This window comes from Pseudomonas sp. GW821-FHT02H09, from assembly GCF_059421425.1.
The window spans coordinates 1-57,671 of sequence record NZ_JBWKVA010000019.1 but is presented as its reverse complement, the minus strand read 5'-3'; the positions used below and the strand labels follow the sequence as shown (position 1 = coordinate 57,671).

Genomic DNA, 57,671 nt, shown 5'->3' with positions numbered 1-57,671 from the left:
TGGCAGTGTGGAAGCCCAGCACATGACCTTCGTCATGTTCACGGTGCATGATTTCCCGGCCCCGTTCGCTGCCACCCGCCCCTGTCGCACGAGTCTGCACAAAAAAGACCGCCTTGATACCCGATTGCACCGGATTATGGGCAAGATCGTCGAGAACGGAGACCGTCGGATTGTAAAACCCGGACGCGCTTGGACCGTCGTCGAAGGTCAGCAGAAAACGGATCGGGGGTTGCGATTGCAAACGCTGCGCTGTCTGCGGCGTCATTTCGATCGGCTGGCTGATACAACCGAAGAGGCCTGCTGCGATAGCGAACGCTGATAAAACGGTGACGATCCGCTTCATGTTTTTTGCCTTAATCCAGATCGTTCGAACTTCCCACGCCGCTCTCTGAAGTCAGCGATCAGGGGCTGAGCGCTTCGACAGGCGAGCGACCTTTGAGTTCAGTCGTTCATGAGGCTAACAGAATGTGCGGCAAAGTAGATCGCGGGCGCTTCAACCGGCGCCTGGAACACTGGCTCGACTGAACCAGGCAGACAATACACCTTTGAGCAACTGGCCAGTCGCTCAAAGGTGTTGCACGGAGGATGGCGCTTACTTCAGGTTGCCACTGAGGAACTGCCGCAGGCGGTCGCTCTGGGGGTTGCCGAGTACGTCCTCGGGTGCACCCTGCTCTTCGACCCGTCCCTGATGCAGAAACAGCACCTGGTTTGACACCTTGCGAGCGAAGCTCATTTCGTGGGTGACCATGATCATGGTCCGACCTTCTTCGGCCAGGCCCTGGATCACCTTGAGCACTTCGCCCACCAGTTCCGGGTCGAGGGCCGAGGTTGGCTCGTCGAACAGCATGACTTCCGGCTCCATGGCCAGGGCCCGAGCGATGGCCACGCGCTGTTGCTGACCGCCGGAGAGGAACGCCGGATATTGTTCAGCAACGCGGGACGGCAGACCGACCTTGTCGAGATAGCGTCGGGCCCGATCCTCTGCCTCCTTCTTGCCGACACCCAGCACCCGACGCGGGGCCGTGGTGATGTTTTCCAGCACGGTCATGTGGCTCCACAGGTTGAAGTGCTGAAACACCATCGCCAGACGGGTGCGAATTCGTTGCAGTTCAGCGTCGTCGGCCACGCGCATGCCGTGTCGATCGTTGACCATGCGAATCGACTGGCCGTCCAGACTCATGGCGCCGCCATTGGGTGTTTCGAGAAAGTTGATGCAGCGCAGAAAGGTGCTCTTGCCCGAACCGCTGGCGCCGATCAGGCTGATCACATCACCGGTTTTGGCTTTCAGCGAGACACCCTTGAGTACTTCATGGCTGCCGTAACTTTTATGTAGGTCTTCAATGGTCAGTTTGTACATGTGCGCAAGCATCCTCAAAGGGGAAGTAGAAGTCCTAGTGAGCCGGGCCCAGAAAGGCCAGCCATCGGCGTTCGGCGAGGCGGAACAAACCGACCAGCGCAAAGGTGACGCTCAGGTAGATCAGCGCGGTAATGCCGAACGATTGAAAGGTCAAAAAGGTCGCCGAGTTGGCGTCCCGCGCAATTTTCAAAATATCCGGGACGGTCGCGGTAAAGGCCACGGTAGTCGAGTGCAGCATCAGGATCACTTCGTTACTGTAGTAGGGCAACGAGCGGCGCAGGGCCGAGGGCATGATCACGTAGGCGTAGAGTTTCCAGCCGCTCAGGCCATAGGCCTTCGCGGCTTCGACTTCACCGTGGGCCATGCTGCGAATCGCCCCGGCAAAAATCTCCGTGGTGTAGGCACAGGTGTTCAGGGCAAAGGCCAGGATGGTGCAGTTCATCGCATCGCGAAAGAACGCATCGAGCACCGGTTGCGCGCGGACGGCAGCCAGGCTGTAGATCCCGGTGTAGCAGATCAGCAGCTGGATATAGAGCGGCGTACCACGGAACAGGTAGGTGTAGAACTGCACCGGCCAGCGCACGTAGAACTTGTTGGAGACCCGGGCGATGGACAGCGGAACCGACGCCAGGAAACCGATGAAGATCGAGGCGCTGAGCAGCCACAGCGTCATCGCCAGGCCGGTGATGTGGTAGCCGTCGCTATAAAGGAAGGGCTTCCAGTAATCCTGCAAGAGCTCAATCATCGTACAGCCTCCCGGGAACCTGACGCGTAATGCCGTTCGAGGCGGCGCAGGACGACGTTCGAAGCGCTGGTGATCACCAGGTAAATCAGCGCTGCCAACACCAGAAAAAAGAACAGTTGATAGGTGCTTTTGCCGGCATCCTGAGCGGCCTTGACCAGGTCGGCGAGGCCGATGATCGACACCAGCGCGGTGGCCTTGAGGATCACCATCCAGTTATTGCCGATACCCGGCAGGGCGAAGCGCATCATCTGTGGGAACACCACGAAGCGAAAACGCTGGATACGGCTCAAACCATAGGCGGTTGCGGCCTCCATCTGCCCGCGCGGCACGGCGAGGATCGCGCCGCGAAAGGTCTCGGTGAAATACGCACCGTAGATGAAGCCCAGGGTAATGATCCCCGCGCCAAACGGATCGATCTCGATGTATTCCCAGCCCAACGCTACGGTGAAACTGGTCAGCCAGGTTTGCAGGCTGTAGAAAATCAGCAGCATCAGCACCAGGTCCGGCACCCCGCGGATCAGTGTGGTATAGAGCTGGGCCGGAACCCGCAGCAGCTTGATGCTGGACAACTTGGCACTGGCGCCGATCAGGCCGAGCAGCACGCTCAACAACAGCGACAGTATCGATAGCTTGACGGTCATCCAGGAGCCTTCCAGCAACAAAGGGCCGAACCCCTTCAGGCTGAACGCGGAAAGCCCGAGGGTCTGTAACAGTGCTTCGAACATAATTCAGGGACCTATAGCGATAAAAAAACGCCCATCCACAGGACGGGCGCCGGCTCGTTACTTGCCGCTGTAGAGATTCAGATCACCGAAGTGCTTCTTCTGGAGCGCGTCATAGGTGCCGTTGTCGTGCACCGCTTTGATACCTTTATCCAGAAGGGCCTTGAGCTCTGTGTTGCCTTTGGCGATGCCCACCGCCGTTTTGGCAGGCAGCAGTTCGCTGTCGACTGGCGCGCTGACCTCGAAATCGGCACCTTGTGGCGACTTCAGGAAGCCCAGCCGGGCTTGCAGCATGTCCTGGATCGAGGCGTCGAGACGGCCGGAGACCAGGTCGGCGTAGACCTGATCCTGGTTGGCATAGGCTTGGGTTTCCACCCCGGCCTTGTCCAGTACGGCTTTTGCATAGGCCTCCTGAATGGAGCCTTGCTCGTAGCCAACCTTTTTACCCTTGAGCGAGGCAATCTCAGTGCTCAGGCCGGAACCTTTTTTGAATACCAGCGAAGTCGGACCGGCGAACAGCTCATTGGAGAAGTCGATGACTTTTTCGCGGGCCGGGGTCACGGTCATCGACGAGATCACACCGTCGAATTTGTTGGCTTTCAGGCCCGGGATCGTGCCGTCGAAATCACTTTCGACCCATTTGCACTTGACCTTCAGTTCGGCGCAGATCGCGTTACCCAAGTCGATATCGAACCCTGTCAGGCTACCGTCAGCCGCTTTGGACTCGAACGGCGCATAGGAAGGGTCAACACCAAAACGCAGCTCTTTATACTCCTTGGCCAGCGCGGAGCCGGCAGCCATGCATAAAGTCAGTGCAGAAAGGGTTAGCAATGCTTTTTTCATATTCAATTCCTAAAACCAATATGAGCGCTTGTGGCGCATGAGTACTGTTACTGGAACGCGTGCGACGCTATGAACGTAGAAATTTCCGAACCAACATTCCGGACAAGTGTTTTAAAAACCGCCTGTGCGTCAAGACGCCCTATTAACTCTTACGCACACACACATACTTGTATGTACAAGCTTATGCAATCAAGCGGCCAACTCGCTGAGTGGACGCTAAAAAAGATCTGAAAAGCAGCCAGGAACCGTCTGGAACGGGCCTTACGAGACGACAAATAAATTATCGAAGATTTTTCAGAAGCGCTCGCAACTGTTACCGCAGCCACGTTTTTGCGCCGTTCAGGTACGTCCGGTAACAATTTGAGATGGGATCGTGCGTGCGAAAACACCCCTTGGTCGAGTCTCTCCCTGTCGCTCTCGTCTGCTGGCACAAAGCGTTTGACGCCACGGATTGAGACTGGAGGAGCGTCGTTACTTTCGTGCAGGGCCGCTTATCACGAAGTGTATGAATCTCTGCTTTGAGCCCGGGCGGCGTGAAAGACCGCCGGGTGCCCTATTGAAGTCCAGACGGGCGCAGCTCATCGAAGGTTCGGCACAGAGTTTTCGTTCAGATGGAGCGCATAGACGGTGAAATACTAATACGGACCCGCCGATTAACTTCTCGCCAAAAGACCGCAACACCTCCATAAAAAAACACTTTAGTCAACTATTCACCCCCATCATGCGGTTAAATCTCGTCGATACGACTCCCGCAGAAAGTTTTTCATGATGAGCGCGTTAATTATTTTACACGCTTGAATCTACTCAAGCCTATAAAGCCCCTTGCTTCGATCTCAGGCCTGAGTCTGGAACTTAATAAGAATCACTGTCTGATAACGGACAATAGAGAACGTCAAATCGTTCATTTTATCTGCTACTAAAAAACACCCACTGCAAAAATAACGACCGCGAGAGAAGTTGCGCTTCAATGACGACCAACAGTCTCCCGGAACCTTCGGAAATTATCACCAAAAAAGTCTTGAGGCCACAATACATCGCAGTTACGTGGGGACTGACGTCGAGCCGCCCAGGCCTGACGGTGAGCGTCCTTGCAGCTTTACGTCGCCTGACGCGCAGCCTTGGGACGCCCGTACCGTATCTGAAAAGGCATATTTTGAATGCCGTCACTCTTTCTGCCAACACGCAGGTCAACCTCTTTAAAATATAGCCGAGAAACAATTCCTCGAAGACGTCCGAAACTGACTGCTCTTTCGCTTCTGAAAGTTACTTACCCTGATAAAGGCACCCGCCTTCCAATAGCGCATTACACTTTCTCCAAACTACATTATATAACCTCCCTGATATTCGCAGCTCTGCGAATCACGCAACACCCTGATAGCGTTCAGGCGAATAAAAAACACAACCCGACCATTTATAACAATCGTTGACAGCACGACGCCATCACCACAAACTAGTCCGACTCTGTCGATACAAAGACAACGCAACAAACCCGTCTAGTTAACGGAACCCTGAGTTTCCGAGTTACTTCATTCCTGGTACAACGCATGAAATATGTAGACGACATTGCAAAACTGTTTACAAGTTTTGGCGCCAGTGCAGGAAGCTACCAGGAAATACAACCAAACTATCAACACTTCAAAGATGACCCGGTTACACCGACGGTGTCGGCGACTGAAGAAGAGTTGACCGTGACATTGCCCCCCCTCAAACCAACGGCCACGGTGTTTACGCCTGACGAGCCAGAGCCCGCCCAGCTGATTGGCGCGCCGGTCGAGCCTTTGAAGAACGTCGTCATCTCGCCAACGTGCGCCCCTTCACTGACTGCATCATCTGCAGGTTCTGCAACGGGTGACCGTCAGCTATTGAGCGAGCTGTTGCGCGAACTCCACCAGGTTCGTAGAGACGGTCTGCCAGAAGCGGCTCGCACGCGGACCAAGGCAAAGGTCATCGCTGTCGTTTCAGCGAACGGCGGAGTGGGTAAAAGCACCGTCGCAGCAGGCCTTGCGAAAACACTCCGGCGCCCTGGCGGGCGAACCATTGCGATCGATCTGGACCCTCAGAACGCCCTGTCCAGCCACTTGGGCATCACCAGACAGGTTCTCGGGCTGATCCAGCTCAGACAGCAGGCCGCAGACTGGAGCGCTCATTGCCTGCAGGGCTATGGCGACAGTGAGTCCCTGCCCTTCGGCACGGGCGAGGTGAACGATCGCCGATCGCTCAAGCAGCTGATGCTTGAAGATCCTGACTGGTTGAATCAGCGCCTTGCGGCGATGAACCTCGGCGAAAACGATACCGTGATCCTGGATACCCTTTCGGGCGCGACCGTCTATTCGCAACAGGCACTCGATGCCGCCGATCTGGTACTGGTGGTGACGGTGGCCGATGCGGCTTCCTATCTGGCACTGGACACGATGACGCATTGGCTGGAAACCAGCCGGCGACGTGGGCAACGGCACAGGTATGTGCTCAACCAACAGGATGACTCTCGCGCCTTCAGCAGGGACATGGGCGTGCTGTTTCAGCGGCGGCTGGATACTGAACTGATCGGGACGATTCATCACGATCACCAGCTCAACGAATCGCTGGCCTATGGTCGAGACCCACTGCAGTACTCACCCGGCAGCATCGCCTGCAAAGACATTTTTGCGCTATCGCGCTCGGTCCATGCGCTGCTTCTCCAGGATTCCTCCGGCGAGCGGATTGCACCATGACCGTCCAGCTGAATCAGGCACCCGCGAGGACGTGGCGGCTAGAGGAACTACTGGATAGTTTGCAGGCTCGTGTCAGCCGATGGCCCCTTCGCTGTCGCCAGGGCCTGAAGATCTCGATCGGGTTGATAGCTGCGGTGTTGGCACTGGGCATCCTCACTGCGCCTCTGGATCTGTATTCCCAGGGAGCGTTTGCCGCCGTCTGTTTTGCCGCCAGCCTGATCATCCGCAGGCAAGCCGGCCGTCTGGCGATCCTGACCCTGATAACACTCTCGCTGATCGCTTCATTGCGCTACATGTACTGGCGCCTGTCCGACACCCTGAGCTTTGAGAACTGGCAGGATGCCGTATTTGGCTACGGGCTGGTGCTGGCCGAGCTTTATGCCCTGCTCGTGCTGATATTCGGCTACGTACAAACGGCTTGGCCGCTGCACCGCAAACCGCAGATTTTGCAGCAGGCACCCGCTCAATGGCCAACGGTAGATGTCTTCATTCCCACCTATAACGAAGCGTTGAGCATCGTGAAACTGGTGGTGCTCGCCGCCCAGGCCATCGACTGGCCCGAGGGAAAACTGCGTGTGCATGTGCTCGACGACGGACGTCGGGAGGAGTTCAGGCTTTTCTGCCAGGACATTGGTGTCAACTACATTACCCGCGACAACAATCGGCATGCCAAGGCCGGCAACCTCAACGAGGCGCTCAAAGTCACTGACGCAGAGTTCATCGCCATCTTCGATGCCGACCACGTCCCTACCCGCTCCTTCCTGCAGATCACCATGGGCTGGTTTCTCAAGGACACGAATCTGGCGTTGCTGCAAACACCGCACTTTTTCTATTCACCCGATCCCTTCGAAAAGAACCTCGATACCTTTCGCTCAGTACCCAATGAAGGTGAGCTGTTCTACGGCCTGGTGCAGGATGGCAACGACCTCTGGAACGCAACGTTCTTCTGTGGCTCCTGCGCGGTCATGCGGCGCACACACTTGCTGGAAGTCGGCGGTATCGCGACCGAAACCGTGACGGAGGATGCGCATACCGCGCTCAAGCTCAACCGCCGTGGTTTCAATACCGCATACCTGGCCATTCCACAGGCAGCGGGACTGGCCACGGAAAGCCTTTCCCGGCACATCAGCCAACGCATACGATGGGCGCGCGGCATGGCGCAGATTTTTCGCACCGACAATCCGCTGTTCGGCAAAGGGCTGAACCTGGGGCAGCGTATCTGCTACCTCAACGCCATGATGCACTTTTTCTACAGCCTGCCTCGCCTGGTGTTCCTGACCGCACCATTGGCCTACCTGGTTTTCGGTGCAGAGATTTTCCACGCCTCGGCGTTGATGGTCACGGTCTATGTACTGCCGCATATTGTCCATTCCAGCCTGACCAACTCCAGCATCCAGGGCCGCTTCCGCCATTCATTCTGGAACGAAGTGTATGAGTCGGTTTTGGCCTGGTACATCATGCGGCCGGTACTGTTGGCCCTGATCAGCCCTTCGCTGGGCAAGTTCAATGTGACCGACAAGGGCGGCATCATCGAAAAGGAGTATTTCGACTGGAAGCTCGCGCGGCCTTATATCGTCCTGCTGACCTTGAACATGATCGGTCTGGTATGCGGTGTGGTGAAACTGATCGGGGGTGATTCGGCCCAGGTCACCACCCTGGCGATCAACCTGACCTGGACCCTGTACAACATCATCATTGTCAGCACCGCCGTAGCAGTGGCCAGTGAGGCCTCTCAAGCGCGCGCAGAGCCGAGGGTGCCAGCCGATCTACCCGTGCGCATCTATCGCGAAGACGGCACGTCGTTCGATTGCAAAACCCAGAATTTCTCGCAGAACGGCGTAGGTCTGACACTGCCACCCGAGGTTCAGCTCACTGCCGATGAAAAGCTGCGGTTCTGTATTTTGCGCAGCCCTCCCTCAAGCATCTTTCCTGCAACGGCGGTATTCAGCAACGACAGCGTGGCGGGCATGCAATTCGGTGCCTTGACCCTGCGCCAGCAAAGCGAACTGGTGCGTCTGACGTTTTCACGGGCCGACACGTGGGCCAACACCTGGGGTAACGGCCGTCTCGACGCCCCCTTGGCGGCATTGCGCGAGGTCAGCAGCATTGGCTTGCGCGCGATCCTCAACCTGTTCGTCGCAACCGTAAAAGACGGCCATGCCCTGCTGCGTAAACGTTCGAACGCTCCATCACCTATCGACTCCACCGCGGATTAGCAACGATCTTGAAGCATTCCTTTCGCCGGACCTTTCTCCCTCGCCGCTCTCTCATGCTGATCGCCTGCTCGCTACTGGGCTGGAGCGACCTGGCCTTGAGTGCTACCGCACAAACCAGCGCCACAGTCCCGGCGGTGATGCCGGTCGCACCGTTGAGCGATGCTGCGGGCAACCGCTATACCCGCACCCTCAAGGAGCTGGGCAAAAGCTACTCGATGAACCTCAAGGGAGCCGAGGCGACGGACAGTGTGAACTTCAATGTGCGCGCCGATGAAGTCGTGACATCGGCGCAAGTCACGCTGCAGTACAGCTATTCACCGGCGTTGCTGGCCGACCTTTCGCAAATCAACGTGCTGGTCAACGACCAGGTGGCCGCCAGCCTGCCCTTACCCAAGGAAGAGGCCGGTCAGTTGCAGACCCGGACCGTTCAGATCCCGCCACAGATGATCACCGAATTCAACCGGCTCAGCCTGCAGTTCATTGGACACTACACAATGCAATGTGAAGACCCTTTGCACTCAAGCCTTTGGGCCAGAATCGGCAACGAGAGCCAGTTGAGCCTGCAGGTGTCTTCGATTCAACAGCCCAACGATCTGTCCGCTCTGCCGCAGCCTTTGTTCGATCGTCGGGATGCCTTGCCCTTGAGGCTGCCCTTCGTGTTTGTCTCGCGCCCTGACGGTCCGGAGCTGGAAGCCGCGGGCATCCTGTCTTCCTGGTTTGGCGCCCTGGCCAGCTACCGCGGCGCGACCTTTCCCGCCAGCCTCACGAACCTGCCAGCCAAAGGCAACGCCGTGGTTTTTGTCAGCGGTAGCGAAGCCGCACGCCTGGATGGCTTGAAAATCAAGGAAGCCACAGGGCCGACATTGACGATGATGAGCAACCCGAACGATGCTCAGGGCAAGCTGTTGATCGTTTCCGGGCGCGATGGCGCCGACCTCAAAATCGCCGCGACAGCCCTGGCCCTCGGCAGTTCAGCCTTTTCGGGGCAGAGCGTAGTGATCGAGCGGATCGACTCACTCAAGCCACGCCAGCCGTATGACGCGCCAAACTGGCTGCCCTCCGATCGCCCGGTTCGTCTGGGTGAACTGGCGAAGCCCGCTGAGCTCAATGTGTCGGGTTATAACCCGGGACAAATGGCGGTTACGCTGCGCTTGCCGCCGGACCTGTTCAACTGGCGCGAACCAGGCGCGAAACTTGACCTGAAATACCGCTATACGCCCCAACCGATCGCCACCAATTCCTCGTTGCTGATCAGCTTCAACGACAGTCTGATCAAGTCAATCGAATTGCCTTCGATCGAGAAACTTGGCAGCAGCAACAGCCTGCTGGCGATGCTCAAAACCGACGACAGCCTGGCCCGTACGTCGCGAATGCTGTTGCCGCTCAACTCAGTGGCACTGCAATCACGCCTGCAATTTCGTTTTATGTATGAGTACACCAAACAGGGCGAATGCCGCGACATCATTATCGACAACATGCGCGGTGTGATCGATCCGGACTCGACCCTGGACCTGAGCGACTACGACCATTTTATGGCCATGCCCAACCTTGGAGTGTTCAAGGACAGTGGCTTCCCGTTCACCCGCATGGCCGACCTTTCTGAAACCTCGGTGATCCTGTCCGATAACCCGGGCCCCGCCGATCTGAGCGCCTACCTGACCCTGCTGGGCCGTTTCGGCGACTCCACCGGCTATCCGGCGACCGGCGTGAGAGTGGTTCACGCCGACCAGCTCGCCGATCAACGCGACCGGGATTTGCTGGTACTTGCCTCGGGCAACAATCAGCCATTGCTGGACCAGTGGCAAAGCTTTCTGCCGGCCAGGGACGAAGGGGCTACGCAATACTTTGAACTGTCCGACCTGCCCCTGCGAGTGCGTAACTGGATCAGCCCGGATGCGAAAACCAATCTGCGCGAAGCACGCAACAGCCTCAGGTTTTCCGCTGAGGATGGCAGTGCTTATCTGACCGGATTTGAATCGCCGCTCAAGAGCGGGCGCAGTGTGGTGTTCATCGCCAGTGCAAGGCCCAACGGCCTGGCCGATGTGACCGCAGCCCTGCAAAGCACCGAAGAAAACGCCCACGAGCTGCAAGGCAGCCTGGTGGTGGTCAGGGGCAAACACGTCGAATCGCTGGTCGCCGAACAGGATTACTACGTCGGAAAACTGGGAGCATGGCGCTACCTGCAATGGTACCTCTCGCAAAACGTACTGGCGTTGGTGCTGATCACCCTCACGGGGGGCTTGCTGCTTGCCTCGATCGTTTACCTGACCCTGCGCCAAAGGGCCAAACGTCGCCTTGGTCATTGAGCCGCGCATGCCGCCATCGACCATGAGCCCCCGGAATGCTTGCCTGCGCAGCACGGTGCGCAGGTTGAGCGCCGCGCTTGCGCTCGCTCTGCTGGCTCCGACGATGGCGGCGGGAAAATCCTGCGAGCAACCGGCCTGGCCGCTGTGGCAAACCTATGCAACGCGCTTCGTCCAGGCCGACGGCCGGGTTCTGGAGTCCAGCCTGGAGAAGAATCACAGCACCTCTGAAGGTCAGTCCTACGGCATGCTCTTCGCACTGATCGGCAACGATCAGCAAAGTTTCGACAAACTATGGCGCTGGACCACCGCCAACCTCGCCGGTGCAACCATCGCCACGCGACTGCCGGGCTGGTTATGGGGGCAAGGCACGGACGGTCAATGGCTCCTGCAGGACGCCAACTCGGCCGCCGACGCTGATCTGTGGTTCGCCTACGCCCTGCTTGAAGCAGCACGTCTGTGGCACCGGCCGGACTATCGCGAAGACGCCCTGCAGCTGATGGCGACGATCGAGGCGCAATTGGTCGTCAGGTTGCCCGGGTTGGGCCCGATGGTATTGCCTGGGCCGGTGGGCTTCGTCCAGCCGGACCAGCTCTGGCGTCTGAATCCCAGCTACCTGCCCCTGCCCTTGTTGCGGCGGCTGGCCAAGGAAGCACCTTCCGGTCCCTGGCTAGCCATAGCCGACAACACCGCCAAGATGATTCGTCAATCAAGCCCGCGCGGTTTCGTTGCGGACTGGGTCGGCTATCAAGGGGACTCAGCGCAATCGGGCGTATTCGTGAGCGACCCGTTCAAGGGCGAAACGGGCAGCTATGATGCTATTCGCGTGTACCTCTGGCTGGGCATGAGCGACGCGACCGAACCACTGGCAGGGCCCCTGCTCAATCGGCTGGACGGTATGGCCCGCAGTACAGTCGCGACAGGGGTCCCACCGGAAACAGTCCAGGTTCTCCAGGGCAACGTTCAGGGTCAGGGCCCTTTCGGATTCTCCGCGGCACTGATTCCGTACTTTCAGGCCAAGGGCCAACCCCGGCTGGCCAATCAGCAACGGCGCCGTGTGGAACAGACCTTGCGAGAAGCGCTGGCCAAACCTGATGTCACTGACGGCCCCCCGCTTTACTACAACTTCATGCTCAGCCTGTTCGCGCTCGGCTGGGCAGACAAACACTATCGATTCCGGGAAGACGGAACGCTGAAACTCTCCTGGGAGACCGCATGTACGCGCACCACCGCACGCTAGCCATCGTCGCCATGAGCGCGTGGACGGCCGCTGTTGCCCACGCTCAAAGTCCGACGCCACAGACATTGCTCGTCGAGCAAGGGCATTACTGGCAGTTGCATGACAACCCTCAACGCGCGGCGGAAGTCTGGTTGAAAGTCCTGCTTCTGGACCCTGTCCAGGTGGACGCACTGTATGGCCTGGGCCTGATCGGTGTGCAACTGAACACGCCACAGCAGGCGCAGCAATACCTCGCCCGCCTGGAGGCGATCCAGCCGTCACCTCGCCTGGCACTGCAATTGGCACAGGATATCGCCCTGGCACAACCGCAGAACCAGCAACGTCTGGAAGAGGCTCGCCGCCTCGCCGATGCCGGCGAACGCGACAAAGCGACCGCCGTGTTTCGCCAACTGTTCGATGGCCGCCCACCTCAAGGCAAGATCGGCCGCGAGTACTACAACAACCTTGCCTTCAATCAGGCCGACTGGTCTGAAGCGCGAAGCGGATTTCAGCGCCTGCAACGCGAAATGCCCAACGACTCGATCGTCGCGCTGTTTTACGCCAAGCATCTGGTACGCCATGAAGACAGCCGTGCCGAGGGCATCCGCGCCCTGGCCGGGTTGACCCAGCGTACTGACATCGCCGGTGATGCAGACGAAAGCTGGCGCCTGGCGCTGACCTGGATCGGCCCGCCCAATGCCACGCAACTGCCTTTGTTCGAGGCCTACCTCAAGACTCATCCGGATGACCAGGAAATCCGCTCGCAGATGAACAAGGGCAAGCAACGGCTGAGCGCGACAGACAACAAGGGCTGGCAACCGCCCGCTGAAGTGGCGCGCGGCCTCAAGGCACTCAAAGAAGGTGACCAGGCCACGGCCGAACAGGCTTTTCAGGCGCGCTTGAACACCCGGCCCGATGATGCTGACGCGTTGGGTGGCCTTGGGGTTATCCGCCAGCAGCAACACCGACTGGACGAAGCGGAAAAACTCTTGAGTCAGGCCGCACGACAACGTGACGGCAGCCAGTGGCAGGCAGCTCTGCAAGAAGTCCGCTACTGGTTTGCATTGCAGCGGGCTCGGGACGCCCAGGCCAAAGGCCAGACAGCCCAGGCACAGGCCTTGGTCAGCCAGGCCCTGCGCCTGACCCCGAACGGGGCGGACGCCCGCCTTGCCCTGGCCGATATCCAGGCCCGGGAGGGTCAGCTCGATGATGCACAACGCAACTATCGTCTGGTACTGAGCCAGCGCCGTGACGATCCTCAGGCGCTGGAAGGGTTGGTCAATGTTCTGCTCAAGAGCGGCAAGAGCGATGAAGCCCTGCAACTGATCCAGACCTTGCCAGCAGTCCAACAGGCGAAGCTCGGCCAGTCGGGGCGCCTGCAAGCCTTGCGCTCGACGCAACTGGCCGCTCTCGCCGAACAACGCAACGACCTGCCGGCCGCGCGCAACGCCTTGCAGGATGCGCTGCGGTACGAGCCGGACAACATCTGGACACGCTTCGCCCTGGCACGCTTGAACCTGGCGATGGGAGAGCCGCAAAAGGCTCGGGAGCTGATCAACTCCATGCTCCAGGCCCACCCCGACAATGCCGATGCGCTTTACGTCAGCGCCTTACTGTCGGTCCAGATGGATGAATGGAAAGCCGCTCAGACGACCCTGGGACGCTTACGTCCCGACCAGCGCACCCCGGATATGGAAGCGCTGGCCGCTGATGTCAGCCTCAACCTGCAACTAAGCCAGGCAATCGAGATGGGCAAGCGCGGGCAGCGCCAGGAGGCCCTGACATTGCTCGACCGCATTCAGCCGATGGCCAGCAACAGCCCGGAGCGCACGACGAGCCTGGCTTCAGCCTATGTCGAGGTCGGTGACCCGAGCAGCGCACTGACCCTCATGCGCAGCCAGATGCAAACAGCCACGGCCCCCACGGCAGACTTTATCCTGCAATACGCTACGGTCCTGTTGAGAGCTGGAGAAGACTCACAGGTCAACACGATTCTGCGCGACCTGCAGAACCGGCCCCTGAACGCGTCGACTCGCAAGCGTTTCGACGACCTGCTTTATCTCTATCGCATCCGTCAGGCTGACCAGTTGCGTGAACGAGGCGATCTGGCCAGCGCCTATGACACGCTGGCGCCCGCGCTGGCGCAACGCCCCGGTGACAGCGCTGCGGTCTCTGCCCTGGCGCGGATGTACTCGGCCAACGGCGACACGGCAAAAGCCTTCGAGCTCTACAAGCCGCTGTTGCAGCGCCAGCCAAACGACCCGCAACTGCTGCTGGGGGCTGCCAACGCGGCCCTGCTCGCACATGACACTGCATTTGCCGAACAGGCGCTGCAACAGCTGCTCAAGACCGAATCCGGTAACCCTCAAACGCTGACTGAGGCCGCCCGCCTCTACCAGAACATGGGCAAGACCGGCATGGCCGCTGATCTGCTGCGCAAAGCGGTGGCCATCGAACAGAGCGAGAAACGCCGGGATCGAGGCACCCAACTGGCAGCTTCGACGGTTGCGTCCAACCCTTTTGCAGGGGGGCCGGGCCAACTCAGGGAGGTCAGCCGCACGACCTCACGGGCAGTGATTCCGCCGCCGGCTCAGGAGATGCCAGTCCTCATTGCGTCCCGCGACAACACCGGCATCGGGGCCGCCCCAGGCGCGCAGCAGGCGAGCAATCCATTCGAGTCACGGCTGCCACGCGAAGCCCTGGCGAGCGAGGACATCAGCCCCGCGCAACGGGCGCTCAATCAGATCCTCCAGGAGCGCAGCGCCTATGTCACTCAAGGCCTGAGCATTCGCAGCAACAACAGTGAGTCGGGACTGAGCAAACTGACGGATGTTGAAACACCGCTCGAAATCAATATTCCGCTGGATGAAAGCCGCCTCGCCCTGCGCGTGACGCCGGTATCGCTGAACGCGGGCAGCGCCAGCAGCGAGTCGCTGCAGCGTTTCGGCAACGGTGCGCAGAGTGACGGCGCCGGCTCGCAAAAAGCCCAGGGTGTCGGCCTCGCCGTCGCCATTCAAAGGCCCGCTGAAGGGCTCAAAGCCGATATTGGCACCACCCCTCTGGGCTTCAAATACAGCACCGCTACAGGTGGAATCAGCGTCGACCGCCCCCTGAGCGACACCTCCAATGTCCGTTACGGCGTGAGCGTTTCCCGGCGTCCGGTGACCGACAGCGTCACCTCGTTTGCCGGTACCACCGACAAACGCAGTGGCCAGTCCTGGGGCGGCGTGAGTGCCAACGGTGGGCGTGGCCAGTTGAGCTATGACGACAACGAAGTCGGCGCCTATGGCTACGCCTCCTGGCACCAGCTAATGGGCAACCATGTCGAATCCAACAGCCGCAGTGAACTGGGCAGCGGTGTCTACTGGTACCTGCAAAATGCAACGGACAGCAAGCTGACTGCCGGCCTGAGCATGACTGGCATGAGCTACGCCAACAACCAGGACTATTTCACCTTTGGCCACGGCGGTTATTTCAGCCCGCAGACTTTTTTCGCCCTGGGCGTGCCGGTGACCTGGGCGCAACGCAGCGGACGCTTGACATATCAAGTCAAGACGTCAGTCGGCGTGCAGCATTTCGAGCAGGACAGTGCCGACTATTTCCCTACCGACAAAGCCCTGCAGGCGGCCTCGGGCTTGCGCTACGCAGCGCAAAACAAAACCGGGATCGGTTACAGCCTCGCCGCGGCGGCGCAATACAAGGTCGCTTCGAACTTCCTGCTGGGCGCCAATCTGGGTCTGGACAACGCCCACGACTATCAACAAATCAGCGGCGCCTTGTCTGTGCGCTACCAGTTCGAGGACATCAGCGGCCCCATGAACCTGCCGGTCAGCCCGTACACCTCACCTTATTCCAACTGATCATTCTGGAGCTTTCGATGCCCACTTCTGCACTTGCCGGCCTGACTCTACTTGTTCTGGGGGAGAGTCACATGAGCCTCGCGGACCATTTGCTCGAGCCGCTGCACGACAACCTGACCCGTCAAGGGGCCCAGGTTCATTCCATCGGTGCCTGCGGTGCCAGCGCCGGCGACTGGCTGATCAGCAAAAAGGTCGACTGCGGTGCCGAGCGCAAAGGCAACGACAAGATAGTGATCAAGGGGCGCGAGGCAACCACCACACCGATCCAGGACTTGATTGCCGCCGACAAGCCCGACCTGGTGGTACTGGTCATCGGCGACACCATGGCGTCCTATGACAAACCGGTATTTCCCAAGGCCTGGGCGTGGCAAAGCGTCACCAGCCTGGCCAAGGCCATCAGCGCCACCGGAACGCGTTGCGCCTGGGTTGGCCCGGCCTGGGGCAAGGCCGGTGGCATGTACCAGAAAAACGATGCCCGCACTCAGCTGATGTCCCAGTTTCTGGCCGCGAACGTGGCGCCTTGCACCTACATCGACTCGCTGACGCTCTCCAAACCCGGGCAGTGGATTACCACCGATGGGCAGCACTTCACCGTCGCCGGTTATCAATCATGGGGCGCTGCGATCGGCGGTGCTTTGGCCAAACTGCCTGCCGCCAGTGTCAGCAACAAGGGAGCAGTAAAATGACCCGCCCGACATTTGGCTGGGCCCTGTTCGCGCCCCTGTTGCTGAGCCTGCATGCCCAGGCCGCAGACATTGCCTTATACCCGACGGGCCCGGCCCAGGACTCGGCCTTCCTGCGCTTTATCAATGCCGCCGACCGACCGTTGCAACTGCTGGCCGAGAACGCTGAGGCACGTCTCAGGCTCGAGGGCCCGCACGCCGTATCCGACTACATGCCGGTGCCTGCCGACCATCCAATCAAGGGCACCCTCGAACGCGACGGCAAAAACCAGCCGCTGGACATCCGGATCGCGGCGGGTGAATTCGCCACCGTGATCGCCTTGCCAGACAGCACTCAAGGTATCAGCCAGGTGGTCATCCGTGAGCAGCCCGACGATTTCAATAGCCTGAGAGCCTCACTGGCGTTTATCAACGCGGATCCAGGTTGCACCCAAGCCGGTTTGCGCCTCGCAGGTTCGAAAGCCGAACTGTTCAAGGAGGTGGCTAATGGCAGCGTGCAACGCCGCGCCATCAACCCTGTCAGCCTGTCGGTTCAATTGGTCTGTGCCCAGGCCGACGTCGGTGCTCCGCTGAGCCTGGGCCAGCTCAAGGCCGGCGAGCGCTACAGCATTGTGCTGCTGCCGGGCGCAAATGGCCCGTACCTGCTGTCCGCGACTGACGCGCTGGCTCACTAACCGGATCGCGCCACCACCATGGTCTTTGCCTCCCTCGAGTTTCTGACGCTGTTCCTGCCGCTGTTCCTGTGCGCCTATGCGCTGAGTCCGCCAGCCTGGCGCAACGTCACGCTACTGCTTGGCAGTTGGCTGTTCTATGGCTGGTTGAGCCCGGTTTTCCTCGCACTGCATGTAATGCTGACGATCACGGCGTGGGCCGGTGGGTTGCTGATCGACGCGACCCGGGAGGATGGCAAGGGCCGCGTGCGGATACTCGTGACACTGATCGTGCTCAACACCGCGGTGCTCTGCTGGTACAAATACGCCAACATCGTCGCCGGTACATTGAACGAGACCCTCACCTGGTACGGCGCCATGCCTGTGGACTGGCAACGGGTCATCATGCCGGCCGGGCTGTCGTTTATCGTATTGCAGGCGATTTCCTACCTGGTGGATGTGCATCGCCACACCGTGCCGGTCGAACGCAGCTTCCTCAACTACGCCACCTATATCTCGATGTTCGGCCATTCGGTCGCCGGCCCCATCATTCGCTACGACTGGGTTCAACGCGAGCTGCAACGCCGTTACTTCAACGTGCAGAATTTCTCGCTGGGTGCACGCCGGTTCATGGTCGGGATGTGCATGAAGGTGCTGGTGGCCGACACCCTGTCGCCAGTGGTCGATGTGGCGTTCGGTTTGCAGAACCCCAGCTTCTCCGACGCCTGGGTTGGCTGCCTTGCCTACTCCTTGCAACTGTTCTTCGACTTCGCCGGCTACAGCGCCATGGCCATTGGTCTGGGACTGATGCTGGGCTTTCACTTCCCCGAGAACTTCAATCGTCCCTACCTGGCCAACAGCATCCAGGACTTCTGGCGGCGCTGGCACCTGTCGCTGTCCAGCTGGCTGCGTGACTATCTGTATATTCCGCTGGGCGGCAATCGCAACGGTCCCTGGAAAACCTACCGCAACCTGTTCCTGATCATGGCCATCGCCGGCCTCTGGCACGGTGGCGATAGCTGGAACTATCTGCTCTGGGGCTGCGCGCATGGCATTGCGTTGTGTGTTGATCGTGCCTGGAACAGTTCTGCCCTGCCCCCTGTACCGCCGGTGCTTTCCCATGGGCTGACACTGTTGTTCGTATGCCTGGCCTGGACACTGTTCCGCGCCCCCGATTTCCACAGCGCGCTGCGCCTGTATGCCGGGCAGTTCGGCCTGCAGGGCATTGCTCTGGCAGACGAACTGCGCGCGACACTGCGCCCGGTACACGGCCTTGCGGCCTTGCTGGGTGTGTTCGGTGTCCTCGCACCGCTGCTGGACCCTTATTGTGAGAAACGACTGGGCGGTATTGCGCTCTGCGTCAGCGCCCTTTGGCCCATCGCCGGTTTCGTACTGTCGTTCGCACTGATCGCCAGTCGCGAAACCGTGCCCTTCCTGTACTTTCAATTCTGATGACGCCCCCAGAGCACACCCCCGCCCCCACTCAGCCAGATGATCTGGCTTCACGCGCCAGCCCGCTGGCAGGCCTGGCCCTGCTGGTATTCCTGTTTGCAGGATTGCTGTCCGCAGGCCGGTTGATCGGTTCAGGAAAAATCGAGCTGATACCTGCGAAATTATTGAGCGAACAGATTCTTGACGGCGATATCACCCAGCGGTTCGCCAAGGAGCTGTCGAAGGCTTCCGTCCCCACAACGTTCGCCGAGCTGGAGCGCGGTGCCAGTTGGGTACTCCTCGGCGACCCTGGGCCCAGGGTTCGTCCGGGCTGCCGTGACTGGCTGTTTCTGGCCGATGAACTCAAGGTCAATCATCAAGCGCAGCGCAATGCCGATGGAAAAGCCCAGGCGGTGATTGATCTGAAACAGCAGTTCGCCCGACGCGGGATCAGCCTGCTGGTGGTCATCGTTCCAGACAAGAGCCGCATCGCCGCCGCGCAACGTTGCTCCCTGCACCGCCCGGCCGCGCTGGAAGGACGTATCCAGGCCTGGACCTCGAAGCTGAATGGGGGTGGCGTGTCGAATCTGGACCTGACCGACGCGCTGAGGCCGCTGGGGGCCGATGCCTATTTGCGCACCGACACGCACTGGAGCGAATCCGGCGCGAAGGCTGCGGCCGATGCCATCGCGCAGCACCTCAAGACCCTGGGCATCACCGCAATGCCCCACCGGTCGTTCAACGTCAGTCACACCCAGGGCGTGGTGCGACCCGGCGATCTGGTCCGTCTGGCAGGCATCGACTGGCTGCCGTTGAAATGGCAACCCGAACCCGAAATTGTCGCCCAAAGCAGCATCAGCGAACTTCCCGCTGCGCCAGTCGACAGTCCTGACAATGCGCTGGACCTCTTTGGCGATGCCAACCTGCCTGACACCGCGCTCATCGGGACCTCTTTTTCACGCAACTCCAACTTCGCGGGGTTCCTGCAGCTGGCACTGGGCGCCCCCGTGGGTAACTTTGCCAAAGATGGTGGAGCGTTCTCCGGCGCCGCAAACAGTTACCTCAACAACCCCGCATTCAAAGAAACGCCACCCAGGTTGATCATCTGGGAGATCCCGGAGCGGGACCTGCAATCGGCTTACACCGACCGCATTACGTATCGCCCACTGTGACAGACCATAGCGCAGACAATTGGACCCCAAACCTCAACCTCGTGAGCAGCAACACTCCAAACGTCAGCAACCCCTTGACACGCCCTGACCCGTGCGGCGTTAATCTAAATGCAAATAACATCTATTAAATGTTATTTTGACGTTTTTTTCTCATTTGCCACACTACATTCCACGCGAATTAAACATGCAAATGATTCGCATTGTTCCACGTGGGTTGCGAGCTTCATCGCAGCGACCCATGCAAAACCTCCGACCATAACATTTCGAAAAACCGCTGGAGCTGTTAACAGAATGACTGTCCGTATCCCTTCCTTCCTCAAAAAAGCACTGCTGGCGACCGCTCTCCTGAGCGCAGGCCATGTGTATGCAGCTCCAAGCGCCGACGGCATCGTGGTCTACAACGCTCAGCACGAAAGCCTGACCAAGTCCTGGGTAGAGGGTTTTACCCGCGAAACCGGGATCAAGGTCACCGTGCGCAACGGCGATGACACCGAGATGGGCAACCAGATTGTGCAGGAAGGCAGCGCCTCCCCTGCCGATGTGTTCCTGACCGAGAACTCGCCAGCGATGGTGTTGGTGGACAATGCCGGGCTGTTTACGCCAGTGGCGCCAACCACCCTTGAGCAAGTGGGTTCGGCCTATCGTCCGGCCCATGGCAAGTGGGTCGGCATCGCGGCTCGCTCCACCGTATTTGTGTACAACAAAAGCAAGCTCGCCGAAGCCGATCTGCCAAAGTCCTTGCTTGACCTGGCGTCCCCGAGCTGGAAAGGCCGCTGGGCCGTATCGCCTGCCGGCGCAGACTTCCAGGCCATCGTCAGCGCAGTACTGGAGCTCAAAGGCGAAGCCGCAACGCTGGAATGGCTGAAGGCGATGAAAGCCGATGCCACCGTTTACCGCGGTAACAGTGCAGTGCTGAAGGCCGTCAATGCCGGCCAGATCGACAGCGGCGTGATCTACCACTATTACAGCTTCGTCGACCAGTCCAAGACCGGCGAAAACAGCAAGAACACCTCCCTGCACTACTTCAAACATAAAGACCCGGGTGCCTTTGTCAGCATCTCCGGTGGCGGCGTTCTGGCGTCCAGTAAACACAAGGAAGAGGCCCAGGCTTTCCTGAAGTGGATTACCGGCAAAGACGGTCAGGGCATCCTGAAAACAGGCAAATCGTTCGAGTACGCTGTTGGCCAGAATGCGCAATCCAACCCGAAACTGGTGCCGCTGCAAGAACTTGACGCCCCGCTCGTCGATGCCTCGAAACTCAACAGCAAAAGGGCTGTCGAGCTGATGACTCAGGCCGGGCTGCTGTAATTTGATGTCAGAGCCAGTCATCGTCTCAAAACCTGCTGGAGTCGCCGATTCGGCGATTCCAGCGCACCTGCACCTGCGACGCCGCCGCTCCCGGAGCGGCGGCGCGTGGGTCGTTGGCATTTCAATACTGGTCTCGTTGCTGGCGCTGCTGCCGCTCGCTTTCGTGATCGGTGTTTCCTTTCAGATCGGTTGGGCGACCATCGGGGAGCTGGTATTCCGGCCCCGAGTCGCCGAGCTGCTGATCAACACCGTTTTGCTGGTGGTGTTTACGATTCCGTTGTGCGTCGCACTTGGGGTGGCCCTGGCCTGGTTGACCGAGCGCACCGACCTGCCAGGCCGGCGCCTGTGGTCTGTGTTGGCGACCGCGCCCATTGCGGTGCCGGCGTTTGTACACAGCTATGCATGGGTCAGCCTGGTCCCGCCGATTCATGGGTTGTCCGCCGGGGTATTAGTCTCGGTTATTGCCTATTTCCCTTTTCTCTACCTACCCGTTGCGGCGACGCTACGCCGCCTTGATCCGGCCATTGAAGATGTCGCCGAATCACTGGGCCTCAAGCCCTGGGCGGTATTCTTCCGGGTCGTACTGCCGCAGTTGCGTCTGGCCATCGGCGGTGGCGCCTTGTTGGTCGGGCTGCATCTTTTGGCCGAATACGGTCTGTACGCAATGATCCGTTTCGACACCTTCACCACGGCGATCTTTGACCAGTTCAAGTCCACGTTCAACGGACCTGCGGCCAACATGCTGGCCGGTGTGCTCGCGTTGTGCTGTCTGGCCATGTTGACCTTTGAGTCGGCAACGCGCGGCAAGGCCCGTTATGCACGGGTGGGGTCCGGGAGTGCGCGCCTGCAGCGGATCATGCGGCTCGATCGCACGGAAAAAACCATGGCATTGCTGCTGCCGATAGTGACCAGTGCGCTGGCACTCGGCGTGCCGTTGATCACCCTGGCCAGATGGCTGGTGGCCGGCGGCGCAGAGGTCTGGCGCATGAGCGATATCCTGCCGGCTTTGGAGCAGACCATGATTCTGGCCGGCGCGGGCGCGATCATCGCTACCTGTGCGGCGATCCCTGTCGCCTGGCTCTCCATCCGCTCACCGGGGCGACTGCACCGTGTGCTGGAAAGCTGCAACTACATCACCAGTTCATTGCCGGGCATTGTCGTGGCGTTGGCACTGGTGACTATCACGATCAATTTCGCCCGACCGATTTACCAGACAACGATCACCGTGCTACTGGCTTATCTGCTGATGTTCCTGCCCAGAGCGCTGGTCAGTTTGCGCGCCGGCATTGCCCAGGCGCCGGTGGAACTGGAAAACATGGCCCGTAGTCTCGGTCGTTCGCCCAGCCAGGCGCTATGGCTTATCACCATGCGGCTGGCGGCGCCAGGAGCAGCCGCTGGCGCTGCACTGGTCTTCCTGGCGATCACCAATGAACTGACCGCCACCCTGCTTCTCGCCCCCAACGGCACCCGCACGCTGGCCACCGGTTTCTGGGCCATGACCAGTGAGATCGACTATGCCGCCGCTGCACCCTACGCGTTGATCATGATCCTTCTTTCGCTTCCGTTGACCGGGCTTCTTTACCATCAATCCAAACGCACGGCAGGCCGATGAACGCTCTTGAATTGACTTCAATCTACAAATCCTTTGGTTCCCTGCCGGCCTTGGAGAACGTCAACCTGTCGGTACCTACAGGCAGCCGCACGGCCATTGTCGGCCCGTCCGGCTCGGGGAAAACCACCTTGCTGCGGATGATCGCCGGGTTTGAGTTTCCTGACTCAGGCAGCATCTCGCTCAATGGCCAGACGTTGGTCAACAGTACCACCGAGGTGCCGGCCCACCAGCGGCTTATTGGCTATGTTCCGCAAGACGGAGCGCTTTTTCCGCACATGACGGTTGCCGCCAATATCGGATTCGGGCTCCCAGGCAATACGGCCTCGAAACAAGAGCGGGTCGCGGAATTGCTGGACATGGTTGCCCTGGACCCGCGCATGGGCCAGCGCTGGCCTCACGAGCTGTCGGGTGGTCAGCAACAACGGGTAGCCCTGGCTCGCGCCCTGGCGCAACGGCCTCGACTGATGCTGCTGGACGAACCATTTTCTGCACTGGACACCGGTCTGCGTGCCTCCATGCGCAAGACGGTGGCGCGACTCCTGGCGGATGCCGGTGTCACCACTATTCTGGTGACTCACGACCAGGCCGAAGCGTTGTCCTTTGCTGACCAGTTGGCTGTCATGCGCCAAGGCAGACTGGTTCAGGCCGGTCCGCCCATGGACCTTTACCTGCGCCCCCGTGACGAGGAAACCGCTCTTTTCCTGGGCGACGCGGTGGTGATGCCTGCCTGGATCGAAGAGGGTTGGGCCAAATGCGATCTGGGACGTATCCACGTCAGCGATAGCTCGCAATATGGTGCGGCGCAGATCATGTTGCGGCCCGAACAGCTCCAGATATCCAGCCAGGTCTCTGGCCAGGAGCAGTCAGAGGGGTGTTGGGGGGTCGTTACCGAGCTCGATTTTGGTGGCAATACCTGCACATTGACGGTGGAACTGAAGGTGCCATCTCCATCCGCCGGTGGGCAGCCATCGAGCCGGACGTTAACGGTGCGCAGCTCTGGCATCCATGCTCCTGCGCTGGGAAGCACGGTTCATATCTACGCAGAGGGGCATGCTCACGTCATGACCACCCCGACCATCCCCAGCAACGCGCAGACGACGCCTCAGCCTTGTTGAGTGAGTTGAACGTGGAGTCATTCATCACGGCTTGACGTTCTTCAGTCTTCGCCCCCCTCGGACGCAGGCCAAACGGGCCTGCTGACGGCTTTCCATTTCGCCTTGCTGACAAAAGATGCGGATGACTCGCCAGTGTCGCCTGGCGAGGCCGTACTCATTGAGCCGCGGGCAGAAAAATCCATGAAAAGTGCAATTCATTCCTTGTAAAAGCCATTTTTCAAGACGCTGACTATCGCCATGATGGGCGATAAGCGCTCAGCGCATCAGAACAATGACAACAGGGAACATCAATGAAACCTTGCCCTGCACCCCGCCCGCCAGCCCTGCTGATTTAAATGCACCAGCGTCATGCCCCCCTCATCGCAAGCCCGATTGCCGCCGACGAAATTCTCCCGGCGTCATTTGTGCGTATCGCTGGAAGAACCGGCTGAAGTAGGCAGGGTCCTTGAAACCCAGCTGATAGCAGATTTCGTTGGCCGAGTTGCCGGTGAACAACAGCAGGCGCCTGGCTTCCTGCATCAACCGCTCGAACACCAGGCGCTTGGAGGGCAAGTCGGCGATCCGTCGACACACGTCATTGAGACGGGCTTCTGTCACACCGATTCGATCGGCATAGCGCGACAGTGGCCAATGCTGCAGGTAATGCGTTTCGATCAGTTCATTGAAACGATGAAATATTTGCAGGTCCTCATGCCTGGCAGGTTTCGCCTCGAGCGAATTGGCCGAGAGCCTGAGCAGGCTGATAACGATCAGACGAGTCAAGGCATCGAGGGCAGGCCCGCGCCCGGAACGCTGTTGGTTGATTTCGCTTTGCAGCTCGTCAAACAGCAACTCCAGACGCCTGGCCTCCACATCGAACTCCGGTGCCAACCGTGTCAGGGCCACGCAAACCGGCGGGATCTGGAACCTGGGCGCAAGGCTCGGATCGGCCTCGATCAATTCCCAGACAAGTTGCTGGCGTACCGTCAACACATGGCCTTCGCTATCGGGCTCGGTAACGAACGAGTGGGGAATGGTCGGCGGAGTCAGGAAGTACATCGGCCCCGATTCCAGATACTGCTGGTCGTCAAGGTAGACCCGTACCGCGCCGTTTTTGACGTAATGGACCTGAAAGAAACGGTCGTGACGATGCACTGGCATGTTGCGGCCAAAGAACCCGGCCAGATTGCTCAGTTTGTCGTAATGCACTTCGGCATCGCTGTAGCGTTGGTCGTAGACCTGGCCGATGTTGATATTGGGGATCGGCTGGCGATCAGTCATGACAGTGTTCTCATTCTTGTTTTTTGTTTCGGTCCAATCCTGGACACATCCTGCGCCATCCTCAAACCGAGAGCTAGTTGTCGTGTGCTCCACAAGCGCTTGACGATAGTTAACATATTAATTATTACGTTAATACATTAACTAATTACACGCAGGGCACCCACCGCCCTGCAACTGCCAGGAGAAAAGCATGAGCCGTGCCTTGCATGACATTGCGACCGGCACCCTGTTCGGTGTCGCGCTGAACTAACTGAATGCTTGAAAGACGCGATAAGACTCAACGCTCTGAAACGGCGAGGATCTGGCGCGTTTGTTAAGTCGGGAACAAGGCAAACAGATAGCCGTCACAACAAGGAGGCCATGGGTTTTTCCCTGGGCCTCTCTTGTTGGAGGCGCGCGCAACCGGCGCTCTTCAGCTGCAATCCGGCAGCACGAGCCGCTCTGGTGATTTGACCTGATCCGCTTGCGACGCCTCGCTCACCGTCGAGGTGACCATCGTCGCAATAATGGACTTCAGCGCCAGCTGCCCCACGGGCTGGCCCTGACTGTTGGTGACCACCAACTCATCGAGCCCCGCTTCGACCAGTCGTTTGACCGCCGACTCGAGTGACGTCCCCATTGGCAGCGCCAACGTCGCTCCGGCCTTCACCCGAACAAATGGCCTCATGATCGCCTCGACGCTGATCACCCGCCCCCGGTTCACTTCCTTGACGAAGTTGGCAATGTAATCGTCGGCGGGGTTCATGACGATGTCCTGTCGGGTGCCTTGTTGCACGACTTCACCGTCACGCAGGATGGCTATTCGATCACCGATACGCAGCGCTTCATCGAGATCGTGGGTGATGAAAACGATGGTTTTCTTGATCTCTTTTTGCAGATCCAGGAGCACCGACTGCATATCCATACGGATCAGCGGATCGAGTGCCGAGAACGCCTCGTCCATCAACAATATCGGCGCGTCGCTGGCCAGTGCCCGGGCCAAACCGACCCGCTGCTGCATACCGCCGGAGAGCTGGTTCGGATAATGATTCTCGAAGCCCTTGAGCCCTACCCGCGCAAGCCAGCCCATGGCCACGTCCACTTGCCTGCCACGCGGCAGTCCCCGGATCTCCAGCCCATACACCGCATTGTCGAGCACGGTCCGGTTGGGCAGCAGCGCGAACTTCTGAAACACCATGGAGATTTTATGTCGGCGGAATTCTCGCAGATCGTGCGGGCTCATCTTCAGCACGTCCACGCCACCCACGATGACTTCGCCGGCGGTGGGTTCGATCAATCGGTTGATATGGCGTATCAAGGTCGATTTTCCCGAACCGGAAAGGCCCATGATGACCTGGATGCCCCCGGACGGCATGCTGATGTTGATGTCCTTCAAACCCAGTACATGACTGTGATTGCACAGCAGCTCGGCCTTGCTGATGCCGTTTTTGACCCGCTCGATACTGGCTTGAGCCTGGTAACCGAAGATCTTGTAGAGATGCTTGATTTCGATGCCGAAATCGTTGGACAGATTAGTGACCATGAACCATCTCCAGATGCTTTTGCAGTCTTCTGCCATAGGCCTGACTGACCCGATCGAAGATCACCGCGATACCGACGATGGCCAGGCCGTTGAACATGCCCAAGGTGAAGTACTGGTTGGAAATGGCCTTGAGCACTGGCTGCCCCAGCCCTTGAACACCGATCATCGAGGCGATCACCACCATGGCCAGCGCCATCATGATGGTCTGGTTAATCCCGGCCATGATTGACGGCAGCGCCAGCGGCAACTGGACGTTTTTCAGTTTCTGCCAGCCGGAGGAACCAAAGGCATCGGCGGCTTCGAGCATTTCGGCATCGACGTGGCGGATACCGAGATTGGTCAGCCGGATCATTGGCGGCAAGGCGTAGACCACCACCGCAATCAGCCCCGCGACCTTGCCGATCCCCAATAGCATCACCACCGGGATCAGGTAGACAAAACTCGGCAGGGTCTGCATCACATCCAGCACCGGGCTGATCAGGTTCTGCAGGCGATTGGAGCGGGCCATGGCAATTCCGGTCGGCAAGCCGATGACGATGGATATCACGGTACAGACGAAGATCATCGACAGGGTCTTCATCGTGTCGGTCCACATGTCCAGATAACCGATCGCCATCAGCGTCAACACACAACCCAAAACAATCTTCCAGCTGCGGCTGGCAAACCAGGCAATCAAGGCGACGAGCAGAATGATGATCGGCCATGGCGTCGTGGTCATGAACCGCTCGGACTGATTGAGGAAATACTGCAACGGCTCGAAGAACGCTTCGAAGCCATTGCCATAGGTGCTGGTGAAGTGTCGAAAGGCACCGTCAATAGCCTTTTTCAAAGCCCTAAGTCTTTCGTCCTCCATATGTGGAAAGCTTGATAGCCACTCCATAACATTCCCCTTTTGTAGAAGACCGTAAGAACACTGGCAGTCATTTCAATACATGGGTGTTTTTATTTTTATCTGCGCAAGGATCAATGCAGCGCATCGCAACGGCTGCATTGATCCGAGAGATTAAAGCGCAGCCTTGATCTTGCCGGTCGCTTCAGGGGTGACCCACTGGCTCCAGAGTGCTTCGTTGTTTTTGAGGAAGTACTTGGCCCCTTCCTCTCCGGTGGCCTGGTTATCGGTCATCCAGGCAATCAGGCGGTTCACCGTCTCATTGGACCAGGCGCGTTTGTTCAGGTACGCCATGACGGTTGGCGAGCGAGCGGCGAAGGACTTGGTGGTCAAGGTAAAGACCCGGTCGATCGGCCAGCCGTTAGGCTTGGGATCAGGACAGTCGGCGACTGTATTGCAACGCTTCCATTCCACCGGGTCGGTGGGAATGCCATTTTCCAGCTTCACCATCGGATACTTGCCCAACAAGGCGGTGGGTGCCCAGTAGAAACCCAGCCAGGGCGCCTTGCGCTCATAGGCTTTGGCGATGGAACCATCAAGCGCCGCGGCCGAGCCGGTATCCACCAGAACAAAGCCGGCTTTCTCGAACCCGTAAGCCTTGTAGAATTGGCTGGTCACCACCGTGCCGCCCCAGCCTTGTGGACCGTTGTAGATCGCGCCTTTTTTCGCATCGTCAGGCGCCGGGAACAGCTCGGGGTGCTTCTTCACATCATCGAAGCTCTTGATGTCCGGATGGGCGTCGGCGACGTATTTCGGAATCCACCAGCCTTGCGAGCCACCATCGGACAATGAACGCGCCGCCTGAATGAGGTTACCGTTTTGAACACCCGTCCTGGCGACCTCCGGAACCAGGTCGATCCAGCCTTCCGGGGCAATATCGGGCCGACCCTTTTCGACCATGGAGGTGATGGTTGGAACGGTATCCCCGGTCACCAGATCGGCATTACAACCGTAGCCTGCGTTGAGGATCAGCTTGTCGACGTTGGCCATCACTTCAGCCGATTGCCAGTTCATGTTGGCGATAGTCACATCGCCACATTCAGACGCTGAGGCCCAACCACTGAATGCAACGATCCCCAATGCAACTCCCGTCTTCGAGAAAGACTTTATATTCATAAACGCTACCCTCGATTGCGGCCAAAGTTAAGAAGGGTCAACTACCGCATCATTGAACCTTCTTTCATGTCAGCAGAATGGGCAAATGGACTCATGGAACAGGCGACTGAGGTCGCCGAATCCAGACCTGCTTTTATTGTTTTATCGAAGCCGCCGGCGATCATGGCTTCGAGGCCTGCCGCCGTAACGCCCCGGTAGTTGATGAGCGTTTGCAAGAGCTCGTCGGGGGAGTGTCCATTCCCGATCAACTGGCTGGCATCCACCACCACAGCCTGCACCGCACGCTGGGCAATCGCCGGGGGCAAGCCACTGTTCAAGGCATGCTCGAGCAGGCTGCGCGCCAACAGCGCCGGGTAAGCAGGCCCCGTTCCCACCAGCGCCGTCAGGTAGTTCAAATGGTTTTCGGTGAAGACTTCATCGGCACTACCGAAGGTTTCGAACAGCCTCTGGGTAAAGGCTTTCTGCTCGTCAGTGACACCCATCGCTGCCAACCAAGGCGTATAGGACTTGCCGATTTCTGCTGCGGCATTGGGCATCGCACGAATGACCTGTCGACTTGCCGTATAGGCCGCCACGTTGCGAAGGCTCACGCCGGCCATCAAAGAAATCACCAGCCTGTTTTCAGCGAAAATCTCCACGTCGGCAAATTGTTCCGGGCGTACCGCCACAATGACCACATCACAACGCTCCACCAGCTCCTGGTTGTTGCGCGTTACGGTCACTTGCGGCCACTTCTCACTCGCTACCGGGTTGCTTGCAGAGCGGTTCGAAAGCACCAGCGAGCCGGGCCGGATAAAGGCCTTGTCGAGCATCGCCAGGGCTATCGAGCGGCCAAGCCATCCCGATCCACCGATAATGCCTATCGTGGGTTCGTTGAACATTTGAACCTGCCTTCGTTAATCAGAAGTCGCGGTCAGTCAGGTAGCCGATGAAACGTCATCCGCCTCATAGCCATGACGGAAATAGAAACGTTTCAACTCGCGAGCCAGAGGCTCCTGGCCGGTGAATATCTTCACGTACTCGGGAATCCGCCGCATTCTTTCCCCGATATCCTCTCGGGTGTTGGTGCTGATATAGCCAATCTGCGTCAGGTAAATCGTTCGAGCCCGCACATCGGCGGCGTCGAATGCGTAGCCGAAGCGCACGAACATCCGGATCAGTGCTTCGCGCCTGGCAATGTCGGCCACCCGGATATGTTCGGCCACTTCGGCGGACTGCAAGGCCCAGCTGCGCATGGCAAATTCGAACTGTGAATCGAACAGTTCCGGGTTCAGCCAGCAGTCGAAAACGTTAAGCATCGCCTCGGCAATGCTCTCGGCATAACACTCGGTCTGGGCGATCAGATTGCCGGTGTTCTTCACCCGCCAACGCTCGATCAATGCCGCGAGCAGCTCTTCGCGATCCTTGAAAAACCAGTAGAAACTGGTTCTCGACAGCCCCAGTTTCTTGGCCAGCGGCATCACCCGCACCGTGTCGACACCGCACTCGGTCAGGCTTTCATAGGCGGCGTCGAGCCAGCCTTCCAGCGACCCTCGCCAGCCTGTTTCTACTGCTTTGGTATGTTCATTCATGACTCGATCCTAGCCGCTTGCCAAAAGCCACGCAAGCAAAATGTACACCTATGTCCAGCATGTTGACACAGGTGTACATTTCACCCTAACGTAATTTCAACCCTGACCCGATGCCCTCTTCCGGAGAGTCTTGACGATGCTGAATGATCCGCTCCTCCAGCCCTATCAGTTGAAGCACCTGACTCTCAGAAACCGAATCATGACCACCGCCCACGAACCGGCCTATCCCGTAGACGGCATGCCCAAGGACCTCTATCGCGCCTACCACGTGGAGCGGGCGAAGGCCGGTGTGGCCTTGACCATGACCGCCGGCTCTGCCGCGGTTTCCCGTGACAGCCCGCCGGTGTTCAACAACATCCTGGCCTACAAGGATGAGGTTGTCGGCTGGATGAGAGACCTGACCGACGCCTGCCACGAACATGGCGCAGCGGTCATGATCCAGTTGACCCATCTGGGCCGCCGCACGCGCTGGGACAAGGGTGATTGGCTGCCCGTGGTGTCGCCGTCGTTCGAGCGCGAGGCGTCCCATCGCTCCTTCCCGAAGAAGATGGAAGACTGGGATGTGGAGCGCATCATCAAGGACTACGCCGACGCCGCGGAACGAATGAAGGCAGCGGGCCTGGACGGTATCGAGTTACAGGCCTACGGGCACCTGATGGATCAATTCTGGTCGCCGCTGACCAACGACCTCGATGCACCCTATGGCGGCTCTATCGATAACCGGCTGCGTTTTACCTTCGATATCCTCAGCGCCATCCGCAAGCGCGTCGGCAATGAGTTTATCGTCGGCGTGCGCTATACCGGTGACGAGCAAATGCCCGGCGGGCTGACCCAGACCGATGGCCTGGACATCTCCCGACGTCTGAAAGACAGCGGCATGGTGGACTTTCTCAACGTCATTCGCGGACATATCGACACCGACGCCGGCCTGACCGACGTGATTCCTATCCAGGGCATGCGCAACTCACCGCACCTGGATTTTGCAGGGGAGATTCGCGCCGCCACCGACTTCCCCACCTTTCACGCGGCGAAGATCCCGGACGTGGCCACCGCCCGCCATGCCATCGCCTCAGGCAAGATTGACATGGTCGGCATGACCCGCGCGCACATGACCGACCCGCATCTCGTGCGCAAGATCATCGAGGGCCGCGAAGAGGATATTCGCCCCTGCGTCGGCGCCAACTATTGCCTGGACCGGATCTACCAGGGCGGTGCCGCCTACTGCATTCACAACCCGGCCACAGGCCGTGAAACCAGCATGCCCCATGACATTCCCAAGGCCGGCAACAAACGCAAGATCGTGATTGTCGGTGCCGGTGTTGCCGGGCTGGAAGCCGCACGAGTGGCTGCCGAACGTGGCCATGAAGTCGTGGTGTTCGAAGCCGCCAATCAGGCGGGCGGGCAGGTTCGTCTCACCGCGCAATCACAACGACGGCGGGAAATGATCAGCATCGTCGACTGGCGCATGGCCCAGTGCATGGCTCGGGGCGTTACCTTTCATTTCAATACCTGGGCGCAGGCCAGTACCGTCCACGACGAAAAACCGGACGTGGTGATCATCGCCACCGGCGGCCTGCCCCATACCGAGATCCTCTCTGTTGGAAATGAACTGGTGGTCTCGGCCTGGGACATCATTTCCGGGGATGTGAAGCCCGGGCGCAATGTCCTGCTGTTCGACGACGCGGGCGATCACGCGGGCCTGCAAGCCGCGGAGTTCATCGCCAAAAGCGGCGCAAAAGTCGAAATCATGACGCCGGACCGCACCTTTGCACCGGAAGTCATGGCGATGAACCTGGTGCCCTATATGCGCTCGCTGCAAGCACTGGATACAACCTTCACCGTCACCTTCCGCCTGCTCGCCGTCGAACGCGAGGGTCAGGATCTGCTGGCGACCATCGACAGTGACTACGGCAACGCGCGCAAGACCCGACGCGTCGATCAGGTGGTGGTCAACCACGGCACCCGACCGCTGGACGAGCTGTATTTCGAATTGAAAGCCGCCTCCAGCAATGGTGGCGTGGTTGAGCATCAGGACCTGATCGTCGGCAACCCGCAAAATGTCGTGACCAACCCGGACGGTGTATTTCAGCTGTTTCGCATTGGCGATGCGGTGGCTGCGCGTAACACCCACGCCGCTATCTACGATGCCTTGAGACTGGTCAAGGACTTGTAAACGATCCCATTGCCGGGGTGGAGAACGCCATGCAAAAAGATGAAACTCCATCCTGGAGAATTGCCGGGAAAAACGGCATTCAGGGACCGGTCGAAGGCTCTCGCTATCACTCGTCTTCGGCAGATGACTGGCTGCCGACCCGGGCTGAAGGTTTCTGGATCAAACCGCTGTTCGAAGACACCGGGCGCGGTGAAAAAACCCTCTTGATGAAGGTCGACCCAGGCGCCCATGTCGCCAGCCATACCCATGCAGGCGAGCTGGAACAACTGTTCGTACTGCAAGGCTCATTCTTTGATCAGGACCGAACGCTGAACGTCGGGGACTACTGTTGCCGGGCACCCGATGCGGCTCACAGCGCGGGCTCCGTACAAGGAGCCATCCTGCTGGTGATCTATACCCGCCGCTGACCGATGCGCAAAGGATTGTTTGCGGATATCACGTGGTGATGTCATCCATCTCGGACTCTCGTCGCGACGTCACTTTCCCCTGCCACGAAAATGCAGCGTTGCCTGCTCCATCTTTTCGAAATCTTTATCTCGCCCCCCTGAATATTTTCAGCATCTTGATACCTGAAAAACTAGCCTAGAGGCCTGTACGGTTAGTTCGTTAGTTCGTTAGTTCAAATTCGGATGCCAGAAGTCCCTGGCCAAGGCGCTGTGACGAGTCATAGCCCGCTATGGCGAGGAACAGCAACGCAGGATAGGGGCTTGTGGCGCCGAAGTTGACTGACAGAACTAACCACACAGGCCACTAGACAGCATCACAGGAGGGATCGCGATGGACTTCGTCTTTCTAGGGCTCGGTGCGTTGTGCTTCGTCACCGTAGTCGGCATGGCCTACGGTTGTGCCGCGCTAAACAGGAGGCGTTGATGAACGGCTTCTACCTTTTCGGCGGCTTGCTGGCGCTCGGGCTGCTCGTCTACCTCATCGCCGCACTGCTGTTTCCGGAGGACTTCTTATGACGATCCAGGCCTGGACTCTGCTTGGCGTCTATCTCTTGGTGCTGGTTGCATTGGCATGGCCGCTCGCGAGATGGATCGCCACGGTGATGGAGGGCCGATTTACCCTCGGCTCACGTATCGAGGCACCGTTGTATCGCCTCGCGGGTGTCAAGGCTGACGTCGAGATGGGTTGGCTTCAGTACATGCTCGCGCTGCTGATATTCAACATTTCAGGGTTGCTGGCAGTCTATGCACTGCAACGGCTGCAGGGTTTTCTTCCACTCAATCCGCAGGGTTTTGGCACCATCAGCCCCGACTCGTCGTTCAACACCGCAGCCAGCTTCGTCACCAATACTGACTGGCAGGGCTATAGCGGCGAGTCGACGATGAGTTACCTGACCCAGATGCTCGCGCTGACGGTGCAGAATTTTCTATCGGCGGCCACCGGTCTGGTGGTGGTGATGGCGCTGATCCGCGGCTTCGCGCGCCACAGTGCAACCAGCATCGGCAATATCTGGACCGACCTCACTCGCGTCACGTTGTGGGTCCTGCTGCCGCTGTCGCTGGTATTCGGGTTGTTCTTCGTCAGCCAGGGCGTGATCCAGAATTTCGATCCCTACAAGGACGTGACGACGCTGGAGGTGACGCAGTACCAATCACCCCAGCTCGATGCGGCCGGCCAGCCAATCAAGGATGCACAAGGCAACCCGGTCCTGCAGGACCATACGAGCAACACGCAAACCCTCGCGATGGGACCTGTGGCGTCACAGGAAGCGATCAAAATGCTCGGTACCAACGGTGGCGGTTTCTTCAACGCCAACTCGGCGCATCCCTACGAGAACCCCACTGCGCTGGCGAACTTCTTCCAGTTGATCGCCATCTTCCTGATCCCCACTGCACTGTGTTTCGTGTTCGGCCGCGTTGTGGGTGATCAACGCCAGGGTTGGGCGGTATTGGCGGCGATGACGATCATTTTTGTCGTCGCTGTCGTGGCGGTCACCCATTACGAACAGCTCGGCAATCCGCAGCTCTCGGCGCTGGGCGTCGACGCTGCCGCGGGCAACATGGAAGGCAAGGAGGTGCGGTTTGGCATCTCGGCGTCGAGCCTGTTCGCCGCCGTCACCACCTCGGCGTCGTGCGGGGCGGTGAATGGCATGCACGACTCGTTCACGCCGCTAGGCGGTGCCGTTCCGCTGGTGTTGATGCAACTGGGCGAAGTGGTATTCGGCGGTGTCGGCTCAGGCCTGTATGGCATGTTGGTGTTTGCCATTCTCGCGGTTTTCATCGCTGGCCTGATGATCGGCCGCACACCCGAGTATCTCGGCAAGAAGATTGAGGCTTACGAGATGAAGATGGTGTCCATCGCAATCCTCGTGACACCACTGCTGGTGCTCTTCGGGACGGCGATTGCGGTAATGGCCGATGCGGGCCGGATCGGCGTTGCCAACCCCGCAGCCCATGGCTTCTCCGAAATCCTTTATGCCCTTACCTCGGCTGCCAACAATAACGGTAGCGCTTTCGCCGGTCTGTCAGCCAATACACCGTTCTACAACACGATACTCGCTATCGCGAGCTGGTTTGGTCGCTTCGGCGTCATCGTACCGGTACTGGCAATTGCCGGCAGCCTTGCAGCCAAGAAACGACTGGCCGTGACGGCAGGCACGATGCCCACGCACGGGATGCTGTTCGTCGTTCTGTTGATCGGCACCGTGCTGCTGGTCGGCCTGCTGAACTACGTGCCGGCGCTGGCGCTGGGACCGGTCGTCGAACATCTGGTGCTGTTCAAGTGAGTCCAGGAAAATGACACGAAAATCATTCACCTTATTCGACCCAACCCTGGCCAGACCCGCCATTGTCGAGTCGTTTCGCAAACTCAGCCCCAGGGTGCAGTGGCGCAACCCGGTGATGTTCGTCGTCTATGTCGGCGCGATCCTCACCACCGGCTTGTGGATCCAGGCTCTGGGCGGCAAAGGCGAGGCAAGCAGCGGCTTTATCGTCGCCGTGACCTTGTGGCTGTGGTTCACCGTGCTGTTCGCCAATTTTGCCGAGGCCCTCGCGGAAGGTCGCAGCAAGGCTCAGGCGGCTTCTCTGCGCGACCTCAAAAAGGAGATCTGGGCCAAGAAGCTGCGCGAACCCCACTATGGCTCAGAGTGGCAACTGGCTCAGTCCAGCGATCTCTGCAAGGGTGACGTGGTGGTGGTCGAAGCAGGCGATCTCGGAGGTTCTCTGATTCCCGCCGATGGCGATGTGATCGAGGGCGCAGCGTCAGTGGACGAGTCAGCAATCACTGGCGAGTCAGCGCCGGTAATCCGGGAGGCTGGCGGCGATTTTTCCGCGGTGACCGGCGGGACACGGGTGCTCTCCGACTGGATCGTCATTCGCGTCACGACGAACCCCGGTGAAACCTTCGTCGACCGCATGATCGCGATGGTCGAGAACGCCAAGCGGCAGAAGACTCCAAACGAAATCGCGTTATCGATCTTGCTGGTGGCCCTGACCATCGTGTTTCTCGGCGTCACCGTCACCCTGCTGCCGTATTCGCTGTATGGCGTCGAAGTGGCGAAGTCCGGGTCGCCCATCTCGATCACCGTACTGGTCGCCCTGCTCGTCTGCCTGATTCCCACGACCATTGCCGGCCTGTTGTCGGCGGTGGGTGTAGCCGGCATGAGCCGCATGATGGAAGCCAACGTGATTGCCACCTCGGGGCGGGCGGTGGAGGCCGCTGGTGACGTCGACGTGTTGCTGCTCGACAAGACCGGCACCATCACCCTCGGCAATCGCCAGGCATCCGCCTTTCTGCCGGCACCGGGAGTCAAGGAATCGGAACTGGCCGACGTGGCGCAACTCGCCTCACTTGCCGATGAAACCCCCGAAGGCCGCAGCATCGTGGTACTGGCAAAACAGCGGTTCAACCTGCGTGAGCGCGACATCCACACGCTCGGCGCGCATTTTGTTCACTTCTCGGCGCAGACGCGTATGAGCGGCGTCGACATGGGCAACCGGCAGATACGAAAGGGAGCGGCCGAAGCGATCCATAAACATGTTGACGCCCTGGGCGGCAACTTTCCGGAGAAAGTGCAAGCCATCGTCGACGACGTTGCCCGCCGTGGCAGCACGCCGCTGGTGGTGACAGACGGGCTCAAGGTTCTCGGTGTCATAGAACTCAAAGACATCATCAAGGGCGGCATCAAGGAACGCTTTGCCGAACTGCGCCGCATGGGTATCAAGACCGTGATGGTGACCGGTGACAATCGGCTCACCGCAGCGGCAATCGCTGCCGAAGCGGGGGTCGATGACTTCCTGGCCGAAGCGACGCCCGAGGACAAACTGCGGTTGATCCGCAGTCACCAAAGCGAAGGTCGACTGGTCGCGATGACGGGCGACGGCACCAACGATGCACCGGCCCTGGCTCAGGCCGACGTTGCGGTGGCCATGAACTCGGGTACCCAGGCTGCCAAAGAGGCCGGCAACATGGTCGACCTCGATAGCAACCCGACCAAGTTGATCGAGGTGGTGGAAACGGGCAAGCAGATGCTGATGACCCGAGGCTCATTGACCACCTTCTCGATCGCCAACGACATCGCGAAATACTTCGCGATCGTCCCGGCCGCTTTCGTCAGCACCTATCCGCAGCTCTCCGCGCTCAACATCATGGGGCTCGCAAGCCCGAACTCGGCGGTCTTGTCCGCGGTGATCTTCAATGCACTGATCATTGTCTTCCTGATCCCGCTGGCGTTGAAAGGCGTCAAGTACCGCCCGGTCGGAGCAGCGTTGCTGCTGCGCCGGAACTTGTTGATCTACGGTCTGGGCGGCGTGATCGTGCCGTTCATTGGTATAAAACTGATCGACATGACCTTGTCGGTTGTCGGTCTGACTTGAAGGAGCGCTCACATGTCATCCTTGCTCCGTCCGGCATTGACACTGCTCATCGTACTTTCTCTGATGACCGGCGTGGCCTATCCGCTGGCCATGACCGGCATCGCCAGACTGATATTCCCGCAGCAGGCTGCGGGCAGCCTGATCGAGAAGGACGGCAAACCGGTGGGTTCCATGTTGATCGGCCAGGCATTCAGTGATCCCAGGTACTTCTGGAGCCGTCCATCCGCCACGAGCCCCATGCCTTATAACGCCAGCGCCTCGAGCGGATCGAATCTGGGCCCGCTGAACCCGGCCCTGGCCGACGCCGTCAAGAGCCGCATCGCAGCACTGCGCGCAGCCGACCCGAGCAACAGTGCGCCGGCACCGGCTGACCTGGTCTACAGTTCTGCCAGTGGACTTGACCCACATATCAGTGTCGTTGCCGCCGACTACCAGGCCGCCCGGGTCGCGCGGATCCGCAACCTGCCACTCGAGCGCGTGCGCGCACTGATTGTCGAACACTCCGAAGGCCCGCTGCTGGGGTTCCTGGGCGAGCCGCGGGTCAACGTCCTGGCACTGAACCTGGCACTCGACGCCGCACGCTGAGAGCCGACTCATACACGGTGGTCCTGATGGACGGACAACGCCCTGACCCGGATCAATTGCTGGCGCAGATTCGCGAGGAGGAATCGCAGGCGAAGCGCGGCCGACTGAAAATTTTTTTCGGTGCCAGCGCCGGTGTCGGCAAGACATACGCGATGCTCCTCGCCGCCCGTGCAGCGCAAGAGCTGAATGTCGATGTGTTGATTGGCGTGGTCGAAACCCACGGTCGCGCCGAGACACAAGCGCTGGTTTCCGGGCTCCAGCAGCTGCCGCTCAAACAAGTCCTCTACAAGGATCGCACGCTGACTGAATTCGATCTCGACGGTGCGCTTGAGCGCAAACCGAAACTGATCCTGATCGATGAGCTGGCGCATTCCAATCTCGCCGGCTCCAGGCACCCGAAACGCTGGCAGGATGTCGAGGAACTGCTCAGCACCGGCATTGATGTCTGGTCGACGATGAACGTTCAACATCTTGAGAGCCTGAATGACATTGTCGGCGGCATCACCGGGATCCGGGTGTGGGAAACGGTGCCCGACCACGTGTTTGACAGCGCAGACGAAGTGGTCATCGTCGATTTGCCACCCGACGACCTGTTGCAGCGTTTGAAGGAAGGCAAAGTGTACCTGGCGCATCAAGCCGAACACGCGGTGCACAATTTCTTCCGCAAGGGCAACCTCATAGCGCTGCGAGAATTGGCTCTGCGCCGAACGGCCGACCGGGTCGACAACGAGATGCTGCAATACCGCCAAAGCGGTGCGGTACAGCCCGTCTGGGGCACACGAGATTCCTTGCTTGCCTGCGTCGGCCCAGGGGAGCGCACAGAGAAAACCGTGCGCTCGACCGCGCGTCTGGCGGCCCAACTCAATGTGCCCTGGCATGCCGTCTACGTCGAGACACCCGCATTGCAACGCCTGCCCGATGTCGCACGCCAGCGTGTCCTGCGCACCTTGAAACTCGCCCAAGAGATGGGGGCGCAGATTTCGACCCTGGCCGGCCAGGACGTTGCCCAGACCCTGGTCAAGTATGCACGACAGCACAACCTCTCCAAGGTCGTGCTTGGGCGTGACGATACGCCGCGCCGATGGCCCTGGACTCGCATGCTGGCGGATCGGATCGGTGAGCTTGGAAGCGACCTGGACGTGGTTCAGATCGCACTCCCGGCACAACAACGTACTCGACCGGAGAAGGCCACCGTCGGCAGCGAGAATCGCGTGGTGTGGCCTGCCTACGCCATGAGTGCTGCGATCTGTGCGGCGACCACCTTGCTCGCCACGCCCCTGTTGCAGGTATTCGAACTGACCAATATCGTGATGCTGTTCCTGCTCGCGGTCGTCGGCATCGCGGTTCGCTATGGCCGCGGTCCGGCGGTTCTCGCAGCATTCCTCTCGGTTGGTGCGTTCGACTTCTTCTTCGTGCCACCGCGTTTTTCGTTCACCATCAACGACGCCCAGTACCTGGTGACCTTCGGCGTAATGCTCGTTGTGGCACTGGTGATCGGTCAAATGACTGCCGGCCTGACCTACCAGGCACGGGTAGCGCAAAAGCGCGAAGATCGCATACGAGCGCTGTATGAGATGTCCCGGTATTTGTCCGCAGCACTCATGACCGAGCAAGTGGCCGAGATCGGCACGCGTTTCCTCGCAGACGAATTCAACGCACGATCGGCATTGCTCGTCGCCGATGACAACGACAAGCTGCAAGCGCCGATGACCACCGGCGATGCTCCTGAGGTCGACTCTGCCATTGCCCAGTGGTCCTTCGATAAAGCCGAGGCAGCCGGATACGGAACCGATACCCTGCCGGCGAGCCCGACCCTCTATCTGCCGCTGTCAGCGCCAATGCGCGTACGCGGTGTATTGGCGATACAACCGCGCGACTCAACTCGTCTGGCCGTTCCGGAGCAGCGACGCCTGCTCGACACGTGCGCGTCGCTGTTAGCCATCTCGCTGGAAAGAATCCATTACGTCAATGTCGCTCAGGACACCACGGTTCAGATGGAATCCGAGCGCCTGCGTAACTCGCTGCTGGCTGCGATCTCGCACGACCTGCGAACACCCCTTGCGGCGATGGTCGGATTGGCGGAGACACTGACGCTGACCAAGCCCCCGTTGACCGGCGAGCCCGTTGAGATTGCCCATGCGATACGTGAATCAGCGCTGCGCATGAACACTCTGGTTAACAATTTGCTCGACATGGCACGACTTGAATCAGGCGCGGTTGCACTGAATCTCCAGTGGCAGCCCCTGGAGGAAGTAGTGGGCAGTTCGCTGAGGGCCGTTCGCCCTGCTTTAGGCGCGCGCCCGGTGCAGGTGTCCCTACCTGAGGACCTGCCGCTGGTCCAGATTGATACTGTTTTGATCGAGCGAATTCTCGTCAACTTGCTTGAGAACGCCGGCAAGTACACACCGCCCGACACGCCCATCAGAATTGGCGCTGAAGCGACCAGTGACACCATTGAATTATGGGTCGACGACTTTGGTCCTGGATTGCCGCGAGGACACGAGGAAGCGATATTCAGCAAGTTCGAGCGTGGTAAAAAGGAAAGCGCAATCCCGGGCGTCGGGCTAGGACTTGCCATCAGCCGTGCCATCGCCCAGGTCCATGGCGGAACGGTTCACGGCGTCACGCGTCCGGATGGCGGTGCGCGTTTCACGCTGAGTCTGCCACGCGGCGAGCCACCCATTATCGAACAGCCTGCGGAGCCGACTGACGAGGACCAACCATGAGCGAAACGGCGCTGCGTGTCCTGATCGTTGAGGACGAAATTGAAATCCGGCGCTTCGTGCGCATGGCGCTGCAGGCCGAAGGTCTGCTGGTGTATGAGGCAGAGTCGCTGGAGCGTGGTCTCATTGAAGCCGGGACACGACGTCCCGACCTCATTGTGCTTGACCTCGGACTGCCAGATGGCGATGGGGTCGATCTCATCCGGGATCTGCGGACGTGGTCGCAGGTCCCGATTATTGTCTTGTCGGCGCGTAGTGCCGAGTCCGCGAAAATCGTTGCGCTGGATACCGGTGCCGATGACTATCTGGTCAAACCCTTTGGCACCGGTGAACTGCTCGCGCGAGTCCGGGCCCAGTTGCGCCGGAGCGTGAAGGGTGTTGAGAGCACCTCGATCGTGACCTTTGGTGACGTGCGGATCGATATGGAACGGCGTGTCGTGGAGCGCTCCGGCGTCCCCGTGCATCTGACGCCACTGGAGTACCGCCTGCTGACTCATTTGTGCGCCCATCCAGACCGTGTACTGACGCATCTGCAATTGCTCAAGGCGGTCTGGGGGCCTAACCATCAAACAGATACGCAATATCTGCGAGTGTTCATGGGCGGTCTGCGCAAGAAGATCGAGGTGGACCCCTCGCAACCGCGCCACCTGATCACCGAGACCGGTGTCGGCTACCGTTTTCTTCCTTGAGCGGAGCCTTGATATGGCGGGCCCCTTACGCTCCAAACACCTGTCTCGATACCTCAAGGGTGTGCAACGGCATGGCCTGCCTCTGCATCCGGAAACGACGGAGTCGACATGTTCTATCGCATAGCCGCCGACGGGCTGGTGCTGCTCCATTTGCTGTTCATTCTCTTCGTGCTGTGCGGCGGGCTACTAGTGCTCAAATGGCGCCACCTGTGCTGGTGGCACTTGCCCGCTGTGGCTTGGGGGGCGGCGGTCGAGGGCTTCCAGTGGCCCTGCCCGTTGACCGGATGGGAAAACCACCTGCGTCTGGCCGCCGGAGAAGCCGGCCATGGTGCCAGTTTCGTTGAGCATTATCTGTGGCCGCTGATTTATCCGGCCGGGCTGACACCTGGCATACAGGTATGGCTGGGCGCTCTGGTGCTGGTGGTCAATGCGCTCGTCTACCTGTTGCTGCTGAGGCAGTGAAAGGAAACACGCGTGCAACACGCGTTCTGATCCAGTGGAGCTGTCCAAAGCCACAAAAATACGGCTGCACACGGCCTTCGCTAACGGCTACAGATGAGCCGCAAACGCATCCCGAACCAGATTTGCCCCAAAAAAGGAACCGCAATAGTAATTCGCACCCTTCTGGTTCAATGCGCCTGGGTGATAACTGGCCGGGCGAAGCCAATGGGTGTCTTCAAGAGTTCCTGAAAAGCCCGCGTTGTAGCGTTTCAACCCCTGCGCCGCTAATCGTTTCCCGGGATCGAAATACCTCGCGCCGGAACTGGCATGAAATCTGCTCTTCTACTGACAAACCCGCCGAACTCTCCGGCTGGCGTCCCAAGTGGTCACCGCCGACCACCCGCCTCAACAGGCATGGGACGGGTGAACCAGGCAGCGCGGCCTCGGTTAATCACCCCACCAGACATCAATGAATACCAGGCAAAGACGCCTGGAGCTGCTAAACGGCTCCAGGCGTTTTTTTTTTGGTTTTTTTCTGGCCATGCCAAGGCAGCGGCTTCGACAGAGGAAAGGCTATGAACGCTATCGTCACCCCGATCAAAAGCGAAACACTGGTCGTTATCGGCAACGGCATGGTCGGCCACCATTGTGTCGAGCAACTGATCGAGCGCGGTGCACTCGCCCACTATCACGTGCATGTGTTCGGTGAGGAGCGTCAGCGTGCCTACGACCGCGTACACCTCTCAGAGTATTTCGGCGGCCGTGATGCCGAGTCCCTCGCCCTTGGCGATGCCGATCTGTATGCCCGCCATGGCGTGCAGTTGCACCTCGGGGTTCAGGTACTTGAAATCGACCGTGAGCATAAGGAAGTGGTCACCAGCGCCGGACGCCAGGCTTATGACCGCCTGGTGCTGGCCACCGGTTCCTATCCCTTTGTGCCGCCGATCCCCGGCGCCGAGGGACGTTCGCGGCTGGTCTACCGCACCCTGGACGACCTCGACGCGATCCGCGAAGCCGCCACCCATGCCCGGCGTGGTGTGGTGGTAGGTGGCGGTCTGCTTGGTCTTGAAGCCGCCAACGCCTTGAAGTCCCTGGGGCTGGAAGCCCATGTCGTCGAATTCGCCCCACAACTGATGCCGGTGCAACTGGACGCCAGCGGCGGCGAGGCGCTGCGGGCACGGATCGAGGCCTTGGGTGTCGGCGTGCACCTTGCGCGAGCGACCCAGGAGATCGTCATTGGTGAAGAATATGCCTACCGCATGAACTTCAACGATGGCGAGTTTCTTGAAACCGACCTGATCGTATTCTCCGCCGGCATCCGCCCCCAGGACGCTGTCGGTCGCAGCGCCGGACTGGAGGTGGCAACCCGAGGCGGTCTGGTGGTCGACAATCATTGCCGCACCAGCGACCCCGACATCTTCGCCATCGGCGAGTGTGCGTCCTGGAACGGCAGCATCTTTGGCCTGGTCGCGCCGGGCTACAGCATGGCGCGTAATGTTGCCGCGAACTTGGCCGGTCAGCACTACGAGCCTTTTACCGGCGCAGACATGTCGACCAAGCTCAAGCTGCTGGGCGTCGATGTCGGTTCGATCGGCGATGCTCACGCGACCACACCCGGAGCCAAAAGCTACCGCTTCATCGACGAAGCCAGCGCCAGCTATCGGCGCCTGGTGGTCTCCGCCGACGGCAAGCACGTGCTCGGCGCAGTGCTGATCGGCGACAACAGTTACTACGACACCCTCCTCCAGTACGCGCAGAACGGCATCGCGCTGCCCAAGGACCCGTCCAGCCTGATTCTGCCGCTGTCGGACGGCGCTCCGACACTGGGCGCAGATGCGCTGCCGGACACCGCCACCCTCTGCTCCTGCCATAACGTCACCAAGGGCGCGGTGTGCTGTGCGATCGACGCCGGCTGCACCGATCTGGGCGAACTCAAGGGCAAGACCAAGGCCGGCACCGGTTGCGGCGGTTGCAGCGCGCTGCTCAAACAGGTCTTCGAGCATGAACTCAGCGCCCGTGGCGTCGCCGTTGACAAAAGCCTGTGCGAACACTTCGCCCACACCCGCCAGGAGCTGTACGCCCTGGTGCGGGTGGAAGGGATCATCAGCTTCGACGAGATGCTGGCCAAGCACGGCCGTGGCCACACCGGTTGCGATATCTGCAAACCCGCGGTGGGCTCGATTCTCGCCTCGTGCTGGAACCAGCCGATCATGGATCCGTCGTTGGTGCCCTTGCAGGACACCAACGACACCTTCATGGCGAACATGCAGAAGAACGGCACCTATTCGATCATCCCGCGCATCGCCGCCGGCGAGATCACCCCGGACAAACTGATCGCCCTCGGCGCCGTGGCGAAAAAATATGACCTCTACACCAAGATCACCGGCGGCCAGCGCATCGACCTGTTCGGCGCCCAACTGCATCAACTGCCGGACATCTGGGGCGAGCTGATCGAGGCCGGTTTCGAGACCGGCCACGGCTACGGCAAGTCGTTGCGCACGGTGAAATCCTGTGTCGGCAGCACCTGGTGCCGCTACGGCGTGCAGGACAGCGTTGGCATGGCGCTGATTCTGGAGAACCGCTACAAGGGCCTGCGCGCGCCGCATAAATTCAAGCTTGCAGTGTCCGGCTGCACCCGCGAATGCGCCGAAGCGCAGAGCAAGGACATCGGTGTGATCGCCACCGAGAAAGGCTGGAATCTCTACGTCTGCGGCAATGGCGGCATGCGCCCGCGTCACGCCGAGCTGCTGGCCACCGACCTGGATGACGACACCCTGCTGCGCTACATCGACCGGTTCCTGATGTTCTACATCCGTACTGCCGACAAACTGCAGCGCACCTCGGTCTGGCGCGAGAGCCTGGAAGGCGGTCTGGATTACCTCAAGGAGGTGATCATCGAGGACAGCCTGGGGCTGGGTGCTGAGTTGGAGTCGCAGATGCAGTTGGTGATCGACCGTTACGAATGCGAATGGGCCAACGCCATCAATGACCCGGAAAAGCTCAAGCGTTTCCGCACCTTCGTCAATGACGAACGCGGCGACCCGGATATCCATTTCGTCAAGGAACGCGGCCAGCGTCGCCCGGTGCACGCCACCGAACTCCATCTGATTCCCGTTACCGAGGAGGTGCTCTGATGAGCCAGTCAAACGTCGTCCGAATCGAACCCCACCGCGCCAGCGAAAGCCCTGCGCACTGGCGGGCGCTGTGCAGCCGTCACGACCTGGTCGCCAATTCAGGTGTCGTCGCCTGGATCGATGGCGCCCAGGTGGCGCTGTTTCACTTGCCCGATGCGCAGGACAAAACCCTCTACGCCATCGACAACCGCGACCCGAAGTCAGGCGCCAATGTCATTGGCCGAGGTATCGTCGGCAACCTCAAGGGCGATCTGGTGATTGCCTCGCCGCTGTACAAACAGCACTTCCGTCTCGAAGACGGCAGTTGCCTGGAGTATCCGGAACAAAGCCTGCGCGTCTGGCCGGTGCGGCTGAACGGCGATGTGGTGGAGATTGGAGTAAGCGCGGGCGCTTGAGTGACAGGACTCGCCCGCAGGTAGAGATTCACAGGAGCGTTCCCCATGAAGACCGTTGCACAACTATTGAAGTTGAAAGCCACGCAAAATCAGGTCCACACCATCGCCCCGGATCAGATGGTGCTGGAAGCGCTGAGAGTGATGGCTGAAAAAAATGTGGGGGCTCTACCGGTCATGGAGGGGGGCCAGGTGGTAGGTGTCATCAGCGAGCGCGACTACGCGCGCAAGATTGTTCTCCAGGGGCGCTCCTCGGTCGGCACGCCCGTCAGAGACATCATGAGCGCGCCAGTGGTGACAGTGGACTCCCGTCAAAGCGTCGAGACCTGCATGGGCATCATGACCGACAGCCATCTGCGCCACTTGCCGGTGGTGGAGAACGGACAACTGCTGGGCCTGCTGTCCATTGGCGACCTGGTTAAAGAAGCCATCACCGAGCAGGCCGATCTGATCCGCCAACTGGAACAGTACATTCGCGGAGATCTATGGAGCCTCCCGGCCGTGGGCATCGCGCGAGCACCTGAGCCGCATGCGGCAGAAGTCGGCCACTTGCCGTGAGTTGAACAGCGCATACAAAAATGCCCCTATCTTGCGATACGGGCATGTTCTGAAACCACCAGACAGAGCCTGCGGTGATCAGGCTCAAACGGCACGGTCAATTTCATCCAGTACGCATCGCCTTTACTCAGCATGACCCGCCCTGCCCTGGCCTATCGGCTGAAGAAAAACCCTGATGAAAGCCTGAAGGCGACTGCCCGGCCAAGGTGCATCGCGGTCGGTGACCCGGACTTGCTGCCCCTTATCAGCGCGACGGAGTCACCCGTGTGCTGTGCGCTGCAGAACTCTCGGTGTGGCTTGGGCATACACCGTCCCCATTGAATAGCTGCCGATAAGGCAAATCTGCCAATGACAAACGTCGGATTGTCGGCGAATTCGCCCTTTTCACTGTCCGGGCACACTCCTGCGATCTGTCGATAGCAAAGCCTGGCAGACAATTTGCTAAGGGATAACCAGGCATGAGCCATCAACGGCGATGGCTTCGCAAACACCATGGGCAACGGCGTCCGCTCCTCCTCCGCATTGCGGAAGGTGAGCGTGCGCCGTTTTTGCTTTCATCCTGGCAATGTAAGGATTATCCATGTCCGCTCAAGGAATGCTCCATTCGACTCACGCCGCAGCGAACCGGAGCGAGGGGGTCGGCAAACCCCGTCGCCCGACAGGCACGGCATTCGGCAAGGCATTGTTCGAACCCGGTAGAGCCCTTCTCGAACGCAGTCGAATCGGCGCCTGGTTACCGCTTGGATTTGCCCTCGGCGCCTGCGGTTTCGCGCTCGCCGACCGGCCCGCCAGCGCACTGACCCTGATACCTGGCGTGCTCTACCTGGGCTGCGCCTGGCACCTGCGCGAGCGCCACCTACGCCGACTGCAGACGTTCTGGAACACCGAACTGGCACGACTACTGCGCAGCCCCCGGGATGCCGATTCGGCGACGCTACTGATGGCCGGCAGTATGCAATTGCGCAACAGCGAACGCTTGCGTAGCGAAGTGCAATTCGCCAGCCGCGCCCTGGAACAGATGGCCCAAAAAGCCCGCGACCAGGGTGAGCAACAGAGCCAACGGATCGCTATGATCGCTGCCGCCAGCGAGCAGATCGATCAGACCCTGCACAGCATCGACGCCTTGGCCCAAGGTGCGCTGGCAGCCTTCGCCGACGCCCATGCCCAGAGCGACGCCGGTTGTCTGGAGGCGCGCGCCGTGGGCGGCAGCATGCTCGCCATCCAGCACAGCCTGGGCAATACCGCACAGGCCGTGGAAGCCTTGCTGCAGCGCACTGCCGCAGTCGAGAGCACGGTGCAGAGCATCCAGGCGCTGGCCAAGCAGACCCAGTTGCTGGCACTCAACGCCTCCATCGAAGCTGCCCGCGCTGGCGAGCACGGTCGTGGTTTTGCCGTGGTCGCCGAAGAGGTCCGCAGCCTGGCCCAGGCCACCGACCGCGCCACCCAGGAGATCACCACAGCCGCAACAGCGATTGCCACGGCGGTGCACCTGGTGGATGGCGAGGTCAAAGAACACCGCGACTTGCTGCAAGCAGGCAGCCAGCAGAGCGAGCACCTCGCCGCCAACCTCGACAATCTGGCACGACGCAGTCAGAGCAATCTGCAGCACCTTGGCGCCATGCAACAGGCGCTCAGTGAGCACCAGCAAGCCAATCATGCCCTCAGCGAACAGTTGCAACAGGTCAATGGCGCTGTGCAGGAACAGAGCTCGCAGACTCATGCGTTGCACGACCTGACCCGCTATCTCAACCAGCTCACCGTCGGAAGCCGCCCATGAATTCAACACTCATCGAAACACTCGACGGCGAGCCATCCCGACAAACCCGCTTGCCACAGGATGACCCGGGCCTGCGACAGGCACTCTTGCTGGGCCTCGACCTGCTGCAAGGCCTGCAGCAGCATCGCGGCCTCGGTGGACAGACCACCCGCGAGGCACGCCTGCGCTGCCAGGTTCTGGGCGACTCGCTCGACCAGGGCTGGAGAGCGTGGCCGTATGCGACACAACGACAAGCCTGGCAGGTGTTGCGCCGCGACCCCGCGGATTTCGATGGTCACTGCCGGCTGTTACAAGAGTTGCTCGGCGCCATCCAGCATCTTGAACTGCATCGTTGTGCGTTCAATCTGGCCCCACCCAGCATCGCCGAACGCTGCTGGGAACTGGAAGACCTGGGGCGGCTGCGCGGTTTGTCCGTGCGCGCGGCCGCCTTTCGCAGTTGCCCTTTGGAAATGCTGATCCAGTTACAGTACCTGCATGAACGCTTACTCAGGCAGGCTCAAGGCTCGCTGCGCAATGCTCTTGAACGGTTGCAGCGTTGCCTGATCGACGCCCCGACAGTGTCCATCGACCCGGCGCAGTGCTACGCCCTGCTCACACCCTTGCTCGACGAACGCCTCGATGCCATCCGCCGGGATCTGAACTGAGGTTAAGTTGGCTGGCTCCCTGGAAGAGAAAGTGAACGGCAGAGCCTGGCGCTTAAAAATTGAACACGTAGCTCAGAATCACGCGATGTTCATCGGCGCTGGCGCGCAGGCCGGCGGCCAGGGAGGTACTGATATGACTGGCGTCGACATCGTCACCCTTGACGTAACGCAGACCGAACGTCAGCCCCGGAATGCCGAGTGCAGCGAAGTCATACGTCGCAGACCGCAATGAACAGCCGCAGAGACACCGGATCGATATGCCACATGTTCACGTCCACCCCTCAAGCCGAAGCGTGGAACGCACCAAGCGCTGTTCTTCGTTTTCGATTTCCTTGAGGTTCTCGCAGATGCTCTGGATATGCGCGATGGCCGCCTTGCGCGCCTGCTCGGGCAAACGGCCGGTGACGGCGTTATAGAGCCGCGCGTGCTGCCGGTCGATCTGACGTTTTTGAGGTTCGCGGTGATAGAGGTTGTTGACCGAGGCGAAGACTGAGTTGAGCAGCAGATCGGTCAATGAGCGCAAGGTCTGCACCAAAACCGGATTATGCGAGGCTTCGCAAATCGCCAGGTGGAACGCGTGATCGAGCCGTGCATGGGCCGAGGCATCGAGTGACTGTGTGTGAGCCTCGACCAATGCCTGATAGCTGCGGGTGATCAGCACAAAGTCCGCATCGGTGCCACGCAACGCGGCCAGTCGGGCGGACTCGCCTTCCAGGAGGCTACGCACCTCGAACAGATCGTAGAGGGTGCGGGGCTGTGAACTGAACAAATGCATCAACGGCGACGTGGGGGTATGTCCCGACAGCTGCGCGACAAACGAGCCCTTGCCCTGTTCGGTCTCGATGATCCCTCTGGCGCGCAGCAATTTAAGCCCTTCTCGCAGCGCGGTACGGGAAACGCCGAGCTTTTCCGTCAGCCGTCGTTCGGAAGGCAAGAGCTGACCGGTCTTCAGTACCCCATCGACAATCAGACGCTCGATGCGTTCGCACACCACATCCGCCACCTGGGCACGGCCCGAATCACTGCTGCTCATGCAACCTCCAGCTGGTATGACCAGTTATAGCGAAAACGCCAATAAAATCAAACAACACAACTAACTCACTGAATATATTGATATTAATTACAAGTAACAAAATCCGTCCGCTAAAAAACTGGTTCGACCAGCCGCACAACACATGGACAGTAAGGCCCCTTAGGCCAATGATGCAAGTTAGCTGTTCCCGTGAACAAGCTCCAATAAAAGCAACTCAGGGTCGTTAGCCACCCATGAACATTCTCTACGACGAACGCGTTGACGGTGCGCTGCCTGCCGTCGATAAAGGCTCGCTACTCCAGGCCCTGCAAGAGCGATTGCCCGATCTGGATATCCTGCACCGCGAGGAAGATCTCAAGCCTTACGAGTGCGACGGCCTGTCTGCCTACCGCACCACGCCGATGCTGGTGGTGCTGCCCCGGCACATCGAGCAGGTACAAGGCGTGCTCAAACTCTGCCATGAGCGCCAGGTGCCGGTAGTCGCACGCGGTGCCGGGACCGGGCTTTCCGCAGGTGCATTGCCGTTGGAAAAAGGCGTGCTACTGGTGATGGCGCGTTTCAACACGATCCTGCACATCGACCCCGCAGCGCGCAGCGCCCGTGTTCAACCTGGCGTACGCAATCTGGCGATCTCCCAGGCCGCCGCCCCCTTCGGCTTGTATTACGCGCCGGATCCTTCCTCGCAGATCGCCTGCTCCATCGGCGGCAATGTGGCCGAAAACGCCGGTGGCGTGCATTGCCTCAAGTACGGACTGACCGTGCATAACCTGCTCAAGGTTGAAATCCTCACGGTCGAAGGCGAACGACTGACTCTGGGCTCCGAGGCCCTCGACTCGCCGGGTTTTGACCTGCTGGCGCTGTTCACCGGCTCCGAAGGCATGCTCGGGATCATCACCGAAGTCACAGTCAAACTGCTGCCCAAACCGCAAATCGCCAAAGTGCTGCTGGCCGCGTTCGACTCCGTGGAAAAAGCCGGACGCGCGGTCGGCGACATCATTGCCAAAGGCATCATTCCAGGCGGCCTGGAGATGATGGACAACCTGGCGATTCGCGCGGCCGAAGATTTCATTCATGCCGGCTACCCGGTAGACGCCGAGGCCATTCTGCTGTGCGAACTCGATGGGGTTGAAGCGGACGTTCACGATGAATGTGACCGGGTTCGTGCCGTACTTGAGCGCGCGGGTGCCACCGAAGTGCGTCAGGCCCGCGACGAAGCCGAGCGGGTGCGGTTCTGGGCCGGACGCAAGAATGCCTTTCCGGCGGTAGGACGGCTCTCGCCGGATTACTACTGCATGGACGGGACAATCCCGCGGCGTGAACTCCCCGGCGTGCTCAAAGGCATCTCCACTCTGGCCGCCGAATACGACCTGAGGGTCGCCAATGTGTTTCACGCCGGTGACGGCAACATGCACCCGCTGATTCTGTTCGATGCCAATCAGCCCGGCGAACTGGAGCGTGCCGAGACCCTCGGCGGCAAGATCCTCGAACTGTGCGTCAAGGTCGGCGGCAGCATCACCGGCGAGCACGGTGTCGGCCGCGAGAAAATCAACCAGATGTGCGCCCAGTTCAACAGCGATGAGTTGACCCTGTTCCACGCAGTGAAAGCCGCCTTCGACCCCAGCGGTCTGCTCAATCCCGGCAAGAACATTCCGACCCTGCACCGCTGCGCCGAATTCGGCGCCATGCATGTGCACCTGGGCCAGTTGCCCTTCCCTGAACTGGAGCGTTTTTGATGTATGTCGAACAGAATGTCGACGGCAGCGCTGCGCTGCTGGAACAGGTCATCCAGGCGCTGAACAATGCCACGCCGTTGCTGATCCAGGGTTCCAACAGCAAGGCGTTTCTCGGCCGCCCGGTGGCAGGCGAAGTGCTCGACACTCGCGGTCATTGCGGCATCGTCAGCTACGACCCGACCGAACTGGTAATCACCGCGCGGGCGGGCACGCCTTTGGCCGATCTGTCCGCAGCCCTGGAGGCAGCCGGCCAGATGCTGCCCTGCGAACCGCCGTCGTTTGGTGAGGGGGCAACGCTGGGCGGCATGGTCGCCGCCGGTTTGTCCGGCCCGCGCCGGCCCTGGTCCGGCTCGGTGCGTGATTTCGTTCTCGGCACCCGCGTGATCACAGGCTTGGGCAAACACCTGCGCTTCGGTGGCGAGGTCATGAAAAACGTCGCCGGTTACGATCTGTCGCGCTTGCTGGTGGGCAGTTACGGATGTCTTGGCCTGCTCACAGAAGTGTCGTTAAAGGTCCTGCCAAAGCCCCGCCGGTGCATCAGTATCTCGCTGGAAATGGACCGCGCGCACGCCTTGGCAAGGCTTGCCGAATGGGGCCAGCAACCCCTTCCCATCAGCGCCGCCTGCCATGACGGCCAGCGTTTGCATCTGCGCCTGGAAGGGGGCGAAGGGTCGGTGACGGCCGCCCATGATCGTCTCGGCGGCGAATGGCTCGACCCCGGTTATTGGGGCGAACTGAATGAACAGCGTCTGGCCTTTTTCGACGAAGGTCAGCCACTGTGGCGCCTGTCAGTGCCCAACAATACCGGCATTCTTGATCTGCCCGGCGAGCAGCTGATCGATTGGGGCGGTGCCCAACGCTGGCTGAAATCCGACGCCGATGCTGCCGTTATTCGCTCGATTGCCCATGAGGCCGGCGGTCATGCCACCTGCTACAGCCACGGACTGATCGACAGCCCTTTCCAGCCGCTGTCCCCCGTGCTGCTGCGCTATCACCGCCAACTCAAAGCGCAACTGGACCCGCAAGGGATCTTCAACCCGGGTCGAATGTACGCGGAGCTCTGAACCATGCAGACCACCTTAAGTGAACAGGCCAAACGCCTGCCACGCGCCGAAGAAGCAGATAGCATTCTGCGCACCTGCGTACATTGCGGCTTCTGCAACGCCACCTGTCCGACCTATCAACTGCTCGGCGATGAACTGGACGGCCCTCGCGGGCGTATCTACCTGATCAAGCAAGTGCTGGAAGGCCACGAGGTCACCGAGAAGACCCAACTGCACCTGGACCGTTGCCTGTCGTGCCGCAACTGTGAAACCACCTGCCCCTCCGGCGTGGACTATCACAATCTGCTGGACATCGGCCGCGCGGTGGTCGACGAGGCCGTGCCACGTCCTCTCGGCCAGCGCTTGCTACGCGAGAGTCTGCGAGCGGTGGTACCTAACCCGGGGCTGTTCAAGACGCTGATCAATACCGGCGAAACCTTTCGCCCGCTGTTGCCTGAGGTACTCAAGGTCAAGTTGCCGCGCACTGTGCACCCCGCCAAGCCACGACCGACGACGCAGCACACGCGGCATGTGCTGATGCTCGAGGGCTGCGTGCAACCGAGCCTGTCACCCAATACCAATGCCGCCACTGCGCGAGTCCTGGACCGTCTGGGAATCAGCGTCACGCCGATCAGCCAGGCCGGATGCTGCGGTGCCGTGGACTATCACTTGAACGCCCAGGAGGCCGGCCTCAATCGCGCTCGGCGCAATATCGACGCCTGGTGGCCTAGCATCGAAAACGGCGCCGAAGCCATTGTGCAGACGGCCAGCGGTTGCGGAGCCTTCATCAAGGATTACGGCCATCTGCTCACAAACGATCCGGCCTATGCAGCCAAGGCCAAACGGGTCAGCGCCCTGGCCAGGGATCTGGTGGAAGTGCTGCGTGAGGAGCCGCTGGAGCAACTCAAGATCAGCGCCGCCATGCGTCTGGCCTTCCACTGCCCCTGCACCTTGCAGCACGCACAAAAGCTCGGCGGCGCGGTAGAAGAGTTGCTGACTCGCCTGGGCTTCACCCTCACGCAAGTCCCGGACAGCCATTTGTGCTGCGGCTCGGCGGGCACCTACTCGCTGACCCAGCCCGAACTGTCCCGACAACTGCGCGACAACAAGCTCAACGCACTGGAAAGCGGAAAACCCGAGGTGATTGCCACCGCCAACATCGGCTGTCAGACCCACCTCGACGGTGCCGGCCGAACCCCTGTCAGGCACTGGATCGAACTGGTCGAAGAAGCCCTGCCTTAACCGAACGAACAGCGTCCATTGGAGAACCCCATGAGAACCAAAGCCGTATTGAGCCAGAGCGAAGTCAGTCAGATCCTGGCCGCCGCGCGCACTGAAGCACAGAACAATCAATGGGCGGTGACCATCGCCATCGTCGATGACGGCGGTCACCCACTGGCCCTTGAGCGTCTCGATGGCTGCGCAGCGATAAGCGCCTATATCGCCACGGAAAAAGCCCGCACCTCGGCCCTGGGCCGCCGTGAATCCAAGGGCTATGAGGACATGGTCAACGGAGGTCGCAGCGCCTTTCTTTCGGCGCCGCTGCTGACCTCGCTGGAAGGCGGCGTGCCGATCATCGTCGATGGGCAAGTGATCGGTGCGGTCGGGGTGTCGGGAGTGAAAGCCGAACAGGATGCCCAAGTCGCCAGAGCCGGCGCCCAATGCCTGAATTGAACCGGCCCTTCGCTGAACCAACAGCGCTTTGCGCTGAATCGACAACCTCTGATGGAGACTGTGTGATGTCCGATTTCGTCAACTGCCAGCGCCTTAAAGTGGCAGCGACCCTGCAACGTTTCATCGATGAGGAAGTGCTGCCAGGCACCGGCCTCGACCAGGAAACCTTCTGGAGCGGCTTCGATGCTCTGGTGCATGAACTGGCCCCGCAAAACCGGGCGTTGCTCGCCGAGCGCGATCGTCTGCAGAGCGAACTCGACACTTGGCACCGTGCCCACCCGGGACCTGTGACTGACATGCCGGCCTATCGCAGCTTTCTCACCGCCATTGGCTACTTGCAGCCGCAACCCGCCCAAGTGCAGGCCAGCACCCGTAATGTCGATATAGAGATCAGCACTCAGGCCGGCCCGCAATTGGTGGTCCCTGCGGTGAATGCTCGCTATGCACTGAATGCGGCCAATGCCCGCTGGGGTTCGCTGTATGACGCACTGTATGGCACCGATGTGCTTTCCAATGAAGGTGGCGCCGAGGCAGGCACGACCTACAACCCGGTCCGTGGAGCCAGGGTCATCGCCTTTGCCCGCGCTTTTCTCGATGAAGCCATGCCACTGAGCAATGGCTCTCATGCAGATGTGAGCAGCTACCGCGTTGAGTCAGGTCAACTGCAAGTGACCCTGAAAAACGGCAGTCAGAGCGTACTCTTGCAGCCTGAAAAATATGTCGGTTACCAAGGCCAGGCGCTGCAACCCACAGCTATCCTGCTGAAGAACAACGGCCTGCACGTGGAAATCCAGATCGACCCGGACAGTACGACTGGTCGTGCCGACAATGCAGGAGTGAAGGACCTGCTGATGGAGGCGGCGCTCTCGACCATTATCGATTGCGAAGACTCCGTCGCCGCTGTCGACGCCGCTGACAAAGTGCAGGTGTATCGCAACTGGTTGGGTTTGATGAAAGGCGACCTCAGGGAAGACCTGGAAAAGAATGGCAAACGCATCACCCGACGCCTCAACCCGGATCGCGAATACACCGCCGCCGATGGCAGCACTCTGACACTGCATGGTCGCTCACTGCTCTTTATCCGCAATGTCGGCCATCTGATGACCAGCCCGGCGATTCTCGACAGCGACGGCGTGGAGATCCCGGAAGGCATACTCGATGGCGTAGTCACCAGTCTGATTGCCTTGCATGACCTGCAACGCCGCGGCAACTCGCGCACCGGCAGTGTCTACATCGTCAAACCGAAGATGCACGGCCCCGCCGAAGTGGCGTTTGCCGAGTTGTTATTCAGTCGTATCGAGGAACTGCTCAGGCTTGAGCGCAATACCCTGAAGATGGGGATCATGGACGAAGAGCGACGCACCAGCGTCAATCTGAAAGCCTGTATTGCGGCCGCCTCTTCGCGCGTGGCTTTTATCAATACCGGTTTCCTCGACCGCACCGGTGACGAGATGCATACCGCCATGGAAGCCGGCGCCATGCTGCGCAAGGGCGAGATGAAGAACAGCGCGTGGATTCAGGCCTACGAACGCAACAACGTACTGGTCGGCCTGGCCTGCGGCCTGCGGGGTCGCGCGCAAATCGGCAAAGGCATGTGGGCAATGCCCGACCGGATGGCCGACATGCTTGAACAGAAGATTGCCCACCCCAAAGCCGGGGCCAACACTGCCTGGGTCCCCTCGCCTACGGCTGCCACCCTGCACGCGCTGCACTATCACAAGGTCGATGTGCGCGCAGTTCAAGAAGCATTGGAGCAGATTGATCTGTCCGCCGTCAGTGAGGAAATTCTCAACGATCTGCTCAGCGTTCCGGTTGCCGCTATTGGCCAATGGTCCGCCGAGGAGATTCAAGAGGAAGTCGAAAACAACGCCCAGGGTCTGCTCGGCTATGTCGTGCGCTGGATCGAGCAAGGTATCGGTTGCTCCAAGGTCCCGGACATTCATGATGTCGGGCTGATGGAAGATCGCGCGACCCTGCGCATTTCCAGCCAGCACATCGCCAACTGGCTGAGGCATGGTGTGATCGACCGAACGCAGACCCTGAAGATCCTGCAACGCATGGCTCAGGTCGTCGACCAGCAGAACGCCGCAGATCCACACTACCAAGCGATGGCAATCGACTTCGAGCGATCGCGGGCCTTTCAGGCAGCCTGCACGCTGGTTTTCAACGGATGCGAACAACCGAGCGGCTATACCGAGCCGCTGCTGCATAAGTTCCGTATCGCCTTCAAACAAGGTTGACGCCGAGTGAACTCTAAAAACCTGCCAGCTCAACGACTGCACTACACTTTCGCGGCCTGCGCCAGCTTTCCATGTTGCGTTACACCTCGGATGGGTGCCCCCTGAAAGAAGTCAGCCACATGCCGCGAACCGTCGTATTGCTCCTCGCGTTGGTTGCAGCCTCGTACCTTGGGTTGTGTGCCGCCTTGTTCGTGTTTCAGCGTGCCCTCATCTACTTTCCGCAGCCTCGCACCATGGGTATCCCCGCAACGATTCTCAAGCTGCCTGTAGCCGACGCCCAAGTGTTGGTCTCAACCAGACCCCACGACGGTCCGGATGCGCTGATCTACTTCGGAGGCAATGCCGAGGATGTCTCGCTGAACCTGCCCGACTTTTCGCAAGCCTTCCCGAATCAGGCGATCTACCTGCTTAACTACAGAGGATTCGGTGGAAGCTCCGGATCCCCCTCCGAGGAGGCACTCCAGCGCGATGCCCTGGCCTTGTTTGATATGGTCCACGCCGACCACCCCAATACGGTGGTTGTGGGGCGTAGTTTAGGTACGGGCGTCGCCATTCACCTTGCGAGCCAGCGGCCGGCATCGCGCCTGATCCTGATCACGCCGTACAGCAGCCTGGAAGATCTCGCCGCGATAAAAATGCCCTTTTTTCCAGTGAGGTGGCTGCTAAAGGACAAGTTTCAATCGTGGAAATATGCCGCTGGAATCACTGTCCCTACGCTGTTGATCGCGGCTGAACACGACGAGATCGTACCGCGTTCAAATACCGAGAAACTCTACGCACATTTCCCCACTGGCGTGGCCTCGTTCAAGGTCATTCCGGGCACTGGCCACAACTCAATATCGCAAAGCCCTCAATACTTGAAAGTGCTCGGTAGCGGGCTGTAATCGACCTGCTTGATGAGCAGGGAGCTACGTTGTCCAGGCTTCATTGGGCCGCTACACAGTGCCTGGTCTTCACTCATAGCTTGTAGCCGATCTGTCGCAACAAGCTCTTGCGCCAAAGGATGTCTTCGTCGCCTTCTATGTCACTGGCACAGAAACCATCCACTACACCCAGGACCGCTCGACCCTGCTCCGTTTCAGCAAGAATCACCTCAGTTGGATTGGCTGTTGCGCAAAAAATGCGGCATACCTCTGGCACCATTTTGACTGTGTTCAACACGTTCAGCGGATAAAAACCGTCCCCGAGAAAAATGATGAAGCTATGGCCTGCGGCAATGGCTTTCGCATTCTTCCGGGCAAGTTCGATCATGGCGGTATCGGTGCCAGACCATCGCACCAGGCATTTGCCAGAGGCTTCACAAAAGGCCACGCCAAACTTGATACCTGGCACGGCACCTACCAACGCTTCGTGGATATCCTCGACGGACTTGATGAAATGCGTCTGACCAAAAATGAAGTTCGTAGCTTCCGACTTATCGATTTTCACAGTGATGAGTTGCATTTCAATCTACTCCTTTTCCGATGTTGACTAAGCATAGCTATTCATTTGCCATGTCTGTGTCCATCGGCTGTCTCTGGCCCAAGCCAGGCTGGAGTCTCTGCAGGAGCAGCCGGTCGACGCCCGAGTGCGCGCCATGGCGTCTTCGAAATCGCCATCGCGAGCCAGCCCGCGCCGACAAATCGCGCGCAAAACAAAACCCCTACCTGCGTACGCAGATAGGGGTTTCGGAAGTTAATCTTGACGATGACCTACTCTCACATGGGG

At 59.7% G+C, this 57,671-nt stretch carries 45 protein-coding genes and 1 pseudogene (1 of these 46 running past the window's edge); 32 read left to right on the top strand and 14 right to left on the bottom strand.

Annotation, left to right across the window (positions count from 1 at the left end; translation table 11 throughout):
• From AC07VR_RS23070 to AC07VR_RS23050, 5 genes are all read right to left on the bottom strand, one after another.
• A protein-coding gene (locus AC07VR_RS23070; protein ID WP_495012653.1) for a polysaccharide deacetylase family protein crosses the window boundary here: on the bottom strand, positions 1-343 show its beginning. The gene continues 557 nt to the left of window position 1, outside the view; only the first 343 of its 900 coding nucleotides appear in the window; the start codon lies at positions 341-343; its stop codon lies off the left edge, out of view.
• A gap of 249 nt (positions 344-592) precedes the next feature.
• Entirely contained in the window at positions 593-1,357 is a 765-nt protein-coding gene (locus AC07VR_RS23065; RefSeq protein WP_494991225.1) for an ABC transporter ATP-binding protein, read from the bottom strand.
• A 34-nt stretch (positions 1,358-1,391) separates the two neighbouring features.
• Complete coding sequence (locus tag AC07VR_RS23060; protein WP_495012652.1) at positions 1,392-2,102, bottom strand: ABC transporter permease; 711 nt, start codon at positions 2,100-2,102, stop codon at positions 1,392-1,394.
• Complete coding sequence (locus AC07VR_RS23055) at positions 2,099-2,827, bottom strand: ABC transporter permease (RefSeq protein ID WP_494991223.1); 729 nt, start codon at positions 2,825-2,827, stop codon at positions 2,099-2,101. Before AC07VR_RS23055 ends, AC07VR_RS23060 begins: the two co-directional genes overlap by 4 nt.
• 57 nt (positions 2,828-2,884) lie before the next feature.
• Positions 2,885-3,667: a transporter substrate-binding domain-containing protein gene (locus AC07VR_RS23050; protein ID WP_495012651.1), complete on the bottom strand. Its 783-nt coding sequence runs from the start codon at positions 3,665-3,667 to the stop codon at positions 2,885-2,887.
• 1,544 nt (positions 3,668-5,211) lie between these two features.
• Between AC07VR_RS23050 and bcsQ the strand changes: the two genes are divergently transcribed.
• The 12 genes from bcsQ to AC07VR_RS22990 all read left to right on the top strand — a co-directional run bounded on the left by bcsQ (position 5,212) and on the right by AC07VR_RS22990 (position 23,947).
• A complete protein-coding gene (bcsQ, locus tag AC07VR_RS23045) occupies positions 5,212-6,378 on the top strand; it encodes a cellulose biosynthesis protein BcsQ (RefSeq protein WP_495012650.1) in 1,167 nt (388 codons plus the stop codon).
• Positions 6,375-8,594, top strand: coding sequence for a UDP-forming cellulose synthase catalytic subunit (bcsA, locus tag AC07VR_RS23040; RefSeq protein WP_495012649.1), 2,220 nt, complete (start codon positions 6,375-6,377; stop codon positions 8,592-8,594). Before bcsQ ends, bcsA begins: the two co-directional genes overlap by 4 nt.
• An 8-nt stretch (positions 8,595-8,602) precedes the next feature.
• Entirely contained in the window at positions 8,603-10,900 is a 2,298-nt protein-coding gene (gene bcsB / locus AC07VR_RS23035; RefSeq protein ID WP_495012648.1) for a cellulose biosynthesis cyclic di-GMP-binding regulatory protein BcsB, read from the top strand.
• A gap of 7 nt (positions 10,901-10,907) precedes the next feature.
• On the top strand, positions 10,908-12,137 hold the full coding sequence (gene bcsZ / locus AC07VR_RS23030; protein ID WP_495012647.1) for a cellulose synthase complex periplasmic endoglucanase BcsZ: 1,230 nt from the start codon (positions 10,908-10,910) through the stop codon (positions 12,135-12,137).
• On the top strand, positions 12,113-15,976 hold the full coding sequence (locus AC07VR_RS23025) for a cellulose synthase subunit BcsC-related outer membrane protein (RefSeq protein ID WP_495012646.1): 3,864 nt from the start codon (positions 12,113-12,115) through the stop codon (positions 15,974-15,976). The genes bcsZ and AC07VR_RS23025 overlap by 25 nt, the downstream gene beginning before the upstream one ends.
• Positions 15,977-15,993: 17 nt before the next feature.
• Positions 15,994-16,662 carry an SGNH/GDSL hydrolase family protein gene (locus AC07VR_RS23020; protein WP_495012645.1) on the top strand — a complete coding sequence of 223 codons (669 nt, stop codon included), beginning with the start codon at positions 15,994-15,996 and terminating at the stop codon, positions 16,660-16,662.
• Positions 16,659-17,333, top strand: coding sequence for an alginate O-acetyltransferase AlgF (locus AC07VR_RS23015; protein ID WP_495012644.1), 675 nt, complete (start codon positions 16,659-16,661; stop codon positions 17,331-17,333). The genes AC07VR_RS23020 and AC07VR_RS23015 overlap by 4 nt, the downstream gene beginning before the upstream one ends.
• A gap of 18 nt (positions 17,334-17,351) precedes the next feature.
• Positions 17,352-18,761, top strand: coding sequence for an MBOAT family O-acyltransferase (locus tag AC07VR_RS23010; protein WP_495012643.1), 1,410 nt, complete (start codon positions 17,352-17,354; stop codon positions 18,759-18,761).
• Positions 18,761-19,912, top strand: a complete 1,152-nt coding sequence (locus AC07VR_RS23005; protein WP_495012642.1) for an alginate O-acetyltransferase AlgX-related protein — start codon at positions 18,761-18,763, stop codon at positions 19,910-19,912. The genes AC07VR_RS23010 and AC07VR_RS23005 overlap by 1 nt, the downstream gene beginning before the upstream one ends.
• Positions 19,913-20,203: 291 nt before the next feature.
• Positions 20,204-21,220, top strand: a complete 1,017-nt coding sequence (locus tag AC07VR_RS23000; protein WP_494991212.1) for an iron ABC transporter substrate-binding protein — start codon at positions 20,204-20,206, stop codon at positions 21,218-21,220.
• Between the two features lie 4 nt (positions 21,221-21,224).
• Entirely contained in the window at positions 21,225-22,832 is a 1,608-nt protein-coding gene (locus tag AC07VR_RS22995) for an ABC transporter permease (protein WP_495012641.1), read from the top strand.
• Positions 22,829-23,947 carry an ABC transporter ATP-binding protein gene (locus tag AC07VR_RS22990; RefSeq protein WP_494991210.1) on the top strand — a complete coding sequence of 373 codons (1,119 nt, stop codon included), beginning with the start codon at positions 22,829-22,831 and terminating at the stop codon, positions 23,945-23,947. The genes AC07VR_RS22995 and AC07VR_RS22990 overlap by 4 nt, the downstream gene beginning before the upstream one ends.
• Before the next feature lie 357 nt (positions 23,948-24,304).
• Here AC07VR_RS22990 and hpaA read toward each other — a convergent pair whose 3' ends face one another.
• The 6 genes from hpaA to AC07VR_RS22960 form a co-directional block, all read right to left on the bottom strand.
• Entirely contained in the window at positions 24,305-25,207 is a 903-nt protein-coding gene (gene hpaA / locus AC07VR_RS22985; protein ID WP_495012640.1) for a 4-hydroxyphenylacetate catabolism regulatory protein HpaA, read from the bottom strand.
• Positions 25,208-25,619: 412 nt separating this feature from the next.
• Positions 25,620-26,729, bottom strand: a complete 1,110-nt coding sequence (locus tag AC07VR_RS22980; protein WP_494991208.1) for a quaternary amine ABC transporter ATP-binding protein — start codon at positions 26,727-26,729, stop codon at positions 25,620-25,622.
• Complete coding sequence (locus tag AC07VR_RS22975; protein ID WP_494991714.1) at positions 26,719-27,582, bottom strand: ABC transporter permease; 864 nt, start codon at positions 27,580-27,582, stop codon at positions 26,719-26,721. The genes AC07VR_RS22980 and AC07VR_RS22975 overlap by 11 nt, the downstream gene beginning before the upstream one ends.
• A gap of 150 nt (positions 27,583-27,732) precedes the next feature.
• A complete protein-coding gene (locus AC07VR_RS22970; RefSeq protein WP_495012639.1) occupies positions 27,733-28,734 on the bottom strand; it encodes an ABC transporter substrate-binding protein in 1,002 nt (333 codons plus the stop codon).
• Positions 28,735-28,775: 41 nt separating this feature from the next.
• On the bottom strand, positions 28,776-29,615 hold the full coding sequence (locus tag AC07VR_RS22965; RefSeq protein WP_495012638.1) for a pyrroline-5-carboxylate reductase family protein: 840 nt from the start codon (positions 29,613-29,615) through the stop codon (positions 28,776-28,778).
• A 36-nt stretch (positions 29,616-29,651) separates the two neighbouring features.
• Positions 29,652-30,305 carry a TetR/AcrR family transcriptional regulator gene (locus AC07VR_RS22960; RefSeq protein ID WP_495012637.1) on the bottom strand — a complete coding sequence of 218 codons (654 nt, stop codon included), beginning with the start codon at positions 30,303-30,305 and terminating at the stop codon, positions 29,652-29,654.
• 136 nt (positions 30,306-30,441) lie between these two features.
• Between AC07VR_RS22960 and AC07VR_RS22955 the strand changes: the two genes are divergently transcribed.
• The 14 genes and pseudogenes from AC07VR_RS22955 to AC07VR_RS22890 all read left to right on the top strand — a co-directional run bounded on the left by AC07VR_RS22955 (position 30,442) and on the right by AC07VR_RS22890 (position 48,241).
• The gene (locus AC07VR_RS22955) at positions 30,442-32,478 is read left to right on the top strand and encodes an oxidoreductase (protein WP_495012636.1); all 2,037 of its coding nucleotides are present in this window, start codon (positions 30,442-30,444) and stop codon (positions 32,476-32,478) included.
• Positions 32,479-32,507: 29 nt separating this feature from the next.
• Positions 32,508-32,885, top strand: coding sequence for a cupin domain-containing protein (locus AC07VR_RS22950; protein WP_495012635.1), 378 nt, complete (start codon positions 32,508-32,510; stop codon positions 32,883-32,885).
• A 462-nt stretch (positions 32,886-33,347) separates the two neighbouring features.
• A complete protein-coding gene (kdpF, locus tag AC07VR_RS22945; protein ID WP_494991202.1) occupies positions 33,348-33,440 on the top strand; it encodes a K(+)-transporting ATPase subunit F in 93 nt (30 codons plus the stop codon).
• The gene (gene kdpA, locus AC07VR_RS22940) at positions 33,437-35,209 is read left to right on the top strand and encodes a potassium-transporting ATPase subunit KdpA (protein WP_495012634.1); all 1,773 of its coding nucleotides are present in this window, start codon (positions 33,437-33,439) and stop codon (positions 35,207-35,209) included. The genes kdpF and kdpA overlap by 4 nt, the downstream gene beginning before the upstream one ends.
• A 10-nt stretch (positions 35,210-35,219) precedes the next feature.
• Positions 35,220-37,298 (top strand): potassium-transporting ATPase subunit KdpB, encoded by a 2,079-nt coding sequence (gene kdpB / locus AC07VR_RS22935; RefSeq protein WP_494991200.1) that lies wholly within the window; start codon positions 35,220-35,222, stop codon positions 37,296-37,298.
• A gap of 12 nt (positions 37,299-37,310) precedes the next feature.
• A complete protein-coding gene (kdpC, locus tag AC07VR_RS22930; RefSeq protein WP_495012633.1) occupies positions 37,311-37,883 on the top strand; it encodes a potassium-transporting ATPase subunit KdpC in 573 nt (190 codons plus the stop codon).
• Positions 37,884-37,909: 26 nt separating this feature from the next.
• The gene (gene kdpD / locus AC07VR_RS22925; protein ID WP_495012632.1) at positions 37,910-40,609 is read left to right on the top strand and encodes a two-component system sensor histidine kinase KdpD; all 2,700 of its coding nucleotides are present in this window, start codon (positions 37,910-37,912) and stop codon (positions 40,607-40,609) included.
• On the top strand, positions 40,606-41,295 hold the full coding sequence (gene kdpE, locus AC07VR_RS22920) for a two-component system response regulator KdpE (protein WP_494991197.1): 690 nt from the start codon (positions 40,606-40,608) through the stop codon (positions 41,293-41,295). The genes kdpD and kdpE overlap by 4 nt, the downstream gene beginning before the upstream one ends.
• A 108-nt stretch (positions 41,296-41,403) precedes the next feature.
• Entirely contained in the window at positions 41,404-41,757 is a 354-nt protein-coding gene (locus AC07VR_RS22915; protein ID WP_495012631.1) for a DUF2784 domain-containing protein, read from the top strand.
• 554 nt (positions 41,758-42,311) lie between these two features.
• Positions 42,312-44,870: a nitrite reductase large subunit NirB gene (nirB, locus tag AC07VR_RS22910; protein ID WP_495012630.1), complete on the top strand. Its 2,559-nt coding sequence runs from the start codon at positions 42,312-42,314 to the stop codon at positions 44,868-44,870.
• Complete coding sequence (gene nirD / locus AC07VR_RS22905; protein WP_495012629.1) at positions 44,870-45,265, top strand: nitrite reductase small subunit NirD; 396 nt, start codon at positions 44,870-44,872, stop codon at positions 45,263-45,265. Before nirB ends, nirD begins: the two co-directional genes overlap by 1 nt.
• A gap of 45 nt (positions 45,266-45,310) precedes the next feature.
• Positions 45,311-45,745 (top strand): annotated as a pseudogene (locus AC07VR_RS22900) (CBS domain-containing protein); the annotation flags it as partial.
• Positions 45,746-46,400: 655 nt separating this feature from the next.
• Positions 46,401-47,597 (top strand): methyl-accepting chemotaxis protein, encoded by a 1,197-nt coding sequence (locus AC07VR_RS22895; protein ID WP_495012628.1) that lies wholly within the window; start codon positions 46,401-46,403, stop codon positions 47,595-47,597.
• Positions 47,594-48,241 (top strand): hypothetical protein, encoded by a 648-nt coding sequence (locus AC07VR_RS22890; protein WP_495012627.1) that lies wholly within the window; start codon positions 47,594-47,596, stop codon positions 48,239-48,241. The genes AC07VR_RS22895 and AC07VR_RS22890 overlap by 4 nt, the downstream gene beginning before the upstream one ends.
• A 52-nt stretch (positions 48,242-48,293) precedes the next feature.
• Here the strand turns inward: AC07VR_RS22890 and AC07VR_RS22885 are convergent, their stop codons facing one another.
• Positions 48,294-48,470 carry an OprD family outer membrane porin gene (locus AC07VR_RS22885; RefSeq protein ID WP_495012626.1) on the bottom strand — a complete coding sequence of 59 codons (177 nt, stop codon included), beginning with the start codon at positions 48,468-48,470 and terminating at the stop codon, positions 48,294-48,296.
• Positions 48,471-48,509: 39 nt separating this feature from the next.
• Positions 48,510-49,274 carry a transcriptional regulator GlcC gene (glcC, locus tag AC07VR_RS22880; RefSeq protein ID WP_495012625.1) on the bottom strand — a complete coding sequence of 255 codons (765 nt, stop codon included), beginning with the start codon at positions 49,272-49,274 and terminating at the stop codon, positions 48,510-48,512.
• A 233-nt stretch (positions 49,275-49,507) separates the two neighbouring features.
• Here glcC and glcD point away from each other — a divergent pair, with 233 nt between their 5' ends.
• The 6 genes from glcD (at position 49,508) to AC07VR_RS22850 (ending at position 56,848) form a co-directional block, all read left to right on the top strand.
• A complete protein-coding gene (glcD, locus tag AC07VR_RS22875) occupies positions 49,508-51,007 on the top strand; it encodes a glycolate oxidase subunit GlcD (protein WP_494991190.1) in 1,500 nt (499 codons plus the stop codon).
• Positions 51,007-52,071, top strand: coding sequence for a glycolate oxidase subunit GlcE (gene glcE / locus AC07VR_RS22870; RefSeq protein WP_494991189.1), 1,065 nt, complete (start codon positions 51,007-51,009; stop codon positions 52,069-52,071). The genes glcD and glcE overlap by 1 nt, the downstream gene beginning before the upstream one ends.
• Before the next feature lie 3 nt (positions 52,072-52,074).
• Positions 52,075-53,292 (top strand): glycolate oxidase subunit GlcF, encoded by a 1,218-nt coding sequence (gene glcF / locus AC07VR_RS22865; protein WP_495012624.1) that lies wholly within the window; start codon positions 52,075-52,077, stop codon positions 53,290-53,292.
• 30 nt (positions 53,293-53,322) lie between these two features.
• Complete coding sequence (locus AC07VR_RS22860) at positions 53,323-53,724, top strand: heme-binding protein (protein WP_494991187.1); 402 nt, start codon at positions 53,323-53,325, stop codon at positions 53,722-53,724.
• Positions 53,725-53,789: 65 nt separating this feature from the next.
• The gene (locus tag AC07VR_RS22855; protein ID WP_495012623.1) at positions 53,790-55,964 is read left to right on the top strand and encodes a malate synthase G; all 2,175 of its coding nucleotides are present in this window, start codon (positions 53,790-53,792) and stop codon (positions 55,962-55,964) included.
• A 119-nt stretch (positions 55,965-56,083) separates the two neighbouring features.
• Complete coding sequence (locus AC07VR_RS22850; RefSeq protein ID WP_495012622.1) at positions 56,084-56,848, top strand: alpha/beta hydrolase; 765 nt, start codon at positions 56,084-56,086, stop codon at positions 56,846-56,848.
• A 73-nt stretch (positions 56,849-56,921) separates the two neighbouring features.
• Here AC07VR_RS22850 and AC07VR_RS22845 read toward each other — a convergent pair whose 3' ends face one another.
• Positions 56,922-57,407 (bottom strand): adenosine-specific kinase, encoded by a 486-nt coding sequence (locus tag AC07VR_RS22845; protein ID WP_494991184.1) that lies wholly within the window; start codon positions 57,405-57,407, stop codon positions 56,922-56,924.
• Between the last annotated feature and the right edge of the window lie 264 nt (positions 57,408-57,671).

What these genes read in the sequence shown, in the direction of transcription:
- AC07VR_RS23065 (WP_494991225.1), bottom strand. Translation starts at nt 1,357, where the DNA reads ATGTACAAACTGACCATTGAAGACCTACATAAAAGTTACGGCAGCCAT.
- AC07VR_RS23060 (WP_495012652.1), bottom strand. Translation starts at nt 2,102, where the DNA reads ATGATTGAGCTCTTGCAGGATTACTGGAAGCCCTTCCTTTATAGCGAC.
- AC07VR_RS23055 (WP_494991223.1), bottom strand. Translation starts at nt 2,827, where the DNA reads ATGTTCGAAGCACTGTTACAGACCCTCGGGCTTTCCGCGTTCAGCCTG.
- AC07VR_RS23050 (WP_495012651.1), bottom strand. Translation starts at nt 3,667, where the DNA reads ATGAAAAAAGCATTGCTAACCCTTTCTGCACTGACTTTATGCATGGCT.
- bcsQ (WP_495012650.1), top strand. Translation starts at nt 5,212, where the DNA reads ATGAAATATGTAGACGACATTGCAAAACTGTTTACAAGTTTTGGCGCC.
- bcsA (WP_495012649.1), top strand. Translation starts at nt 6,375, where the DNA reads ATGACCGTCCAGCTGAATCAGGCACCCGCGAGGACGTGGCGGCTAGAG.
- bcsZ (WP_495012647.1), top strand. Translation starts at nt 10,908, where the DNA reads ATGCCGCCATCGACCATGAGCCCCCGGAATGCTTGCCTGCGCAGCACG.
- AC07VR_RS23025 (WP_495012646.1), top strand. Translation starts at nt 12,113, where the DNA reads ATGTACGCGCACCACCGCACGCTAGCCATCGTCGCCATGAGCGCGTGG.
- AC07VR_RS23020 (WP_495012645.1), top strand. Translation starts at nt 15,994, where the DNA reads ATGCCCACTTCTGCACTTGCCGGCCTGACTCTACTTGTTCTGGGGGAG.
- AC07VR_RS23015 (WP_495012644.1), top strand. Translation starts at nt 16,659, where the DNA reads ATGACCCGCCCGACATTTGGCTGGGCCCTGTTCGCGCCCCTGTTGCTG.
- AC07VR_RS23010 (WP_495012643.1), top strand. Translation starts at nt 17,352, where the DNA reads ATGGTCTTTGCCTCCCTCGAGTTTCTGACGCTGTTCCTGCCGCTGTTC.
- AC07VR_RS23005 (WP_495012642.1), top strand. Translation starts at nt 18,761, where the DNA reads ATGACGCCCCCAGAGCACACCCCCGCCCCCACTCAGCCAGATGATCTG.
- AC07VR_RS23000 (WP_494991212.1), top strand. Translation starts at nt 20,204, where the DNA reads ATGACTGTCCGTATCCCTTCCTTCCTCAAAAAAGCACTGCTGGCGACC.
- AC07VR_RS22995 (WP_495012641.1), top strand. Translation starts at nt 21,225, where the DNA reads ATGTCAGAGCCAGTCATCGTCTCAAAACCTGCTGGAGTCGCCGATTCG.
- AC07VR_RS22990 (WP_494991210.1), top strand. Translation starts at nt 22,829, where the DNA reads ATGAACGCTCTTGAATTGACTTCAATCTACAAATCCTTTGGTTCCCTG.
- hpaA (WP_495012640.1), bottom strand. Translation starts at nt 25,207, where the DNA reads ATGACTGATCGCCAGCCGATCCCCAATATCAACATCGGCCAGGTCTAC.
- AC07VR_RS22980 (WP_494991208.1), bottom strand. Translation starts at nt 26,729, where the DNA reads ATGGTCACTAATCTGTCCAACGATTTCGGCATCGAAATCAAGCATCTC.
- AC07VR_RS22975 (WP_494991714.1), bottom strand. Translation starts at nt 27,582, where the DNA reads ATGGAGGACGAAAGACTTAGGGCTTTGAAAAAGGCTATTGACGGTGCC.
- AC07VR_RS22970 (WP_495012639.1), bottom strand. Translation starts at nt 28,734, where the DNA reads ATGAATATAAAGTCTTTCTCGAAGACGGGAGTTGCATTGGGGATCGTT.
- AC07VR_RS22965 (WP_495012638.1), bottom strand. Translation starts at nt 29,615, where the DNA reads ATGTTCAACGAACCCACGATAGGCATTATCGGTGGATCGGGATGGCTT.
- AC07VR_RS22960 (WP_495012637.1), bottom strand. Translation starts at nt 30,305, where the DNA reads ATGAATGAACATACCAAAGCAGTAGAAACAGGCTGGCGAGGGTCGCTG.
- AC07VR_RS22955 (WP_495012636.1), top strand. Translation starts at nt 30,442, where the DNA reads ATGCTGAATGATCCGCTCCTCCAGCCCTATCAGTTGAAGCACCTGACT.
- AC07VR_RS22950 (WP_495012635.1), top strand. Translation starts at nt 32,508, where the DNA reads ATGCAAAAAGATGAAACTCCATCCTGGAGAATTGCCGGGAAAAACGGC.
- kdpF (WP_494991202.1), top strand. Translation starts at nt 33,348, where the DNA reads ATGAACGGCTTCTACCTTTTCGGCGGCTTGCTGGCGCTCGGGCTGCTC.
- kdpA (WP_495012634.1), top strand. Translation starts at nt 33,437, where the DNA reads ATGACGATCCAGGCCTGGACTCTGCTTGGCGTCTATCTCTTGGTGCTG.
- kdpB (WP_494991200.1), top strand. Translation starts at nt 35,220, where the DNA reads ATGACACGAAAATCATTCACCTTATTCGACCCAACCCTGGCCAGACCC.
- kdpC (WP_495012633.1), top strand. Translation starts at nt 37,311, where the DNA reads ATGTCATCCTTGCTCCGTCCGGCATTGACACTGCTCATCGTACTTTCT.
- kdpD (WP_495012632.1), top strand. Translation starts at nt 37,910, where the DNA reads ATGGACGGACAACGCCCTGACCCGGATCAATTGCTGGCGCAGATTCGC.
- kdpE (WP_494991197.1), top strand. Translation starts at nt 40,606, where the DNA reads ATGAGCGAAACGGCGCTGCGTGTCCTGATCGTTGAGGACGAAATTGAA.
- AC07VR_RS22915 (WP_495012631.1), top strand. Translation starts at nt 41,404, where the DNA reads ATGTTCTATCGCATAGCCGCCGACGGGCTGGTGCTGCTCCATTTGCTG.
- nirB (WP_495012630.1), top strand. Translation starts at nt 42,312, where the DNA reads ATGAACGCTATCGTCACCCCGATCAAAAGCGAAACACTGGTCGTTATC.
- nirD (WP_495012629.1), top strand. Translation starts at nt 44,870, where the DNA reads ATGAGCCAGTCAAACGTCGTCCGAATCGAACCCCACCGCGCCAGCGAA.
- AC07VR_RS22895 (WP_495012628.1), top strand. Translation starts at nt 46,401, where the DNA reads ATGTCCGCTCAAGGAATGCTCCATTCGACTCACGCCGCAGCGAACCGG.
- AC07VR_RS22890 (WP_495012627.1), top strand. Translation starts at nt 47,594, where the DNA reads ATGAATTCAACACTCATCGAAACACTCGACGGCGAGCCATCCCGACAA.
- glcC (WP_495012625.1), bottom strand. Translation starts at nt 49,274, where the DNA reads ATGAGCAGCAGTGATTCGGGCCGTGCCCAGGTGGCGGATGTGGTGTGC.
- glcD (WP_494991190.1), top strand. Translation starts at nt 49,508, where the DNA reads ATGAACATTCTCTACGACGAACGCGTTGACGGTGCGCTGCCTGCCGTC.
- glcE (WP_494991189.1), top strand. Translation starts at nt 51,007, where the DNA reads ATGTATGTCGAACAGAATGTCGACGGCAGCGCTGCGCTGCTGGAACAG.
- glcF (WP_495012624.1), top strand. Translation starts at nt 52,075, where the DNA reads ATGCAGACCACCTTAAGTGAACAGGCCAAACGCCTGCCACGCGCCGAA.
- AC07VR_RS22860 (WP_494991187.1), top strand. Translation starts at nt 53,323, where the DNA reads ATGAGAACCAAAGCCGTATTGAGCCAGAGCGAAGTCAGTCAGATCCTG.
- AC07VR_RS22855 (WP_495012623.1), top strand. Translation starts at nt 53,790, where the DNA reads ATGTCCGATTTCGTCAACTGCCAGCGCCTTAAAGTGGCAGCGACCCTG.
- AC07VR_RS22850 (WP_495012622.1), top strand. Translation starts at nt 56,084, where the DNA reads ATGCCGCGAACCGTCGTATTGCTCCTCGCGTTGGTTGCAGCCTCGTAC.
- AC07VR_RS22845 (WP_494991184.1), bottom strand. Translation starts at nt 57,407, where the DNA reads ATGCAACTCATCACTGTGAAAATCGATAAGTCGGAAGCTACGAACTTC.